Below are 57671 nucleotides of genomic sequence, written 5' to 3' on the forward strand. Positions count from 1 at the left end.
CCCCCCCCCCCCCCCCCCCCCCCCCCCCCCCCCCCCCCCCCCCCCCCCCCCCCCCCCCCCCCCCCCCCCCCCCGGTCCTCCCTCAGTGCTCGCCCTTCTCCTTCTCGTACCGCTCGGTCATGGTGGCGACCGCCTGCATCTGCTGGGCGGCGTAGTCCTCCCGCTTGCCGCCGGCGTACTCCTTCCAGTTCAGCGTCTGCTGCGCGTGGCTGACCTCGCCGCCCTGGAAGTGCGGCATCACGTGCTGGGCGATGAGCTCCCACGACCGCTTGGTCGCCTGCGGGTTGGCCCACTCGTGGCCGAGCAGCAGCATGCAGCCGAAGCCGCCGGACTGGTCCCACAGCCGCTGCACCTGGGCGCGGGCGTCCTCCACCGTGCCGATCGCGCCGATCCCGGCCTCGTTGATGAAGTCGATCATCTCCTTGGCGTCGCCGCCCTCGACCGCCATCTGCGGGAACGCCGCGGTCTTCTGGAAGTAGCGGAACCAGGTCTCGATGCCGTACTGGACGTCGGCGTAGGCCTGCTCCCGCGTCTCGGCGATGTGCATCAGCCCGACCAGCCGCCAATCGCGGCGGGACACCGTCTGGCCGTGGTGCTCGGCGCGTTCCTGGACGACGTTCCAGTGGTGGGCCAGTGCGTCGAAGCCCTCCTTGGTCAGCGTGGCGCCGATCGACAGCAGCCCGATGCCGTGCCGTCCGGCCATGCGCGGCCCGGTGGGGGAGGCGACGGCGGCGACGGCGACCTCGAACCGCGGCTCGGTGTAGGGCCGCAGGTGCAGGCGGGCGTCGACCAGCTCGTGCGTGCGGGTCTTCTGGGTGACGGTCTCACCCCGGAGCAGCCGCATGATGATGTCGAGGTCCACCTCGAGCAGCTCGCGGGTCTCCGTCGGGTTGAGCCCCAGCATCATCGAGTCGGTGGGCAGTGAGCCGGGACCGCACCCGAGCATGGCCCGCCCGCGGGTGAGGTGGTCGAGCAGCACCATGCGCTCGGCCACCCACAGCGGGTTGTGGTAGGCGATCGAGGTGACGCCGGTGCCCAGCTTGATGTGCCTGGTCCGTTCCGCCGCCGCGGCGATGAAGATCTCCGGCGAGGCGATGATCTCCGTTCCGGCCGAGTGGTGCTCGCCGATCCACGCCTCGTCGTAGCCGAGGCGGTCCAGGTGCTCGACGAGTTCCAGGTCCCGCTGCAGCGCGAGTGTCGGGTTCTCCCCGGCGGGGTGGAACGGGGCGAGGAACGTGCCGAAGCGCAGCCTGTCCATGGGTCCTCCAGGAGTCCGGGCGGGTCGGCCGAAAGTAACGTGGATCCCACCCCCGCCGGGAGTCCGCTCGTCGAGCCGATCCCGTTCCGGCGGCGTAGCGTTCCGGCACCACCGTTCGAGGGACGCCATGGGCCTGCACCGCCGCATCGACGCCGTGCGTGGCGCCGCGGGCGCGGCTGCCCGCCTCGGCATCGGCCTGGCCGCGGCCCCGGCCCTGGTCACGGCCGGCCTGCTCGGCGGGCCCGCGCGGGCCACCGTCCGGACGGCGACCGAGGCCACCGCGGCCGCGGCCGGCGCCACCCGCCGGGTGGCCCACGCCGCGGCGGTGACCGGCACCCGCGCCGTGGGGACCGTCCTCACCGGCGCCGACCCGATTCCCGACGGGCACCTGCACACGGTGCTCGACGCCGTCAAGGGCATGGTCGAGCCACCTTCCCACCGGCACACCCGCCGCGTCTGGGCCGACCACGGGCACGTCCAGCTGGAGGTGTGCGCCCCCTCGGTCGAGGAGCAGCCCGAGGTGCGCCGGGCGCTGCGCCGCCAGCTGGAGCGGCTGGAGGGCGTCCAGTGGGCCACGGTCAACGACGTCGTCGGCCGGGTCTTCGTCGCCTTCGACGAGCGGCGGGTCGGCATCGGGGACGTCGTCGGCGCGGTGACCGCCATCGAGCAGTCCCGCGGGGGCGCGCAGGTCTTCCCCGCGTCCGTGGAGCACCCCGCCGACCTCGAGCCGCTGCTGGCCGCGGCCGTCGCGGCGGCCGTCGACACCGCCTCCGTCGGCGTCGCCTACCTGGCCAAGGTGCTGCCGATCCCGGCGGTGTCCCGGCACGTCACCCTCGCCATCGCGCTGCTGGACAGCCAGCGGTGGGTCCGGTCCAACCTGGAGAAGCGGATCGGTGCCATCGGCACCGACCTGCTGTTCAACGGGACCAGCGCCTTCCTGCACGCCCTCACGCAGAGCCCGGCCATCCCGGCACTCAACGCCGCGGCCGCCCTCCAGCAGGTGGTGGAGATGCGCGCCCGCCGCCAGGTGTGGCAGCGCCGCGAGGCCGAGCTGTGCGGTCCCGAGCCGGAGGACGAGTCCGAACCGCTGACGCCGCCGGGGCAGCGCCCGGTGCCGCTGCCGGACGGCCCGATCGAGACCTACCGCGCCCGCCTCGAGCCGATCTCCCTGGCCGCCGCGGTGGGGCTGCTGCCGCTCACCGGCAGCCCCGGGCGGGCGGCGGACATGCTCAAGTCGCAGAACCCCAAGGCTGCAGCCCTGGGCCGGGAGTCCTTCGGGGCCGTGCTGGACCTGCTGATGTGCCGGCGCGGGATCCTGCCCCTCGACGGGACGGCCTACCGCCGCCTGGACCGGGTCGACACCGTCGTCCTGGACGCCGGCACCCTCTCCACCGGCCCGCCCGTCGTCATCGAGGCGACCGCCACCGCCGAGGGCTGGGACGACGCCGCCGTGTGGACCGCCGCGGTCCGGCTGCTGGGCCAGGACCGCCAGGAGCACCACGACGGCGAGCCGCGCCTCCGGCTGGGGCCGCCGCGGACGGCGGACGGCGCGGAGGGCGGCGAGGTGCGCAACCTGCTGCGCGGACGCCGCCGGGTGGGCGTCGTGACCATCGCACCGGAGCTCGACCCGCACGCCGAGGCCCTGATGGCCGCCGCCTCCGAGGCCGGTCACCGGCTGGTGCTGCCGCGGCACGTGGGCACCCGCGAGGTCGCCGGCGCTGCCGACGAGATCGCCCCCGCCGGCGAGCACCTTGTGGAGACGGTGCGGCGGCTGCAGTCCGACGGGCGCGCCGTGCTGCTCGTGTCGGCCACCGACGGGCCGGCGCTGATGGCCGCCGACGTCGCGATCGCCCCCGTCGTCCCCGGCTGTGCGCCCGCGTGGGGCGCCGACCTGGTCACCGGGCCCGGCCTGGTCGACGCGTGCGCCGTCGTCGCCGCCACGGTCCCCGCCCGCGCGGTGAGCCGCCGGTCGGTGACGACCGCCGTGACCGGCAACGTGCTCGGCGGGCTGCTGGCGGCGGTGGGCAGCGCCCGGTACGGGCAGGCCAAGGCGACCGCCCCGGGCAAGACCGCGACCACCGCCACGCTGCTCGACGGCGCGGTCACCGCCGTCCGCGCCGCCCGGCGGCCGCCACCCCTGGCGTCGGTCCACACGCCGTGGCACGCGCTGGCCCCCGACGACGTCCTCGGCCGGCTGGCCGACCTGCCCCAGCAGCCCGACGGTCCCGACGGGCGCGTGCCCGGGGCGGTCCGCGTGGTGCGGTCCCTGCCGGTGGTGCGGGTGCCCGCCCGCTTCCTGCGGACCGTCGCCGCCGAGCTCGCCGACCCGCTCACCCCCGTGCTGGCCACCGGCGCCGGCGCCACCGCCGCCCTCGGGGAGAACACCGACGCGCTGCTGGTCGGCGGCGTCACGGTGATGAACGCCCTGGTCAGCGGATTGCAGCGGCTGCGCGCCGAGACCGCGCTGGAGGCGCTGCTGCTGGAGCAGGACGTCACCGTCCGGCGGGAGGTCGACGGCCGGTGCGAGGACGTCCCCGCCGGCGAGCTCCGGGTGGGCGACGTCGTGTGCGTCGGCGCCGGGGACGTGGTGGCGGCCGACGCCCGGCTGCTGGAGGCGACCGACCTCGAGGTCGACGAGTCGAACCTGACCGGCGAGTCCCTCCCGGTGTGCAAGACCGTGCCGGCCACGCCCGGCGCCGACGTCGCCGACCGGACCTGCATGCTCCACGACGGCACCACCGTGGTCGCCGGCAGCGGTCGCGCCGTCGTCGTCGCCGTCGGGTCGGCCACCCAGGCCGGGCGCGCCGCGCGCGCCGCCGGCGGGGCCGCGCCCCCCGCGGGCGTGCAGGCCCGTCTCGCCGAGCTCACCCGGGCGGTGCTCCCGCTGACCCTCGCCGGCGGGGCGGCCGTGACCGCGCTCGGCGTGCTGTGGCGCCGCCCGCTGCGCGAGGCGGTCGCCGCGGGCGTCGCGGTCGCCGTCGCCGCCGTCCCCGAGGGCCTGCCGCTGGTCGCGACGGTGGCGCAGCAGGCGGCCGCCCGGCGGCTGTCCCGCCGCGGCGCGGTCGTCCGCAGCGCGCGCGTGCTCGAGGCGCTCGGCCGGGTCGACACCGTCTGCTTCGACAAGACCGGGACGCTCACGGAGAACCGGCTGCGCGTCGCCCGGCTGCTGCCGCTCGGCGACGGCACCCCCGACGGTTCACCCGACGGCGACGAGGACGGCGTGCTGCGGCTGGCCGGGGCGAGCGTCGCCAACGGCGACGCCTCGGCGCACGAGACCGACCGGGCCGTCGTCGAGGCCGCGCGGGAGCGGGGGGTGGCCCCGGACGGCGAGGCGGAGGCCTGCGTGCCCTTCGCCGCCGAGCGCGGCTTCTCCGCGGCGGTCCGGGACGGCCGGCTGCTGGTGAAGGGTGCACCGGAGGTGGTCGCGGCGCGGTGCGCCGGGTCGCCGGACGTGCGGTCGGCGGTGCAGGAACTGGCCGCCGACGGGCTGCGGGTGCTCGCCGTGGCCGACCGCGACCTGGACGGCGTCCCCGACGACCTGGACGCGGCGGCACAGGACCTGCGGCTGCGCGGGCTGCTCGGTCTGGCCGACACGCTGCGACAGTCGTCGGTGGCCGCGATCGAGCAGCTGCGGGCCGCCGGCGTCCGGGTGGTGCTGGCCACCGGGGACCACCCGGAGACCGCCGGGGCGATCGCGGCGCAGGCCGGCGTGCCCGGCGCCGACCGGGTGGTCACCGGGGCGCAGTTCGCCCGGGCGTCGGACACCGAGCGGGCGCAGATGGTCGCGGAGGGCACCGTCTTCGCCCGGCTGTCCCCCGAGCAGAAGGTGTCGCTGGTGAGCGCGCTGCGCCGCGCCGGAGCGACGCTGGCGATGACCGGCGACGGGGTGAACGACGCCGCCGCGATCCGGCTGGCCGACGTCGGGATCGGCGTCTCCGGCGCCGAGTCCCCGGCCGCGCGGGCCGCAGCGGACCTGGTGCTCACCGACCTCGACCTGACCCGGCTGGTGGACGCGATCGGCGAGGGCCGGGCCATGTGGCGACGGGTGCGCGACGCGGTGTCGATCCTGGTCGGGGGCAACGCCGGCGAGGTGGCCTTCACCGTCCTCGGCACCGCCTTCGGCGGGCGGGCGCCGCTGGGCACCCGTCAGCTGCTGCTGGTCAACCTGCTCACCGACATGTTCCCGGCGCTCGCCGTCGCCGTGGCCTCCCCGCGGGCCGCCGTCCTCGAGCAGACGGAGGGCCCGCTGGCCGGTCACCCGCTGGAGGCCGTGCTCCGCGACGGGCCGGAGCGCGGGTTCTCCGGGGCGGTCCGCCGCATGGTGCTGGTCCGCGGCGCGGCCACCGCCGCCGGCGCCACCGGGGCGTGGGCGGCCGGCCGGCTCACCGGGCCCGCCGGCCGCGCCGGGACCATGGGCCTGGCCGCGCTCATCGCCACCCAGCTCGGCCAGACCGCGTGGGCCGGCCGGCGCAGCCCGCTGGTGCTGGCCACCGCCGCCGGGTCGCTGGCGGTGCTGGTGGCGGTCGTGTCCACGCCCGGCGTCAGCCGGTTCTTCGGCTGCACCCCGCTCGACCCGCTGTCGTGGGGCGTCGTGCTGGGCTGGGCCGCCGCCGGCACCGCGGGCGCCGAGGTCGTGCCGGCCCTCGTGCAGCGGTACCGCGCCCGGTCGGGCGGCTGACCGCCCGGCTCACCAACTCAGCGGGGGGGTGGGCGGCCCGCCGGCGAGGACCTCCTCGGCCCGCCGGCGGATGGCGGTGTCCCGGGCTGCGTTGGTGAGGACGTAGGAGCGCCCCGAGCGGATGGCGTCCACCACGAGGTCGGCCACCTCGTCGGGCTCCAGCGGTGGCGCGGACCGGGCCTGCAGCTCGGCGCGGGCGGCACGGGTGACCGCGCCGGCGTCCGTGGGAGGGCCTGCGTGCGCCGGCCGGTTGCGGGACGACGTGTCGAAGTTGGTGCGCACCGCGCTCGGGCACAGCACGGAGACCCCGACGTGCGAGCCGGCCTCCCGCAGCCGGAAGTGCAGCGACTCCGTCAGCGCCACGACCGCGTGCTTGGACGCCCCGTAGGCGCCCAGCGAGCCGGCGAACAGCCCGAAGACCGAGCTGGTGTTGACCACCTGGGCGGCGTCCTGCTGCTGCAGCACCGGCAGGAAGGCCCGGATGCCGTGGACGACGCCCCACAGGTTGACGCCGAACACCCACTCCAGGTCGGCGAGCGGGACCTCCCACAGCGGGTCCTGCGAGCCGCCGACGCCGGCGTTGTTGCACAGCAGGTGCCCCGCCGAAGGCGTCCAGCACGGCGTCCCGCAGGGCCTCCACCGAGGCGGGGTCGGAGACGTCGGTGACCACGGGCAGCACCTCGCCCCCCGCGGCGGCCAGCTCCGCCGCGGCGGACCGGAGCACCGGCGCCTCCACGTCGGCCATGACCACGCGCATCTCCTCGGCGGCGAACCGCCGGGAGAGGGCCAGCCCGATCCCGCTGGCCGCGCCGGTCACCACGGCCACGCGACCGGCGGCCACGAGGCCGTCTGCGCCCACGCTGCACCTCGTTCCCGCGGCTGTCCGCGCCGACATCGGCCGACGGGAACCCCGACGAGCCGGTTGCGCTCCGCCCGGTCGCGTTCAAGCGGGAGAAGGCGCGGGAGTTCGGCGCCACCCACACCTTCGCCGACGCCGGAGAGGCGCACGAGGCCGTCGTCGAGATGACCCGCGGCCAGCTGGCCGACCACGCCATCTGCACCGTCGGCGTGCTCACCGCCGACGTCGTCTCCGCCGCGGCGGCGATCGTCGGCAAGGGCGGCCAGGTCACCGTCACCTCGGTGGGCCGGACCGGGGAGAACCAGATCCAGCTCGCCGCCGGCGGGGGTGTGGTCGGCTACCAGCGGCGGATCCAGGGCCACGTCTTCGGGATGAGCAACCCGCTCTACGACATCCCCCGGCTGCTGACCCTCTACCGCGAGGGCCGGCTCAAGCTCGACGAGCTGATCAGCCGGCGGTACACCCTCGACGAGATCAACCAGGGCTACCAGGACCTCGACGAGGGCACGATCATCCGCGGCATCGTCGTCCACGACAGCTGACGCGGGGCACCGTCGCGCCGGCGGCACTACCGTCGCCGGCGTGACGCTCCGCGAGCTCGTCGTCCTCGGCACGGCGAGCCAGGCGCCCACGCGGACCCGTAACCACAACGGCTACCTGCTCCGGTGGGACGGCGAGGGCCTGCTGTTCGACCCCGGCGAGGGCACCCAGCGGCAGATGCTGCTGGCCGGCGTGCCCAGCAGCGCGGTCACCCGGATCTGCCTGACCCACTTCCACGGCGACCACTGCCTGGGCGTGCCCGGCGTGGTGCAGCGGATGTCGCTGGACCGGGTCCCGCACCCGGTGCACGCGCACTTCCCGGCGTCCGGCCGGGAGTTCTTCGGCCGGCTGCGCGCCGCATCGGTGTTCCACGACGTGCTCGACCTGCGGGAGGAGCCGCTGGTCGCCGACGGGCCGGTGGCCGCGGGGCCGTCGTGGACGCTGGAGGTCCGCCGCCTCGACCACCTGGTGGAGACCTTCGGCTACCGGCTGGTCGAGCCGGACGGACGGCGGATGCTGCCCGAGGCGCTGGCGGCCGCCGGCATCGCCGGCCCCGACGTCGGGCGGCTGCAGCGCGCGGGCGCGCTGGACGTCGGCGGCCGCACCGTGCACCTCGCGGAGGTCAGCGCGCCGCGGCCGGGGCAGCGGGTCGCCTTCGTGATGGACACGCGGCTGTGCGACGCGGTGTCCGCCCTCGCCGAGGACGCCGACCTGCTGGTGGTCGAGTCGACCTTCCTGGAGGGGGACGCCGCGCTGGCCGCCGCCCACGGCCACCTCACCGCCCGCCAGGCCGCGACCGTCGCCGCCCGGTGCGGGGTGCGCCGGCTGGTGCTCACCCACTTCTCCCAGCGCTATCCCGACCCGGACCGCTACCGGGACGAGGCGGCGGCGGTCTTCGACGGCGACCTGGTCGTCGCCGAGGACCTGCAGACGGTACCCGTGCCACGCCGGCGCGAGGGCTGACCTGCTGCCCGGCGGAAGGCCTCCTGTGCTCCCCGTCACGTCATCGCGATACTCCCGACCGGGCCGCCCGGCCCGCGCACGGCGGCGTGATCGACGAGGAGGCTGACGCGTGAGGACACAGGCAGCGGTGCTCTGGGAGTACGGCCAGGACTGGCAGGTCGAGGAGATGGAGCTCGACGAGCCCCGCGGCGGGGAGGTGCTGGTCAAGCTGGCCGCCTCGGGCCTGTGCCACTCGGACGAGCACGTGCGGGTGGGCGACCTCCCGATGGAGGCCGTGCCGGTGATCGGCGGCCACGAGGGTGCCGGGATCGTCGAGAAGGTGGGCCCGAACGTCACCAAGGTCGAGGAGGGCGACCACGTCGTCCTCAGCTTCATCCCGGCCTGCGGCGACTGCACCTGGTGCGCCTCCGGCCACCAGAACCTCTGCGACAAGGGCGCGGGCATCAACATCGGCCTGCAGCAGGACGGCACCGCCCGGCACCACGTCCGCGGTCAGGACGCCCGGCTGATGTGCATGCTCGGCACCTTCTCGCCCTACACCGTGGTCAACCAGGACTCGGTGGTGCGGATCGAGGACGACATCCCGCTGGACAAGGCGGCCCTGGTCGGCTGCGGCGTCACCACCGGCTGGGGCACCGCCGTCTACGGCGCGCAGGTCCAGCCCGGCGACACCGTGGTCGTCTTCGGCATCGGCGGCGTCGGGGCCAACGCCCTGCAGGGCGCCCGGATAGCCGGGGCGACGCGGATCGTCGCGGTCGACCCCGCCCCGTACAACCGGGAGAAGGCCACCACCTACGGGGCGACGCACACCTTCGCCACCGCCGCCGAGGCCGCCGAGGCGGTCGCCGACCTCACCTGGGGGCGAATGGCGCAGTCGGCGATCATCACCATCGACGTGGTGACGCCGACGATCATCGCCGACGCGATGTCCGTGGTCGGCAAGCTCGGCCGGGTCGCCCTGACCTCGCTCGGATCGGTCTCCCTGCGCGACGTCCGGCTGCCGGTGTTCGAGCTGACCGCGTGGCAGAAGCAGGTCGTCGGGTGCCTGTTCGGCAACGCCAACCCACGGGCCGACATCCCCAAGCTGCTGTCGCTGTACCGGCAGGGCCAGCTGGTCCTCGACGAGCTGGTCACCCAGACCTACACCCTCGACCAGGTCAACGAGGGCTACCAGGCGATGCGCGACCACCGCGCCATCCGCGGCATGATCACCTACGACTGACCGGGTCGCCGCCGCTCAGCGCACCGGGCCGCCGCCGTAGTCGCCGAACGGCGTGACCGGCGCGGCCGCGACCGGGACCTCGGCGAGCGCGCGGCCGTCCGCGCCCAGGGTGCGCACGGTCCGGGCCCCCTCGAGCAGCCGCACGACCGCGCCGCCGCCGTCCAGCGGCAGCGCGGTCAGCACCCCGCCGCGCCGGTCCAGGACGGCGGCCCGGACGGCGTCGGGGGGAGCGGCCACGACCAGCCAGCGGCCGCGGTCGTCGGGCAGGTCGCAGGTCCGCGCGACCACCAGCCCGGCCACGGCGGTCGTGCCCGACGGCGTCGACACCCCGCACGGGGTGACCCGCGCGCCGCTCCCCGCCCAGGTGGTCACGAGCAGCCCGCCGCCCGGGCTGCGGCCGACGAGGACGGCGACGGTCCCCGGGACCCGGTGCAGCGGCAGCACCCCCGACCACAGCAGCTGCGGCTCCAGCGCCTCGGGCGTCGTCCCCAGCGGCCCGGCCAGCTCGGCGAGGGCGGCCGCGACCACCGCGGGGTCCGGCCGCACCGTCACCGGCCGCAGCGGCGCCGGCTCCGGGGCCCCGGCGGCCGGCGGCAGCGGGGTGGCGCGCTCGGGCGCGGCCCGGTCCACCACCCGTTCTCCGCGGCGCACCCGGACGCTGGTGGCCGCGCCGGCCCCCTCGACCGGGGCCACGGCCACGCCGTCGACGTCGGTCACCGGCAGGTAGGTGCGGCCGACCGTTCCGCGGGGGCCCACCTGCAGCCGCGGGGACACCTCGACGACGTCGTCCCGTCCGGCCACGACGACCAGCGTGGCGGCACCCGGCCCGCCGAGCAGCAGCGACGCCGGCCGGCCGGGCCCCAGGACCTGCGGCACGTGCGCGACCAGCTCTCCGGCCGCGGCGCCGACCGGCCCGGTGAGCCACACGCCGCGCAGGTCCTCGTCCACCGTGCCCGCCACGAGGACCACCCGGCCCGCCGGGGTGTCCGTGGCCAGGACGACCTGCCGCTCCTCCTCGGGCGGCGGCACCAGCGGCCCCCACTCCAGCCGCCGGACGGCGTCGACGAACGCGCGGTCCCCGGCGAGCGTGCCCCGGGTCGGCTCCGCGAGGACGGCGACGGGCGCAGTGGCGGGCTCGGTGGCGACCGGGACCGGCGGCGGGGGCGCGGGCGGCGACCCGCCGAGGGCCAGCGGCACCGCGACGGCGGCCGCCCCCACGACCGCCGTCGCCGCCGCGGCGCGCAGCCGGCGGGACCGGCGGCTGCGGGCGGCGGCGTCGGCGACCGCCTCCGCGGTGCCCAGCCGCCACCGCGCCGGCGGCGGAGGGGGACGGCGTCGAGCGACTCGAGCACCTGCTCCCCGCGGTCCAGCCGGCCGGCCGCGGAGGCCAGGGCGGCGGAGGCGGTCGCCCGCGGGTCGGTGCCCGGCCGGCCCCAGCGGCGGTGCACCCGGGCCAGCGCGGTCTGCACGGCGTCCTCGGCGCGGCCGGCGTCCGCGGTCAACCGCAGCGCCTCGGCCAGCAGCGCCGGCCGCTCGGCGGCGACGAACCGCTCGAAGGCCTCCTCGACGTCGCGCACCGCTCCAGTCTGGGAGCTCAGCCGCCCGCCGCGACCGGTAGCGGCGGAAGGCGGCGAGCAGCCGGGAGCTGCGCGCCTCGGCGGCACCCCGGTACTCGCCGTGCGTGACCACGTGGAGTTCGTCGGCGCGCACCGCCTCGACCACCTGCGCGCCCACCTCGTCGGGCTCGATGAACCGCAGCCGGCCGGTCTCGGCGAGGTCGACGTCGACCAGGCCGGTGGGGCCGGTCCCCGGTCGGGTCCGCGGGCTGTTCTCGATGTCGGTGTTCACCGCGCCGGGGAGCAGGGGGTGACGCCGACCCGCGAGCCGGTCCTGGCGCGCTCCGCGGCCGGCACCTCGCTGATGCCGAGCACAGCGGCCTTGCTCGCCACGGAGGGGGCGACGTTCCGCTGGCCGACGAGTACCGCCATCGACGAGGTGTCGAGGGCGCGAATCCCGATCTGGGGCTCCACTGCGTCCGTCCCCCCGGTGTGGTGCACGTCTCTCTCGGGAGCGACGCCAGGGACGGGGCGGCGACCGGTGGTCCCCCTCTCCGGCCGGACGGGAGACCTCCTCAGAGGACGCCGGGGTTCATGATCCCGAGCGGGTCGACGGCGGCCCGGACGCGCGCGGCGAGGTCGAGGACGTCGGGGCCGACCTGATCGGCGAGCGCGTGCACCTTGGCCCGGCCCACGCCGTGCTCGCCGGTGATGGTGCCGCCGGCCTCGATCGCCGTCCGCAGGATCGCGTCGAACGCGGCCTGCGCCCGGCGGACGCTGCCGGCGTCGCCGGGCCGGTAGAGGATCGCCGGGTGCAGGTTGCCGTCGCCGGCGTGCGCGAAGACGGGGATCTCGACGCCGTGCTCGGCGGCGATGGCCGCGATCCGCTCCAGCGTGGCCGGCAGCCGGTCGACCGGGACGCAGACGTCCTCGGGCATCACCGCGCCGCGGGCGTCGACGGCCGGCCCGGTCGCCCGCCGGGCCTCCAGGAACGCCTCGCCCTCGGCCGGGTCGTCGGTCTCCAGCACCTCGCGGGCGCCCGCGGCCCGGCAGCACTCGGCCATGACCGCGGCCTCCGCCGATCGGGCCGCGCCGGGGGCGTCGGACTGGGCGACGAGCAGGGCGCCGGCGGTGCGGTCGAGCCCCATCGGCCGGAAGTCCTCGACGGCGTTGACCGCGGCCCGGTCGAGCAGCTCCACCATCGACGGGCGCACCCGCGCGGTCATGGCCACGACCGCGGCCCCGGCGTCGGCCGGCGTGTCGAACCACGCGACGACGGTGGCCGCGGGCTGCTGGGCCGGGACCAGCCGCAGCACCACCCGGGTCACCACGCCGAGGGTCCCCTCGCTGCCGACGAACAGCGGCAGCAGCGGCAGGCCCGCGACGTCCTTCACCGTGCGGCCGCCCAGGACCACCAGCCGCCCGTCGGGCAGGACGACGTCCAGCCCGAGCACGTAGTCGCTGGTGACGCCGTACTTGACGCAGCAGATGCCCCCCGCGTCGGTGGCGACGTTGCCCCCGATCGTCGAGATGCGGAACGACCCCGGGTCCGGCGGGTACCACAGCCCGTGGACGGCGGCGGCCTCCTTGACCGCGACGTTGAGCGCGCCGGGCTCCACGACCGCCACCCGGGTGACCGGGTCGACCTCGATCGCCGTCATCCGCTCGGTGCAGACCACCAGGCAGCCCGGCACCGCGGTCGCGCCGCCGGCCAGCCCGGTGCCCGCGCCGCGGGGGACCACCGGCACCCGGTGCTCGGCCGCCCAGCGCACCGCCGTCTGCACCTGGCCGGCGTCCTCCGCGCGGACGACGGCGACCGGCTGCCCGGCGTCGGCCGCCCGGGTCCAGTCCTGCCGGTACTTCTCGGTCCGTGCGGGGTCGGTGACGACGACCCCGTCGGGGAGGGACTCCACCAGCTGCCGCACCGCTCGCTCGTCCATGGACAGCAGCCAACCACCGGCGCGCCGCGGACGGCGGCCACGCGCGCGACCACCGCGTGCGACGGCGCGCGCCGCGGCTCCGGAGCGTCCGGATCGCTGCTTCCGAGCCGTGTCCGGCGGCTCCTAGCCTGCGCGTGGCCAGCGACCGTCCGGCGGTTCCCTGCCCGCGCCGGGCCCGCGCCCTGCGAGGAGGCACGCATGAGGACACGCCGGAGCGCCGTCGTCGGGGCCGCCGCCCTGGCGCTGGTCACCGTGCCGGCTGCCGCGGCCGGCGCCCAGGAGGGCGTCACCACGGTGGCGGGCGGCCTGGACGGCCCGCGCCAGGTCGCCGAGTACAGCGACGGCCGGCTGCTGGTCGCCGAGTCCGACACCGGCGAGGTCTCCTCGGTCGACCCCTCCGACGGCACCGCGGAGGCGGTCGTCACCGGGCTGGTGAACCCGCAGGGCGTGGGGTACCGGGACGGCGAGATCTGGATCGCCGCCGGCGAGACCGGCCCGCCGGAGGAGGGGGCGCCGCCGCCGCCGCCCGAGCCGCCGGCCGTCGGGCAGGGCGGGCCCGGCCTGCTGGTCACCGACACCGGGGGTGAGGTGCTGCGCACCATCGACACCCTCGCCTACGAGCTGGAGAACAACCCCGACGGGCAGACCCAGTTCGTCGACGGCGCGCCGGTCGACGCGCTGTCCAACCCGTTCGCGCTCCTCGTGCAGCGCGACCGCGTGCTGGTGGCCGACGCGGGCGCCAACACCGTCCTGTCGGTCGACCGCGAGTCGGGGGAGATCTCGACCTTCTTCGTCCCGCCGGTCATCGGCCCCGACGAGGTCGCGGCCTGCGGCGAGACGCCGAACAACCCCGGCACGGTGGGCTGCGACCCGGTGCCGACCGGCGTGGCCCGGGGCCCGGACGGGCGCATCTACGTGAGCACCCTGGGTGCCGAGGTGCCCGACGCGGCGCGGGTGTACGTCCTGTCCCGCGACGGTGAGGAGGTCGACGTGCTCGACGGGTTCACCTCGCTCACCGGGGTCGAGGTCGACCGGGAGGGCACGGTCACCGTCTCGGAGCTGCTGGAGGGCCTGCCGGAAGGGGAACCGGGCCCGGACTTCGACCCGGCCACCGTGGGCCAGCTCATCCGCGTGGACGGCGACGAGCGGACCTACGCGCAGGTCACCATGCCGACCGGGCTGCTGCTCGAGGACGGCGAGCTGTACGCGTCGGCGTGGAGCATCGCCGGCTTCGTCGGACTGCCGGCCCGCGGCGAGGTGGTGCGCGTGGCCGACGACGCCTTCGCACCCGCGGAGTAGCTCCCGCCCGCAGCGGGGCACGACTCCCGGCGGTGGGCGTGCCCCGCGGCGCGCGCGGGGCGGCCCGTTCCGCTCCGCGACCTCCGGCCCTGGAGGTGTCCCGCCCGGCGGGAGACGCTGGAGCCGTGGGAGGAGGCCACGATGGCGCTGCCGATCCGATGGGGAGGAGGGGTGCACCGGCGGGGACGGCTGTCCCGTGCCGTGCACCGCGGCTGGGACCTGGTCGGGGCGGACGTCGTCCGGCCCCGGCTGGTGACCCTGGAGGTCCGGGGCCGGACCACCGGCCGCGCGACGTCGACGCCGCTGGTGGTCACACCCCTGGGCGGGCGGCGGTACCTGGTCGCCCTCCGCGGTGAGGGAACCGGCTGGGTCCGCGACGTCCGGGCCGCGGGCGGCCGGGCGGTGCTGCGGCACGGGCACCGCGAGCCGGTGCGCCTGGAGGAGGTGCCGCCCGCGGCGCGCCCGCCGGTGATCCGGCGCTACCTGGAGCTGGCGCCCGGCCGCCGGGTGGACCGGGCGGCGCCGGGGGTCGGGACGCCCCGGGTGGCCGCCGACGTCCCCGTGTTCCGGGTGGTCCCCGAGCCGGTCACGCCGACGGGGCGAGGGCGGCGCGGAGGAAGCCGCTGACCGCGCCGAGGCTGGCGGGGCGGTCGAACGCGGGGTCCTCGTGGTTGGCCCCGCCGAGCAGGGCGAAGGACGTGTCGACCCCCGCGGCGCGCAGTGCCGCGACCAGCCGCCGGCTGTGGGTGGACGGGACGAGCCCGTCGGCGTCCCCGTGCACGACGAGGAACGGCGGAGCACCGGCACGGACGTGGGTGAGCGGGCTCGCCGCGCGGGCCCGCTCCGGGTCGTCGGCGGTCGCCTGCAGCCCGAGCAGGCGGGCCTCGAACGAGGGCACCAGCGGCGGGCCGCTGACGAAGGGCGGCAGCGGGCCCTCGGGGACGTCGGTGTCGCGGGCCAGCAGGTCGGTCACCGGGAACCAGGTCACGACCGCCTGCACCGAGCTGTCGCCCAGCTCGCCGTCCCGCGCGTCGGGGCACAGGCCGGCCAGGGCGGCGAGGTGGCCGCCGGCCGAGGCGCCCCAGGCGCCGACCCGGGTGGCGTCGACCCCGTGGGCCGCCCCCTCGGCGCGCAGCCACCGCACCGCGGTCCGGACGTCGTCCAGCTGCGCCGGGAAGGTCGCCTGACCGCTGAGCCGGTACTGGACCGCGGCGACGGCGACGCCGTCCGCGGCCACCGGCACCAGCCGCTCCGCGGCGCGGTCGGTGCGCGCGCCCCGCAGCCAGCCGCCCCCGTGCAGGTAGACGGCGACCGGCGCCGGCCGGGGCGCCTCGGGGACGTACAGGTCCAGGCACAGCTCGACGCCGTCCGGCCGGGCGTAGGGGAGGTCGCGGAGAACGGTGGTGGGCGGCATGGTGCTCCAGGGTCGGTCGGGGGGCGGCCGCCAGCCTGGACCGTGTCACAGCGGGCGGCAACCCGCCGTTACGCTCGCCGGGTGCCGGCCAAGCCGCTGCGGGACGTCGTCGCGCCCGGCCTGGACGTGCTGTTCTGCGGCATCAACCCCTCGCTGCTGTCGGCGGCGCGCGGGCACCACTTCGCCCGGCCGGGGAACCGCTTCTGGCCGGCGCTGCACCTGGCCGGCCTCACTCCGCGGCGCATGACCCCCGACGAGGACGGCGAGCTGCCGAGGTACGGCCTGGGCGTGACCAACCTGGTGGACCGGCCGACCCGCACCGCGGCGGAGCTGACCGCGGACGAGCTACGGGAGGGGGCCGCGGCGCTGGCCGACCTGGTGGCGCGGTACCGGCCGCGGGTGCTCGCCGTCCTCGGGGTCGGCGCCTACCGGACCGGCTTCGGCCGGCCACGGGCGGTCCTGGGCCGGCAGGACGAGCGGGTCGGCGGCGCGCAGACCTGGGTGGTGCCCAACCCCAGCGGCCTGAACGCCCACTACCAACTGCCCGACCTGGCGCGGCTGTACCGGGAGCTGCGGTCAGCGGCGCGCGGCGAGGGCGCGCAGCTCGTGGACCGACTCCAGGGTCGGCGCGGCGGCGAGGGCGGCGGCGAGGGCGCGCTCCTCGCGGCGCCGGGCGCGGGCCCGGCGGTGCTCGGTGAGGGCGGTCCGGAGACGGGGCACGGCGGTTCCTCCTCGGATCAGGCGCCGGACAGCGCCGGCACGCGGGGCGCGGAGGCGGAGACGGCGTAGACGCCGTCCTCCGCGGTGAGGGTCGAGCCGGGCAGCAGGCGGCGTACCAGCCCGACGGCGCTGTCGTTGTCCTCCTGCACGTCGGCGGTGAGGGTGACGACGCCGCGCCGTCCGGCCAGCTCGACCAGCTCGCGAAGCAGCTGCCGGCCGACGCCGACGCCCTGCCACCCGTCCTCGACGACGACGGCGAGCTCGGCCGTCGCCGGGTCGGCGGGGGAGCGGTCGTAGCGGGCCACCCCGACGCCCTCGCCGCCCACCTCCGCGACCAGCGCCTCCCGCAGGTCGTGATCGACGGCGACCAGGTGGGGGAGCGCCCCCTGCGGTGGCCGGTGCAGCGGCGCGTGGAACCGGCGGTAGACGGTCTCCGGCGACAGCCGGCTCCACAGGCGGCAGAACCGCGGTCCGTCGTCCGGCCGCACGGGCCTGGTCGTCACCCCGATGTCCATGCCGCCTCCTCAGTTCGGATGATGAACTCTGCTCCCGTCGAGGATGGTTCGTCAAGTGAACTCAGCGCGGTAGGCTCGGCCCGTGAGCGACGCCCTGTGGGACCGGTCGCGGTGCTCGGTCGCGGGCACGCTGGCCGTCGTCGGCGAGAAGTGGAGCCTGCTCGTGCTGCGGGAGGCGTTCCTCGGCGTGCGCCGCTTCGCCGACTTCCAGCGGGTGCTCGGTGCGCCGCGGGCGGTGCTCACCGACCGGCTGAACACCCTGGTCGGCCAGGGGGTGCTGCGGCGGGTGCCCTACCAGGCGGAGGGGGAGCGGCAGCGGCACGAGTACCGGCTCACGCAGAAGGGGGTCGACCTCTACCCGGCGCTGGTCGCGCTGATGGAGTGGGGCGACCGCTACCTCGCCGAGGAGGGGACCGCGCCCCTGGAGCTGCGGCACCGCGACTGCGGCGAGCCCGTGCACCTGGCGCTGGTCTGCGAGGCCGGGCACGAGCTGTCCGGCGCCCGCGAGGTCCGCCCCGTCCCCCGCGTCCCTGCCGGCTCCGAGGCCCCCCGTTCCCGCTGACGAGAGCGGCGCCGGCCGGCCGGGGCCCGCTGACAGCCTCGGCCGCGTGCCGGTCCCGGGGGCCTCGAGCCGACTCGCCACGCTGTCGCTGCCGAACACGACCGTCGACTCCGTCGTCGACGACCCGGGGGACGCGACCACGCCGCCGTCCTGCCGCGTGCAGCTGACGGTCACCCACCCGCCCGCCGGTGACCGCGTCGCCGTCTGGGTCCACCTGCCGGCGGAGACGTGGAACGGCCGCTTCCAGGGTGTCGGCGGGGGCGGCTTCCTCGGCGGCTCCCCGGAGTTCGGCCATCAGGTGGTGCTCGAGCGGGGCAACCCCGTCTCGGCGGCCGAGTTCCAGGCCGCGCTGGACGCGATCGTCGAGCAGTGCGACGTCGTCGGCGACGGCGTGCGCGACCGTGTGGTGGGCGACCCGCTCGGCGCGCGGCCCCATCTCGACGCCCTCGTCGGCCTGCCGACGCCGGACGGCCCCCAGACCGCGACCGACGTCGAGGTGGTCCGGCTGATCGGGGAGGGGCCGCGGCGGCGCGACGGCGGGTTCCTCTGGCACGGCCTCGCCCCCGGGGCGCCCTTCGCCGGCCTGCACGACACCGCCGTGGTGGACGGCGAGCTGGTCGGGCAGCCGTTCGTCTTCGACCTGTGGTGGATCGGCCTGTTCCTCGAGCAGGACCCGTCGTGGGACTGGCGCACCCTCACCCGCGAGGCGTTCGAGGCCCACTCCGACCAGTCGGTGGAGGTGTACTCCGCCGTCCTGGCCACCGACGACCCCGACCTGACCGCCCTCGCCGACCGCGGCGGGAAGGCCCTGCTCTGGCACGGGGCCGCCGACTTCGGCATCCCGTTCCAGGGGACCGTCGACTGCTACGAGCGGGTCCTGGCGCGGATGGGCGCCGAGCGCACCGACGCCTTCCTCCGGCTGTTCCTCGCCCCCGGTGTCGGCCACTGTGGCGGCGGGGTCGGGCCGCAGCCGGGCGGCCAGTTCGAGGAGCTGGTCGCCTGGGTCGAGGGGGGCCGCGCGCCCGAGGAGCTGCTCGCCACCAGGACCGCCGAGGACGGCACCGTGCTGCAGACCCGCCCGCTCTTCGCCCACCCGGGCGTCGCGCGGTGGACCGGCGAGGGCGACCCGGACGACGCGGCCGGCTTCACCCGCGCGGAGGGCACGCGCCTGGTCCCCCACCGCCCCTGAGCGAGGCCGCGCGCGCCTCGCGGGCCAGCCGGCGGGCCTCGCGCAGCGGCTGCGGCGTGCGCACCCCGGTGCTCGCGGCCAGGACGACGCCGGCGGCCGTGGCCGCGGTCGTGCGCCAGGCCGCCGACGCGACCACGGGGCGGACCCCGGCCGCGGTCCGCACCCAGCGGGCGACCTCCTCGCCGTCCAGCAGCAGGGGAGCGGTAGCGCCCGGCCGCGGGCCGGGGCCGGGGCCGCGGGCCAGCAGCGGGGCGTCGGTGACGCCCACGGTGGGCGGCCCGAGCACCGCGCCGAGGTGCACCGCGAGCCCGGCGCGGCGCGGGTGGTCGCGGCCGGTCGCGGCGAGCAGCAGCACGTCGGGGGTACGGCCCAGCTGCTGCACCGCCGTCGCGAGCAGCGGGCCCTCCCGGAGGACGAGCAGCGCCGGGACGTAGGGCGCCGCCGCCGTGCCCTCGGCCACCCGCGCGGCCAGGACCCGGGTGCCGCGCACCAGGACCGCCGCGGCCCAGCAGCGCCGGTCCCCGGCGTCGGAGACCGCGACCGCGGCCGCGACGAGGGACCCGGCGCCGGGCGTCCACGCCGGGGGCCGCAGGGCGGCCAGCCGCTCCTGCTCGGCGACGGCCGTGGCCGCGCCGGCCGGCCACCGGCCGGCGGTTATCAGACCGGCTGCGGGCCCTCCGGAGGAGGGGCGGTCGGGTCGGTGGGGCCCGGCTGCGGGACCGGCGCCGGCCCGGGCGGGGAGACCGGGTCCATGGGCGACGGGGACGGCGACGGGGGTTGCGGGCCGGGCGGGGGAGGCGTCGTCATGATCGGCTCCTACCCCCGCGCGCCCGCACCATCCCCGCGTCGAGCGGCGACCGCCCGCCGGGTCCCCTACGTTCCGGGACGTGGGCACGCGGGTGGTCGTGGTGGGTGGGGACGCAGCCGGCGGCAGCGCCGCGTCCCAGGCGAAGAAGCGGCAGCGCGATCTCGACGTCGTGATGTTCGAGCGGGGCCGGGCGACGTCCTACTCCGCGTGCGGCATCCCGTACTGGATCAGCGACGCCGTCGACTCCGAGGCCGACCTGGTCGCCCGCACGCCCGAGCAGCACCGGGCCGCGGGCATCGACGTCCGCATGCGCACCGAGGTCGTCGGGATCGACCTGGACCGCCGCGTCGTCCACTGGCGGGACCTGGACGGCGGCGGCGAGGGGACCGAGGGCTTCGACGAGCTGGTGTACGCCACCGGCAGCGTCCCGATGCGCCCGCCGGTCCCGGGCATCGACGCCGCCGGGGTGTACGGCGTCCAGGTGCTCGACGACGGCGTGGCGCTGCGCACCGAGCTCGAGCACGGCGACGTCCGCCGGGTGGTCGTGGTCGGCGGCGGCTACATCGGCCTGGAGATCGCCGAGGCCTGCCGCATCCGCGGGCTCGAGGTCACCGTCGTCGACCGCTCGGCCACGCCGGTGGGCACGTTCGACCCGGACGTCGGGCAGTTCATCGCCGACGCCGTCCGCCGCGAGGGGATCGAGCTGGTGCTCTCCGACCCGGTCGGGGCGATCGAGGTGGACCGCACCGGGCGGGCGCGGGCGGTGGTCACCGCGAGCGGCAAGGAGCTGCCCGCCGACCTGGTGGTCCTCGGCCTGGGCGTGCGGCCGGCCGTCCGGCTGGCCGAGGAGGCCGGCATCCCGCTCGGGGTCTCCGGCGGCGTCGCCGTCGACGTGCGGATGCACACGCCCGTCGAGGGGGTGTGGGCCGCCGGGGACTGCGTCGAGTCGCGGCACCGGCTCACCGGGCAGCCGATCGTGGTCGCGCTGGGCACCCACGCCAACAAGCAGGGCCGGGTGGCGGGGATCAACATCGGCGGCGGCTACGCGACGTTCCCCGGGGTCATCGGGACGGCGATCACCCGGATCTGCGACCTGGAGGTGGCGCGCACCGGCCTGTCCGAGGCGGAGGCGGCCGCGGCCGGGTACTCCTTCGTCACGGCGTCGGTCGACTCCACGACCAAGGCCGGGTACTTCCCGGGCGCACAGCCGATCCGCGTCAAGATGATCGCGGAGCGGCGCTCCGGGCAGCTGCTGGGCGCGCAGGTGGTGGGCCGGGAGGCGTCGGCCAAGCGCATCGACGCGCTGGCCATCTGCATCTGGAACGAGATGGGTGTCGACCAGATCCTGTCCCTGGACCTCTCCTACGCCCCGCCGTTCTCCCCGGTGTGGGACCCCGTCCTCATCGCCGCGCGGAAGGCGTTCGAGGCCGTCGAGGCCGACGTCCGCCTGCTGTGAGCCGGGCCGCCTCGCGCCCTCCCGAGGAGCGGGCGGCGAACTCCCGGGGTGTCATCGTGGCGACCCGCGTGAAGTCGCGGCGGAAGTGCGCCTGGGTGGCGAGCGCGATCACCGACGACGACGTCGCCGGCACCGAGTTCGACGGGCACGTCGGCCGGACGACGGTCGGGGAGACCCTCGAGCGGTACCGGCGCGGCCCTCAGGCCGCGGGACGGGTGAGCACCCAGCGCGCCTCGAGCCACTCGTTGAGGCGGGTCTCGGCCGCCTGGCAGGCGGTGAACGCGGCGATGCTCGGCGACTCGGTGAACTCGGCGCGCGCGACCCCCAGGTCGCGGTGGGCCTCGGCGATGTACTGGTCGATCTCGGACACGGGGAGGACGACGGGCAGCATGGCGGCTCCCTGGCTGGGGACGGGTCCGGGACCGTCTCGCCCGGGGGCCTGTGCCGCAGTAGTACCCCCGATGCGCGGCTCAACCCCACCGGAGCCGGGTATGCGCCGACTCGGGGCCGCCCGGCCGCGTGCCGGGGCCCGGCCGCCCGGGGAACCCGGGGACAGCGCAGGAGGAGGACGAGATGAGCGAGCCGACGGACGCCGCGCAGCAGGGCCAGGAGCCGGAGGACACCTCCGACAGCCCCGGGCAGCACCCGGAGCGCGCCGGCGGCGGCCGCACCGCGGGCGAGACGGCGGTCGACGACGCGATGGGCCAGGGGGAGTGAGCCCGGGCCCCGGTTGAGTCGCCGGGACCCCGGCGGGCCGGCCTGCCCCTGGGAGGCCGGCCCGCCGGCGGTCAGACGGCCGAGACGTCCTCGGCCTGCGGGCCGCGCTGGCCCTGGGTCGTCTCGAACTCGACCCGCTGGCCCTCGTCGAGGCTGCGGTAGCCGCCCGTGTCGGCGATGGCCGAGAAGTGGACGAACACGTCCGGCCCGCCGTCGTCGGGCTCGATGAACCCGAAGCCCTTCTCCGCGTTGAACCACTTCACCGTGCCCTGCGTCCGGCCGCCGCCCCCGGAGCGCCGCCCGCCGCTCTCGCGCGGACCGCTGTCGCGGTATCCGGAGTCGCGGTATCCGGAGTCGCGGTATCCGGAGTCGCGGTAGCCGGAGTCCCGGCCGCGGGACCCGCCACCGGAGCCGCCCTCGGGACGGACGTCCTCGGCCTGCGGGCCGCGCTGGCCCTGGGTGGTCGTGAACTCGACCCGCTGGCCCTCGTCGAGGCTGCGGTACCCGCCCGTGTCGGCGATGGCCGAGAAGTGGACGAAGACGTCGGCCGAGCCGTCGTCGGGGGCGATGAACCCGAAGCCCTTCTCGGCGTTGAACCACGAGACGGTGCCCGTGCTCCGTGCGCCGCCCCGGGAGGACGGCCGGCCGCGGTCGCCCCCGCGGTCACGGTCACGTGCCGGCGCCTCCCGCGAGGGACGGCCGCCGCCGAGCGGCCGCACCGAGTCCGCCTGCGGGCCGCGCTGGCCCTGGCTGGCCTCGTACTCCACGCGCTGCCCCTCGTCCAGGCTGCGGTAGCCGCCCTGGTCGGGGAGCGCCGAGAAGTGGACGAACACGTCCGGCCCGCCCTCGTCGGCCTCGATGAACCCGAAGCCCTTCTCGGCGTTGAACCACTTCACCGTGCCCTGCGGCATCTCTTGCTCCTGCACCCCTCGCGTCGGTGGGTCCGTCCCACCGACCGCCCGCGCGGGCCTCTTCCCGGCTCGTGCGCGGTACTCGCAGGGTGCCTTACCCCTCCGACGGGACATCGCGCACCCCTCCGGGCACCTCCTTCCCCACGGGGGCCGGCCCGGCCGCCGAAGCCGCGGTCAGACCGTGACCAGCACCTTCATCCCGTCGCCGCGGCGCAGCCGGCCGAACGCGTCCACCAGGTCGTCGACGCCGATCTCGTCCACCCAGCCGGTCGTGTCGTAGCGTCCCTCGGCCATCGCGGCGATGACCGCGTCGAAGTCGCGCGGCAGGTAGGCCAGCGCCCCCGTCATCGACGTCTCGCCGAACACCAGCACGCTCGGGTTGAACTCGAACCCCCGCTCGTGCAGGGCGACGACCACCAGCCGGCCGGCGGGTGCCAGCACCCCGATCGCCGAGGTCACCGCGGCGCCGGCGCCGGCCGCGTCGAAGGCGACGTCCACGCCGTCCCCGCCGGTCAGCTCGGCGACGACCGTGCCGAGGTCGTCGGCCGTGGGGTCGACGACGGTGGGCGCGCCGAGCCGCTCCACCGCCGCGCGCCGGGCCGCACTGGGCTCGGAGACGACGACGGTCTCGACGCCGCGGGCCCGCAGCGCGAAGAACAGGCCGATGCCGATCGGGCCGGCGCCGGCGACGAGCGCCGACCCGCCCGGCCGGACCCCGCTCAGGTCGACGGCGTGCCAGGCGACCGACATGGGCTCGACGAGGGCGCCCATGCGCAGGTCCACCTCGTCGGGCAGCCGGTGCAGCATCGTCGCGGGCACGGTCGTGTACTCGGCCATGCCGCCGCCGTCGCTGGTCAGCCCGTGGAAGCCGAAGCTGCGGCAGGTGTTGACCATCCCCTTGCGGCACGCCGCGCACCGCCCGCAGGAGTAGACGGGCCAGACCGCGACCCGGTCGCCGACCGCGACGCCGTCGACCCCGTCCCCGAGCTCGACGACCGTGCCGGAGAACTCGTGGCCGAGCACCTGCGGGGGCATCGACCCGGTGAGCGGGTGGGGCTGGGTGTAGTCCAGGCCGGAGCTCTCGGGCGCGTAGTACACGTGCAGGTCCGACCCGCAGATGCCGGAGTAGGCGTTGCGCAGCCTGACCTGGCCGGGGCCGGGGGAGGGGTCGGCGACGTCCTCGATCCGGACGTCCTCCCGCGCGTGGAACCGGGCTGCTCTCACGGTCTCCTCCTCCGGGTGTCGGCGGGATGACGAGTGTGGCCCGCGTCACAGCGCCGCGCGCAGTGCGGGAAGCGGGCACGTACCCGTCGGCCCGGGCGCCGTCGGTCGCGCCGTGTGACGGTTGACACACGGCCGGTCCGGCGTTGGGATCGGACCGGAGCGGACAGTTGTCCGCCTGCCGACCCCGACGAGAGGACCTCGATGAGCGCTCCCGCGACGACGACCACGGACCAGGGAGGGGCGGCCGTCGCGGTCGACGTCCTCGTCGTCGGATCGGGGCCGGCCGGGGCCTCGGCCGCGCTGTTCCTGGCGACCTACGGCACCTCCACCCTGCTGGTCACCAAGTACGGCCGGCTCTCGGACACCCCCCGTGCGCACATCACCAACCAGCGCACGATGGAGGCGATGCGCGACATGGGCATCGAGGACCGGCTGATGCGCGAGGCGACGCCCTGGGAGTACATGGGCAACACGACGTTCTGCACGAGCCTCACCGGTGAGGAGCTGGGCCGGATCCCGTCGTGGGGCACCGACACCGTGCGCCACGCCGACTACGAGCTGGCCAGCCCCTGCACGATGCTCGACGCGCCACAGACGATCACCGAGCCGATCCTCGTGCAGGCGGCCCAGGAGCGCGGCGCGCGGATCCGCTTCGACACCGAGTACCTCGGGCACGTGCAGGACGACCACGGCGTCACCACGACCGTCCGCGACCGGCTCTCCGGAGCCGAGTACACGATCCGCTCGAAGTACCTGCTCGGCGCCGACGGCGCGCGGAGCAAGGTCGCCGCCGACCTCGGCCTGCCCTACGAGGGGCCGGGCGCGGTGGCCGGCGCGCTGAGCATCGTCTTCGAGGCCGACCTGTCGAGGTTCGTCGCGCACCGGCCCTCGGTCCTCTACTGGATGCTCCAGCCGGGGGCGGAGAAGGAGGGCGTCGGCCTCGGTGTGCTGCGGATGATCAAGCCCTGGCACGAGTGGATGCTCATGTGGGGCTACGAGGTGGCCGGCGGCCCGCCGGACCTCAGCGACGAGGTGGTCCGGGAGCTCGCGGTCGCGCTGGTCGGCACCGACGACTTCGAGATGCACGTGAAGTCCCGGTCGCCGTGGACGGTCAACCACCACTTCGCCACGACGATCTCGAAGGGCCGGGTGTTCTGCGCCGGGGACGCGATCCACCGCCACCCGCCGACCAACGGCCTGGGCTCCAACACCTCCGTCCAGGACTCCTACAACCTGGCCTGGAAGCTCGCCCACGTCGTGGCCGGCACGGCGTCCCCGTCCCTGCTGGACAGCTACGACGCCGAGCGGGCGCCGATCGCGCGGCAGATCGTCGAGCGGGCCAACCAGAGCATCGCCGACACCGGCAAGATCCTCACCGCGCTGGACCTCGAGCACACCGAGGCCGACCACCTGCAGGAGCAGCTGGCCCTGTGGAGGTCGCCCGGCCCGGAGGGGGAGAAGATCCGCGCCGCGCTGCGCGAGGCGATCGCCTACAAGGCCTACGAGTTCGACGCCCACGGGGTCGAGCGCAACCAGCGGTACGCCTCGTCGGCGGTCGTCCCCGACGGGACGCCGATGCCCGAGTACCGGCGCGACCCCGTGCTCTACGCCCAGGCCACCACGGGGCCCGGCGCGAAGGTCCCGCACACCTGGGTGACCGTGGGCGGACGCCGGACCTCGACCCTGGACCTGGTCGGGCACGGCCGCTTCGCCGTGGTCACCGGGATCGCGGGGAGGCGTGGCTGGCGGCCGCCGCGGAGCTCGGGCCGGAGCTGGGGCTCACGATCATCCCCGTGTCGATCGGCCCGGGGCAGCCGGTCGAGGACCCGTACGGCACCTGGGCCGAGCTGCGTGAGATCCAGGACGGCGGCGTGCTCCTGGTGCGCCCCGACCTGTACGTCGCGGGGCGGCACCTCGACTCGCCGTCCTCGGCGGAGCAGGCGCGGGAGTGGCTCTCCGGCGTGCTGCGGGGCGTGCTCGGCCGCTGAGGCCACGGCCACGTACCGGAGTGCGGCGGTGCAGGTTTCCTCCGCCGCCGCACTCCGGTACGGGCCAGGGGGCGTCAGCCTCCGGCGCCCGGTCGGCTTCCGCCCCCCGGTCCGCTCCTCGCTCGCTGGCGCTCGCTGCGATGCTCCCGAGGGCGTCAGCCTCCGACGACCACGTTCCAGTCGCGCACCGTCCACCCGGTCACCAGGCCGTTGACCACGTACGGGTCGGCCTCGACGAAGCGCTCGACGACCTCGCGCGGGGCGGTCCAGACGAGCAGCGCCCGGTCGTAGGGATCGGGCAGCGCGCCGGCCAGCAGCAGCTCCCCGCGCTCGTGCGCGGCCCGGACCAGCGTCAGGTGCTCCTCGCGCAACGCCGCCCGGCGCTCCAGGTAGTCGTCGGCGAGCGTGTACTCCAGGACCAGGTGCATGGGGTCAGCGTGCCAGCGGTGGAGGCCGACGCGGAGCACGGGCCACGGCGGCCCGGCGTCCCTCGGGGGACGTCCGGCGCACCGATCACCTCGACCGGGCAGCGCGCACCAGGAGCGCGGGGCAGCCGCACGTCTGCGGTCAGCAGGACCGTGTCGAGCGCCTCGGCGAGTGCGACGTACGAGGCGTCGTACGCGGTCAGGTCGTCGCGGAGCTCCCAGCACCGGGGGAGCAGGGGCCGATGAGGAACCCGGCGCACCGGCAGGTCGGTCAGGTCCCGGAGAGCGCGCTCGTAGCGCCGGATCGCCAGTGCCGGCCCGTGGACCGGACGGAGCCCCCGGCCTGGGACCAGGCCGGGGGCTCCGTCGGGGTGGGGAGCGGTCAGTGCAGGGAGCCCGCCGCCACCTCGCGCTCGACGCTGCGGGCGTCGCGCTGGCCCGGCCCGGCGTTCGTGCCGGACGCCGGCTCGTCGTCGTGCTCGTCGATCATCCGCGCCTCGTCGAACGGGCTCTCGCCCGACAGCGCCGCGGACAGCTGCTCGCGGTCGAGCTCCTTCGTCCAGGTCGCGACCAGCACGGTGGCCACCGCGTTGCCGGCGAAGTTGGTCACGGCCCGCGCCTCGGACATGAACCGGTCGATGCCGACGATCAGCCCGACGCCGTCGAGCAGCTCCGGCCGGTGCGCCGACAGGCCGCCGGCGAGCGTGGCCAGGCCCGCGCCGGTGACGCCGGCGGCGCCCTTGGAGGCGACGATCATGAACAGCAGCAGGCCGATCTGCTCGCCGATCGACAGCGGGTCGCCCAGCGCCTCGGCGATGAACAGCGACGCCATCGTCAGGTAGATCGCGGTGCCGTCGAGGTTGAACGAGTACCCGGTCGGCACGACGATCCCGGCCACCGGCTGGCTGACGCCCGCGTGCTCCATCTTCGCGATCAGCCGCGGCAGCGCCGTCTCCGACGACGAGGTGGACACGATCAGCAGGAACTCGCGGCCGAGGTAGCGCAGCAGGCTGAAGATGTTCACCTTCGCCACCAGCCGCAGCAGCAGGCCGAGGACGACGAACACGAACAGGGCGCAGGTGGCGTAGAAGCCCAGCATGATCACGGCGAGGCTCTTCAGCGCGTCGACCCCGGTCTCGCCGACGACGGCGGCGATCGCCCCGAAGGCACCGATCGGCGCGACCCACATGATCATGGCGAGGATCCGGAAGACCAGCTTCTGCAGGTACCCGACCCCGCGCAGCAGCGGCTCGCCCGAGCGTCCCATCGCCTGGATGGCGAAGCCCACGAGCAGCGCGACCAGCAGCGCCTGGAGCACCGAGCCGTCGGTGAGCGCGGACAGCAGCGTCGTCGGGATCAGGCCGAGCAGGAAGTCCGTCGTCCCGCCGCTCTCGTGCGCGGTCTCCGCCAGCTCCGAACCCTGCCCACGCAGCGCCTCGGTCAGCTGCAGGCCGTCACCGGGGTGCAGGATGTTGCCCACGACCAGGCCGATCGCCAGGGCGACGGTCGACATGAGCAGGAAGTAGCCCAGCGCCAGGCCACCGACGCGGCCGACCTTGGCCGCCTGCCGGATCGAGCCGATGCCGATCACGATCGTGCAGAAGATGACCGGGCCGATCAGCATCTTGATCAACCCGACGAACGCCGTGCCCAGCCACTTGAGGCCGACGGCGAACTCGGGGAAGGCGAAGCCGACGACGATGCCGGCGATCACCGCGCCGATCACGGCGAGGTAGAGCCAGTGGGTGCGGTCGCGCCGCGCCGGGGGCGGGGTCTCCTGCTCGGTGCCAGAGGCCATCGACTGCTCCTGCGGGGTGGGCCGGGGGCGGGGGTGCCCTCTCGGGGGGACGTCGGCCCGGACGGGGCGACGCGAGTCACAGTTCCCCGTGGGGTGACCGCGGTCACCCATGTGTTCATTGCGTTCACCGGTGCGGTTCCCCGGGCGCGGGCGGAGCACACTTCCGGCGTGCACGTGCCCGCCTTCCTGGCCCGGTTCGGGCGAGGGGCCAGCCTGGCCCGCCGGCTGCTGCTGCTGCAGGCCCTCGTGGTGGGCGTCGTCGTGCTGGCGGCCACCGCCGTGGCCTGGCTGGAGGCCCGGCAGGCCGTCCAGGAGGCCGCCGAGCAGCGGACGACGGCGATCGTGGAGAGCCTCGCCGACTCACCGCTGGTCCGCGACGCCGCGACCGGCCCGGACCCGACCGCGGTGCTGCAGCCCTACGTCGAGCAGGTGCGGGCCGACACCGGGACCTCCTTCATCACCGTCCTGGCGCCCGACCGCACGCGCTGGACCCATCCCGACCCGGAGCAGATCGGCCGACCGTTCCGGGGCACCATCGCCCCCGCGCTGGCCGGGGAGACCTTCACCGAGACCTACACCGGCACCCTCGGCCCCTCGGTCCGCGCGACCGGGCCGGTGTTCGGCGCCGACGGCGACGTCGTGGCCGTGGTCTCGGCCGGCATCACCGTCGCCGCGATCGGGCAGGACCTCGCCGCCGCCGTCCCCGGCATCCTCGGCACGGGTGCGGCCACGCTGGCCGTCGGTGCGCTCGGCAGCTGGGCGCTGAGCCGCCGGGTGGGGCGGCAGACCCACGACCTGTCCCCGGCGGCGCTGGCGCGGATGGTCGAGTACCACCACGCCGTCCTGCACGCCGTCCGCGAGGGGCTGCTCCTGGTGGACGCCGACCAGCGGGTGCAGCTGGTCAACGACGAGGCCCGCCGGCTGCTCGACCTCGACGACGACCCGACGGGCCGGCACGTGGGCGAGCTCGGCCTCCCGCCGGGGCTGACCGAGGTGCTCGGCCGCGAGCGGACCGCCGTCGACGAGGTGCACGTGACCGGCAGCCGGGTCCTGGTGGTCAACCAGGCCCCGCCCCGGACGGCGGGCCGGTCGGCGGGGACGGTCGTGACGCTGCGGGACCACACCGAGCTGCAGGCGCTCACCGGGGAGCTGGACAGCGTGCGGTCCTTCGCGGAGTCGCTGCGCGCCCAGGCCCACGAGGCCGCCAACCGGCTGCACACCACCGTCTCGCTGGTCGAGCTCGGCCGGCCGCAGGAGGCGGTCGAGTTCGCCACCGCGGAGCTCGCCGCGGCGCAGCGGCTGACCGACCGGGTGGTCGACGCGGTGGGGGAGCCGGTGCTCGCCGCGCTGCTGCTCGGCAAGACGGCGACCGCGCACGAGCGCGGCGTGCTGCTCGAGATCGACCCGTCGACCTCGGTCGGCAGCACCGGGATCCCCGGCGGCGACCTGGTGACGATCGTCGGCAACCTGCTCGACAACGCGATCGACGCCGCGCTCGCCGGCGACCCGCCGCGGGAGGTGCAGGCCGCGCTCGAGGTCGTCGACGGCCGGCTGGAGGTCCGGGTGGAGGACACCGGGCCCGGCGTGGCCGAGGAGGACCTGCCGCACCTGTTCGAGCGCGGCTGGTCGACCAAGGACGCGACCGGGGCACCGCAGGGGCTCGGCCGCGGGCTGGGCCTGGCCCTGGTCGACGCCGCGGTGCGCCGGCACGGCGGGACGCTGTCGGTCCGGCCCGGCCCGGGCGCGGAGTTCCGCGTCTCGCTGCCCCTGCCGGTGACCGCCGGGGCGCCGCGGTGATCGCCGTCCTGGTCGTCGAGGACGAGCCGGTCGCGGCCGAGGCGCACCGGACCTACGTCGACCGGACGCCGGGCTTCACGACCGCCGCCGTCGCCGGCACCGGAGCCCTCGCCCTCGACGCGCTCGCCCGCGCGCGGGTCGACCTCGTGCTGCTGGACATGAACCTCCCCGACACCAGCGGCATCGAGCTGTGCCGGCGCATCCGGGCCGCGGGTCGGGACGTCGACGTCCTGGCGGTCACCTCGGCGCGGGAGCTGGCCACGGTCCGGGCCGCGGCCGCGCACGGCGTCGTCGGCTACCTGCTCAAGCCGTTCACCTACCCGGCCCTGCGCGACCGGCTGACCGCCTACGCCGAGTACCGCGCGCGGCTGCGGTCCGGCGGGGACGCCGCCGGCCAGGACGACGTGGACCGGGTCCTCGACGCGGTCCGGCCCGCCCGGCCGGCGCCGCTGCCCAAGGGGATGGGCCGGGAGACGCTCGACGCGGTCGTCGCCGCCGTCCGCGCCGCGGAGGAGGGGCTGTCGGCCGCCGAGACCGGCGAGCGGATCGGCGCCTCGCGGATCACCGCCCGCCGGTACCTGGAGTACCTGGCCGACACCGGCCTGGTCGAGCGCGCCCCCCGCTACGGCGGCACCGGCCGCCCCGAGATGGAGTACCGCTGGCGGGCTTGACCTCGAGTGCGCTCGAACCCGGAGCATCGGCCGCACCACCGCGGAAATGGGTGGCGGGGCGATGAGTCCCCGGCGCCAATTGCGTCAGAGGGACGAGAGACGCTGCGGCGGAACCGACCGAGGGAGCGCGATGACCGAACGGACCGCACTGGCCATCGAGGCGACCGGCCTCGCCAAGTCCTTCGGGGAGACCCGCGCGGTGGCCGGCGTCGACCTCGCCGTCCCGCCCGGGGCCATCTACGGGGTGCTCGGCCCCAACGGCGCCGGGAAGACGACCACGATCCGGATGCTGGCCACGCTGATCGAGCCCGATGCCGGCAGCGCCCGCGTCCTCGGGCACGACGTCGTCACCGAGGCCGACGCGGTCCGCGGCCTGGTCAGCCTGACCGGCCAGCTCGCCTCGGTCGACGAGGAGCTCACCGGGCGGGAGAACCTGGTGCTGCTCGGCCGGCTGCTCGGCCACCGCCGGGCGGCCGCGCGGGCGCGGGCCGACGAGCTGCTGGAGGCCTTCGGCATCGCCGACGCCGGCGGGAAGCTGGTCAAGCACTACTCCGGGGGCATGCGCCGCCGGCTCGACATCGCCGCGAGCATCGTCGTCACCCCGCAGCTGATGTTCCTGGACGAGCCGACCACCGGGCTGGACCCGCGGTCGCGCAACCAGGTGTGGGAGATCGCCCGGGCGCTGGTCGCCGAGGGGACGACGATCCTGCTCTGCACCCAGTACCTCGAGGAGGCCGACCAGCTCGCCGACGGGATCGCCGTCATCGACCGCGGCCGGGTCATCGCCGAGGGCACGCCCGGCCAGCTCAAGGCGTCGGTCGGCACCGGCTCGCTGCACGTCCGGCTGCTGGACCCCGAGCAGCGCGCCGACGCCGCGCGCGTCCTCGAGCGCACGCTCGGGGCCGTGGTGCCCGAGCCGGACCCGACGGCGCTGTCGGCCGCCTGCGCCGACGCCGGGAGGGCCGCGCTCGCGCTGGCCGAGCTCGCCCGCGCCGACGTGGGCATCGCCGACTTCTCCCTCGACCAGCCCAGCCTGGACGAGGTGTTCCTGGCCCTCACCGGCCACCCCGCGGACGACGCCGACGAGGGCTCCGCGCCGACCCTGGAGGAGCAGGCCTCGTGACCACCACCACCGCGGCCCAGGACGCCGACGCCGCCGCCGTCCGAAGGGCCATCGCCTCGACCGTCCGCCCGCCGCGGCCCGGGCCGCTGGCGACCGCGCTCACCTTCGGCTGGCGCGGGATGCTCAAGGTCAAGCACGTCCCCGAGCAGCTGCTCGACGTGACCGTGACGCCGGTGATGTTCCTGCTGATGTTCACGTACCTGTTCGGGGGCGCGATCGCGGGCTCGACCAGCGCCTACCTGGACTACACGCTGCCCGGCCTGCTCGTGATGTCGGTGCTGTTCACCACCGTCTACTCGGGAGTCACGCTCAACACCGATCTCACCAAGGGCGTGGTCGACCGGTTCCGCTCGCTGCCGATCTGGCGGCCGGCGCCGCTGCTGGGGTCCCTGCTCGGCGACAGCGTCCGCTACGTCGTGGCCGGCACGGTGATCATCGCCGTCGGCGTCGCGCTCGGGTACCGGCCGGACGGCGGGGTCGGCGGGGCGCTCGCGGCCCTGGCGCTGGTCGTCGTCTTCTCGTTCGGGCTGTCGTGGGTGTTCTCGGTGCTCGGCCTGCTGATGCGCTCGCCCAACGCGGTCATGAACGCCGGGTTCATGGGCATCTTCCCGCTGACGTTCCTGTCCAACGTGTTCGTCGACCCGAGCACGCTGCCCGGGCCGCTGCAGGCCTTCGTCGAGGTCAACCCGATCTCGGTGCTGGCGACGGCGTCCCGCTCGCTGATGGCCGGCACGCCGGACGGCACCGCGATCCTCGTCTCGCTGGCGGTGGCCGCCGTCCTCGCCGCGGTCTTCCTGCCGGTCACCACCCGCCTGTACCGGAGCCGCTGAGGAGGACGCCATGACCGCCGAGTCGACCACCTGCTGCATCGTCGGGGGCGGGCCCGCGGGCATGGTGCTGGGGCTGCTCCTGGCGATGCAGGGCGTGGACGTCGTCGTCCTGGAGAAGCACACCGACTTCCTGCGCGACTTCCGGGGCGACACCGTGCACCCCTCGACGCTGCGGCTGCTCGACGAACTGGGGCTGGCCGAGGGGTTCTTGCGGCTGCCGCACCAGGAGATCCCGCGGATCGGGGTCACCACCGACGCGGGCACGTTCGCCGTCGCCGACTTCACCCGGCTGCCCGGGCGCTTCCCGTTCCTCACGTTCGTGCCGCAGTGGGACTTCCTGGACTTCCTCGCCGACGAGGCCCGCGACCTCCCGGCGTTCTCCCTGCGGATGGGCACCGAGGCGATCGGCCTTCTCCACGAGGACGACCGGGTCGCCGGCGTCCGGTACCGGACCGGCGACGGCACCGAGGGCGAGATCCGCGCCGCACTGACCGTGTCCGCCGACGGCCGCAACTCCCGGCTGCGCGGCGGGACGGGGCTGCGGCTGCGGGACTTCGGCGCGCCGATGGACGTGCTCTGGTTCCGGCTGCCCAAGCTGCCGGGGGACACCGGGCCCTCGTTCGGCGGGATGGGTCGGATCTCGCGCGGCCGCATGATGGTGATCTTCGACCGGGGCGACTACTGGCAGACCGCCTTCCTGGTGCCCAAGGACGGCTTCGCCGCGCTCCGCGACGCCGGGATCGAGGCGTTCCGCGCCGACCTCGCCCGGCTCCTGCCCGCCATGCCCGGTGCGGTGGCGACCCTGCACGACTGGGACTCCGTCAGCGTGCTCTCCGTGCGGGTGGACCGGCTCACCCGGTGGCACCGGCCCGGCCTGCTGGTCATCGGCGACGCCGCGCACGCGATGTCGCCGATCGGCGGGGTCGGCATCAACCTCGCCGTGCAGGACGCCGCGGCCGCCGCCCGGCTGCTCGCCGGCGAGTTCGGCGACGGCGGCCCGAGCCCCGCCCGGCTGGCCCTGGTGCGGCTGCGCCGGCTGCTGCCGACGGCCCTGGTCCAGCTCGGGCAGCGGCAGATCCAGCGGCGCATCCTCGCCCGCGTCCTGAGCGGGGACCTCGTCGTCGGCACGCCCCGCGTGCTGCGGCTGCTGCAGCGGTTCCCGGCACTGCAGGGAGTCCCGGCCCGCCTCATCGGCCTGGGCGTCCTCCCCGAGCACGCGCCCCGAGCCCTGCGCCGTCGGCCGGCCGCGGTCGAGCGGGCCGGCACCTCCTGAGTCGGGTCGGCACCTCCTGAGGTGCCGCAGCGGTCAGCGGGCCAGGTGCGCCCGGATCGCGGCGACCACCATCCGGTGGTCCTCGAGCTGCGGCAGCCCGGAGACGGCGACGGCCCCGACCGGCCCGACCGACCGCACGAGGACGGGGAAGGCGCCGCCGTGGGCCGCGTGGCGCCGCGGGTCGAGACCGAACTCCTCCTCGAACGTCGTGCCCCGCTCGACCGACGCCTGCCGGACGTACAGGCTGCTGTGCCCGAAGCGGTGCACCACCCGCAGCTTGCGCGCGATCCAGGAGTCGTTGTCCGGCGTGGCGCCGGTCAGGGCGGCCGAGAACAGCCGGTGCCCGTTGCGCTCGACGGCGATCGCGACCGGCGCCGCCTGCGCGCGGGCGACCGCGACCAGCGCCGACCCCAGGGCCCAGGCGTCGTCGTTGGTGAAGCCGGGGAACTGCAGCTCCTGCTCCTCGGCGGCGAGCTCGGCGAGGGAGGGGAAGGCGTCGGCCATGGTCCCTTCCTACCGGGCGGTGTCCGTGCGGGCTGCGTGCGTCCCTGGTCCGCGACGCGGGTAGACGTCTCCGGCCACCGCTGGGGACAGGGGGTGCCATGTCGATCGCCGAGCGCCTCGACCGGTTCCAGCGGCGGCACCACTGGGCCGGGTTCCCGATCGCCGTCCTCTACAAGTTCCTGGACGACGACGGGCACTTCCAGGCCGCCCTGGTCACCTACTACGGCTTCCTCGCGCTGTTCCCGATGCTGCTGCTCCTCGCGACGCTGCTCGGGCTGGTCCTGAGCGGGAACCCGGAGCTGCAGCAGCGGCTGCTCGACTCGGCCCTCGCCGAGTTCCCGGTCATCGGTCCCCAGCTGGGCACCCCGGAGCGCCTCGGCGGCGGCGTCGTCCCGTTCCTCGTCGGCGGGCTGGTCGCCCTCTACGGGGCCCTGGGCCTCGGCCAGGCCATCCAGCACACGATGAACACCGCCTGGGCGGTGCCGCGGCACAGCCGGCCGGACCCGATCACCGCGCGCGGCCGCAGCCTGCTGCTGCTGTGCACCCTCGGCCTGCTCGTCCTGGCCAGCACGCTGCTGTCGGCCGTGGGCACCGGCGCGGCCGCCTCCGGCGCGTTCAGCGCCGGGCTGGAGGTGGTGGTGGCGGTCGCGTCGGTGCTGGCCAACGCGGCGGTGTTCGTCCTCGGGTTCCGGCTGACCACCGCGCGGCGGCTCACCGTCCGCCAGGTCCTGCCGGGCGCGCTGGCCGCCGCGGTGGCCTGGCAGCTGCTGCAGTCCTTCGGCGGGGTCTACGTGGCCCGGGTGGTGGCCAACGCCAGCGCGGTCGACGCGGTCTTCGCCCTGGTCCTGGGCCTGATGGCGTTCATCTACCTGGCGGCGGTGGTCCTGGTCGTCTGCGTGGAGGTCAACGTCGTCCGCGTGGACCACCTGTACCCGCGGGCCCTGCTCACCCCGTTCACCGACGACGTCGAGCTCACCCGGGGCGACGAGCGGGTCTACGCCGAGTCGGCCCGCGCCCAGCGCGCCGTCCGCCACCAGCGCGTCGACGTGTCGTTCGAGGACCGGCAACGCCAGGACCCCCCGGATCCCGGCGAGGACGCCCCCGCCTGACCGGGGCGCCGCGCGGGTAGGGACGGCGCGGCACGGGAGCGGACCCGTCCGGACGGCGACGGATCGGGGACGCGGTGGCGGACCTGGGGTTGCTCGGGCGGGTGCGGCGTGCGCTGACCGGGTCGGGCAGCGTGCGCCGGCCGGAGCTGCGGACCGGCGACGAGCGATCGGCCTCCCGGCTGGAGCTGTTCTTCGACCTCGCGTTCGTGCTGGTGGTGGCGGAGCTGGCGACCGCGCTGCGCGAGGACGTCACCTGGACCGGGGCCGCGGCCTTCGCAGGGCTGTTCACCACGATCTGGTGGGCCTGGGTGAGCGCCACGCTCTACGCCAACCGGTTCGACCACGACGACGTCGTCTACCGGCTCTACAAGCTCGGCAGCATGGCCGCCGTCATCGGGCTGGCCGCGTCGGCGACCGGGGCGACCGGCGAGCGCTTCGGGGTCTTCGTCGCCTGCCAGCTGCTCCTGCGGGTGCTGCTCCTGCTGCAGTACCTCCGCGCGTACCGGCACGTCGAGGAGGCCCGCCCGATCGCCCGGCTCTACGCCGCGGGCGCCGCCGCCGGCGCGGTCCTGTGGGCCGCCTCGCTGCTCGTCCCGCGGCCCGCCGCCTTCGCCCTGTGGGCGGGCGCCGTCCTGGCGGAGGCGCTCGTGCCGCTGCTGGCCACCCGGTCGTCGGCCGACGTCCCCCTGCACGTGGAGCACCTGCCCGAGCGGTTCGCGCTGTTCGTGATCCTCGTGCTCGGCGAGTCGGTGGCCGGGGTCGCCCACGGGCTCTCCGACGCGGGGTGGTCGAGCGCGGCGCTGCCGGTCGCGCTGCTGTCCTTCGTGCTCACCGCCGGGCTGTGGTGGAGCTGGTTCGACATCGCCGGCGCGCGCGCCAAGCGGCTGCTGGACGAGGTCGGCGGCGAGCACAGCGACCACGCCCACGACGTCTACGTCTTCGGGCAGCTGCCGCTCGCCCTGGCCCTCGCCACCGTCGGCGCCGGGATCGAGCTGGCCGTCGTGGAGGGCGGCCGGGGCGACGTCCCGACCGGCACCCGGCTGCTGCTGGCCGGCGGGGTCGCGGTGTACCTGGTCGCGATGACCGTCACCGATGTCGGCATGACCCGCCGGGCGCGGCGCGGCTGGTGGTGGCCGCTGGCCGCCGCGGCCGTCGCGGTCCTGGACACCACCCTGGACCTCCCGGCGTTCGCCGTCGTCGGCGCGCTGGCCGCGCTGGTGGTCGCCGTCGTGGTCGTGGGCACGGTGGAGCGGGCCCGCGGCAGGCTGCCGGTCGCACCCGCCTGAGGGCTTGTGGCCCGGGCCGCCGCGGCGGCACGATCCGGCGCACCGGCACGCACGGGCAGGCACCGGCCGAGGAGGACGAGGGATGGACCGAGACCAGGACCCCGGCGGCGACTACGGCTACGACATGGCCCACGAGGCGGCCACCGGGAGCCCGCAGCCCGAGGAGCCGGCGCCGCCGCACCGGGAACCCTCACCGGCGCCGCACGCGCCCGAGCAGGGCACCGACCTCGCCTACGACGAGAGCCACGACTTCTGACCGGCTCCGACTCCTGACCGGCCGTGTCTCCTGACCGGCTCCGTGGCGCGGGCGGCGGGCTATGTTGCCTCCCGTGCCCGCCACGGAGCAGGACCCGTCGGAACAGGACCCGTCGCGGTCGGTCCGGCCGATCGAGAGCTCGATCCGCACCGACCTGACCGGGGCGACGACCTACGCCGGCTACCTGGACCTGGACCACCTGCTGTCCGCCCAGCACCCGCGCAGCCGCCCCGAGCACCACGACGAGCTGCTGTTCATCGTCCAGCACCAGACCAGCGAGCTGTGGCTGAAGCTGGTCCTGCACGAACTGCGCGCGGCCTGCCGGTACCTGACCGAGGACGCGCTGGCGCCGGCGCTCAAGTGCCTGGCCCGCGTCAAGCACGTCCAGCGGACGCTCATCGAGCAGTGGTCGGTCCTGGCCACGCTGACCCCGCGCGAGTACGCCCAGTTCCGCGGCGCCCTGGGCAGCGCGTCGGGCTTCCAGTCCGCCCAGTACCGTGCCGTCGAGTTCGCCCTGGGCAACAAGGACGCCGCGATGCTGGCGGTCTTCTCCGGTGACCCCGTGGCGCGGTCCCTGCTCACCGAGCTGCTGGAGAGCCCCTCGCTCTACGACGAGTTCCTGCGCCACCTGGCCCGGCTCGGCCTCGCCGTCCCGGCGGCGGTGCTGGAGCGCGACGTCCGGCAGCCCTGGACGTACCGGCCGGAGCTGCTCCCGCTGTTCCGGCGGGTCTACGAGTCCGAGGACACCCCGTGGGGCGTCTACGAGGCCTGCGAGAGCCTGGTGGACATCGAGGACAACGTGCAGCTCTGGCGATTCCGCCACCTCCGCACCGTGCAGCGCACGATCGGGGCGAAGACGGGCACCGGCGGCTCGTCCGGCGTCGGCTTCCTGCGCCGGGCGCTGGACCTCACCTTCTTCCCGGAGCTCTACGCCGTCCGGACCGAGATCGGCACCTGAGCGGGTCTCAGCGGATGCCGGCCCCCGTCACCGCCAGGACCGCCTCGATCGCCCGCGCCGTGGCCGCGGGGGCCGGGGCCGGGGCCGGCGCCGCGAACGGCGTCTCCTGCTCGCAGACGGTGTCCTCGGCGGGCAGGGTGCCGGCGACGAGGTAGGAGTCGACGGCCGAGTCGATGCACGACGACTCGCCGCCGTAGACCCCGTGCCCGTCGCCGTCCATGGTCAGCAGGACGGCGTTGCCCAGCTGCTCGGTGAGCGCGACGGCGCCGGAGTACGGCGTGGCCGGGTCGTTGGTGCTCTGCACGACCAGGACCGTCGGCGCGTCGGACGACGCCTCGAAGGGACCGGCGAAGGCGTCCTCGTCCTGCGGCGTCCACAGCGCGTGGGCCACCTCGGAGTAGGCGAACGAGCCCCAGAAGTGCGGGTGGTCGGCCCACTCCTCCGCGCCGCGCTCGAAGTAGGAGTCGATGTCGGTCGGCCACAGCTGCTCGCCGCCCGCGATGGTGAAGAAGGCGTCGGCGCTGGGGTCGTCCTCCGGGTACACGACGAGGTCGACGATCGCTCGCACCAACGAGCCGTCGCCGGCGTCCGCCTGGGCCAGCGCGGCGGCGAGCAGGCCCCAGAACTGCTTGGCGTACAGCAGCACGAGGGAGATGTCCCGGATGTCGTCCCCGTCGACCGGCTGCGGGTTCTCGGCGAAGTTCGGCGCGGGGATGGGGGTCTCCTCGGCCCGCGCGATCAGGTCGTCGTAAGCCGTCGAGGGGTCCGCGCCCCCGAAGTCGCTGCAGGCGGCCTGGTCGTCGGCGCAGGCGGCGAGGAACCGGTCGAGGGAGTTCTCGAAGCTCGCCAGCTGGGCGGAGGCGTTGGCGACGGGGTCGTTGATCCACTGGTCGGGGTCGAGCGCGCTGTCGAGGACCATCGCCCGGTAGCGGTCCGGGAACAGGGAGGCGTAGGTCGCGCCCAGGAACGTGCCGTAGGAGAAGCCGAGGTAGTTCAGCTGCTCCTCACCGAGCCCCTCCCGGATCGCGTCCAGGTCGCGGGCGACGTTCGCCGTCGACAGGTGCTCGAGGATGGCGCCGTTGTTGGCCAGGCAGGCGTCGACGTAGGCCTGGGCGCGAGCCACCACGGCGTCGGGATCGACGTCCAGCGGGGTCGGGTACGGCGGGGAGGAGGGGAGGTCCTCCGGCGGCACCTGGCAGTCGACGGCCGGGGTGCTCTGCCCGACGCCGCGGGGGTCGACCGCCACGATGTCGAAGCGCTGGTTGAGCGCCGAGAACAGCCCGGCGCCGTTGGCCTGCAGGTACTGGACGGCGGGCCCGCCGGGGCCGCCGAAGTTGTAGAACAGCGAGCCGATCCGCTGCGCCGGGTCGGCGGCCGGCACCCGGGCGACGGCGAGCTCGATCTGCTCGCCGTCGGGCTCGTCGTAGTCCATCGGGACGGTCGCGGTGGCGCACTCGACGCCGGCCGCGGTGGCCTCCGGTGTCGCCCCGCAGGCCGCCCACGAGAGGGTGACGGCGGCCAGGGCGGCGGCAGCGTCGGCGCCGTCGTCGGCCTGCGCGGCGGCGGGGGCGGAGCCGACCACCAGCGCGGCCAGGGCGCAGGCGGCGAGGGGGGAGCGACGACTCGTCATGCGGGGACACCGACCCTCGGGAACGGGGCGCTCCGCGAGAGCACCCGCCGGCACGGTCGCGTGGATTGAACCGCGCGCGCCGCCGCCGGGGCTTGTGGAAGTGGTGAGTTCCGGAAACGCGACGAGCGCGCCGTCACCCTCTGACCCGGCACGGTCACGAGCTCCCGGCGTGGCGGGGCGGGACGACGCGCCCGAGATGCTCGTCACCCGCTGCGACTGCGATTGCGCCCGACCCCCCGCCGCAGCATGCTGCGGTCGTACCGAACCGGAGCAGACGGCGTCGTCGGCGCTGACGACTCCGGCCCTCGAACGAGACGGCCCGCCCCTGCTCCGAGGAGGCCCCGGTGACGGCGACCGAAGCACGTACAGCCAGGACAGGCGAGAAGCTGCAGGGCCGCGTGGCCTTCGTGACCGGCGGCACCCGGGGGATCGGCGCGGCCATCTGCCGCAGCCTGGCCTCCCAGGGGGCCGACGTCGCGGCCGGCTACAGCGGCAACACCGAGCGGGCGGAGTCGTTCGCCCAGGACTTCGCCGGGGCCTACCCGGACAGCCACATGAGCGTCCACCGCGGCGACATCGGCAACCCCGACGACTGCCGCCGCACCATCGACGAGGTGATCGAGCGGCACGGCCGGCTCGACATCCTGGTGAACAACGCCGGCATCACCGCCGACCGGACGGTCATGAAGATGTCCGACGACGACTGGCGACGGGTCATCGACGTCAACCTGTCGGGGGCGTTCTACCTGTCGCAGGCGGCGCTCAAGCACATGCTCGAGCGCGGCAGCGGGCGGATCGTGATGATCTCGTCGGTCATCGGCGAGACCGGTGGCATCGGGCAGGTCAACTACGCGTCGGCGAAGTCCGGCCTGTTCGGCCTCACCAAGACCCTCGCCCGCGAGGCCGCGATGCAGCTGCAGCGCTCCGGTCGCGCCGACGGCGTCGGCGTCACCGTCAACGCCGTCACCCCCGGCTACATCGCCACCGAGATGCTCGAGACGGTCCCCGAGAAGGTGCTCGAGGGCCTGAAGGCCAAGATCCCGCTGGGCCGGCTGGGGAAGCCGGAGGAGATCGCCCGCGTCGTGCACTTCCTGGCCGCCGACGGGTCCGGCTACATCACCGGGCAGATCTGGGGCGTCAACGGCGGGCTGGACATGTAGCTCGACCGCATCCCCCGCAGGGCACAACCGACGCACAGGAGAGGGCTCGGGTGTTCAACCGCATCGCCGTGGTCAACCGGGGAGAGCCGGCCGTCCGGCTCATCCGCGCCGTCCGGGAGCTGGACGCCGAGCACGGGTCGCGGACCTGCGTCATCGCCCTGCACACCGAGGCCGAGCGGCGGGCGACGTTCGTGCGCGCGGCCGACGAGGCGGTGCAGCTGCGCGAGGCCGGCGCGGTGTCCCCGTACCTCGACCACGACGAGCTCGCCCGGGCCCTGCGGGTCAGCCGGGCCGACGCCGCCTGGGTCGGGTGGGGGTTCGTCGCCGAGGACCCGGCCTTCGCCGAGCTCTGCGCCGACCTCGGGGTCACCTTCATCGGCCCCTCGCCGGAGGCCATGCGGCTGCTCGGCGCCAAGATCGAGGCCAAGGTCCTCGCGGAGAAGGCCGGCGTCCCCGTGGCGCCGTGGAGCCGCGGGCCGGTCGAGGGCCTCGAGGACGGACGGCGGCACGCGGAGGCGATCGGCTACCCGCTGATCGTCAAGGCGCGCAGCGGCGGCGGGGGCCGCGGGATCCGCGTGGTCCGCTCCGAGTCCGACCTCGCCGAGGCGCTCGAGCGGACCCGGACCGAGGCCGAGCGCACCTTCGGCGACCCCGTCGTGTTCATGGAGCGCCTCGTGGAGGGCGGCCGGCACGTCGAGGTGCAGGTGATCGCCGACCGGCACGGCACCGTCTGGGCGCCGGGCGTGCGCGACTGCTCGGTGCAGCGGCGCAACCAGAAGATCATCGAGGAGTCCAGCTCCCCGGCGCTGGGCCCCGGCCAGGACACCGCCCTGCGCGAGGCGGCGATCGCCCTGGTCAAGGCGGCCGGCTACGTCGGGGCCGGCACGGTGGAGTTCCTGTACCAGCCGCAGGAGCAGCTGACCACGTTCCTGGAGGTCAACACCCGGCTCCAGGTCGAGCACCCGGTGACCGAGGCGACCACGGGCCTGGACCTGGTCAAGCTGCAGCTGCACGTGGCCGCCGGTGGCCGCCTCGACGGCCGCCCGCCCGAGGCCGTCGGGCACGCCATCGAGGCGCGGCTCAACGCCGAGGACGCCGAGCAGGGGTTCGCCCCCGCGCCCGGCCGGGTGGAGCTCATGCGCCTGGCCGCCGGCCCCGGGGTGCGCGTCGACACCGGGATGAGCGTCGGCGACGTCATCCCGCCGCAGTACGACTCCATGATCGCCAAGGTGATCGCGTGGGGCCGGGACCGCCCCGAGGCGCTCGCCCGGCTGCGCTGCGCCGTGCGGGAGACCACCGTCGTCCTCCGCGGCGGCACGACCACCAAGTCCTTCCTGCTCGACCTGCTCGACCGGCCGGAGGTCGTGGCCGGCACCGCCGACACCGGCTGGCTGGACCGCACCGGCATCGGCGGCGGCCCCCGCCCGGTGGGCAACGCCTGGGTGGCGCTGGTCCAGGTGGCCGTCGACCTGGCCGAGGCCGAGGAGGCGCGCGAGCGGTTCGCCTTCCTCGCCTCCGCCCGCGGCGGCCGGCCGCGCGCCCCCCACGAGGTCGGGCGCACCTTCGAGCTCGGCTACCAGGGGCAGGTCTACCGGCTCACCGTCGCCACGGTCGACCGCGGCCGCTACCGGGTGGGTCTGGACGGCGCGGTCGTCGACGTCGAGGTCGACCGGCTCGGCCCGCTGGAGAGCCGGCTCACCGCGGCCGGCCAGCGGTTCTCGGTGGTGGCCGTGGAGGGCCCCGGCTCGCACCTGGTCGAGGTCGACGGTCAGACCCACCGGGTCAGCCGGGACGTCGGCGGGGTCGTGCGGGCCCCGGCCCCGGCGGTCGTCGTCGCCATCCGCGCCGGGGTGGGGGAGGAGGTCGAGGCCGGCCAGGCGGTCGTCGTCCTGGAGAGCATGAAGATGGAGACGGCGGTGCGCGCGCCCTTCGCCGGGCGGGTGCGCGAGGTCCGCGCCGCGGTCAACGCCCAGGTGGACGCCGGCGCCCCGCTGCTGAGCCTCGAGCGGCTCGGCGGCGAGGTCGAGGAGGCCACCGGCGAGCGCGTGGTGCTGCCCACCCGGGACGACGCCCCCGAGAGCGAGCCGCGGGAGCGGGCGCTGGCCCTGCTGCGGGCGCTGCGCGCGCTCATCACCGGCTACGACGTCACCGCCGCCCACGCCCGGCAGCTGGTGGCCGGGTACACCGAGGCGCGCGACGCGGTCCCGATGGACGACGACGAGCTGCTGCACGGTGAGCTCGCCGTCCTCACCACCTACGCCGACCTGGCCGAGCTCTCCCGCAACCGGCCGGCCAGCGAGGAGGAGGAGGCCGACACCCAGGTCCACAGCCCGCGCGAGTACTTCCACGCCTACCTGCACTCGCTGGACGTGGAGCGGGAGGCGCTGCCGGAGAGCTTCCGGGACCGCCTGCGCCGGGCGCTGCTGCACTACGACGTCGACGACCTCGAACCCACCCCGGCGCTGCAGGACGCGGTCCACCGCATCTTCCTGGCCCAGCAGCGGGGCGCCGAGCAGCTGCCCGCCGTGCAGGCGCTGCTCGACCGCTGGCTGCAGGCCGGCCGCATCCCGGACGGCGACTCGCGCGCGGAGGTGGGGGAGGTGCTCGACCGGCTGGTCGTGGCCACCCAGCTGCGCAACCCGTCGGTGGGCGACCTGGCCCGCGCCGTCCGGTACCGGTACTTCGAGGAGCCGGTCGTGCAGGCCGCCCGCCAGGAGGTGCTGGACTCGGCGTCCCGGCTGCTCGACGAGCTCGACGAGGCCGCGGCCCGGGGCGACACCGGCGAGACCATCCACCGGATGGAGGCGCTGGTCGCCAGCCCCGAGCCGCTGATCCGGCTGCTGGCCCAGCGGTTCGGCCGGCCGACCGTGGTGCCCGACCCGATGCTGGAGGTCCTCACCCGGCGCTACTACCGCAGCCGCAGCCTCGAGGGCGTGCGGTCGACCCTGCTCGACGGGCGGACCTCGGTCTGGGCCGACTACGACCTCCAGGGCGTCCGGCTGCACCTGGTCGCGCTCATGGCCGAGATGGCCGACCTGCCGGCCGCGCTGACCTCGCTGGCCGGCGCGCTGGCCGACGTCCCGGACCCCAGCCAGCTGGTCGTCGACCTCTACGTCTCCTGGCCGGACCGCCCGGCCGACGACGACGCCGTCGCCGAGCAGGTCCGTGCGCTGGTCACCGAGGTCCCGGAGCTGCGCACCGGGCGCCGGGTCACGGTGACCGTCTGCACCCCCGGGGGCGCCGTCGAGGCGGTGACCTTCCGGCCCACGCCGGACCGCGGCGCGCTGGCCGAGGAGCGGATCATCCGCGGCCTGCACCCGCTCACCGCGCAGCGCTTCCAGATCTGGCGGCTCAAGGAGTTCGACGGCGAGCGCGTGCCGTCGGCGGAGGACACCTACCTGCTGCACGTCTTCGGCAAGGAGAACCCGAACGACGAGCGCTTCGTCGCGATGGCCGAGGTCCGCGACCTGACCCCGCTGCGCGACGAGAGCGGCGAGATCGTCGGCTTCCCGACGGTGGAGCGGCAGCTGACCTCCTGCCTGGACAGCCTGCGGCGGGCCCAGGCCCGCCGGCGCTCGCGGCGGCCGCTCGAGCACAACCGGGTGCACCTGTACGCCTGGCCGTCGATCGAGGTGCCGCTGGCCGAGGTGGCCGCGTTCGCCCGCAACGCCGCCCCGGTCACCGTCGGCGCCGGCCTGGACCAGATCGTGCTGCTGGCCCGCCTGCAGGAGGAGGAGGGCCGCCCGCCGCGCGACGTGGCGCTGCGGTTCTCCTACCGGCCGGGCACCGGCGTGCGCATGGAGGTCACCGACCGGCCGACCGAGCCGATGCGCCCGCTCGACGCGTACACCGAGAAGGTGCTCAGCTCCCGCGCCCGCGGCGCGGTCTACCCGTACGAGCTCAGCGGCCTGCTGGCCGGCCGGGGCGGCACCTGGGTCGAGCACGACCTCGGGGAGGACGGCCGGCTCACCCCGGTGGAGCGGCCGCCCGGCCAGAACAAGGCCGGGCTCGTCGTCGGCCTCATCAGCACCCCCACCGCGCGGTACCCGGAGGGCATGACGCGGGTGCTGCTCATGGGCGACCCGACCAAGCAGCTGGGCACCGTCTCCGAGCCCGAGTGCGCGCGGGTGGTCGCCGCGCTCGACCTCGCCGAGGAGCGCGGCCTGCCGGTCGAGTGGTTCGCGCTCTCCTCGGGTGCCCGCATCTCCATGGACAGCGGCACCGAGAACATGGACTGGGTCTCCCGGGCGCTGCGCCGGATCATCGAGTTCACCCAGGCCGGCGGGGAGATCAACGTCATCGTCGCGGGCATCAACGTCGGCGCCCAGCCGTACTGGAACGCCGAGGCCACGATGCTCATGCACACCAAGGGCATCCTGGTGATGACGCCGGACAGCGCGATGGTGCTCACCGGCAAGCACTCGCTGGACTACTCCGGCGGCGTCTCGGCCGAGGACAACTTCGGCATCGGCGGCTACGACCGCGTCATGGGCCCCAACGGGCAGGCGCAGTACTGGGCGCCGAACCTCACCGCCGCGGTGGAGCTGCTCTACCAGCACTACGAGTACGCCTACCGGGCGCCGGGCGAGCGCTGGGCCCGGCCGGTCGAGACCTCCGACGCGCGGGACCGGGACGTGCGCTCCTACCCGCACCAGCACCCGGCGAGCGAGTTCAGCACCGTCGGTGACATCTTCTCCGCGGCCGCCAACCCCGATCGCAAGAAGGCGTTCGACATCCGCACGCTCATGCGGGCCGTGTCCGACCAGGACCACCCGACGCTGGAACGGTGGGCCGGCATGGCCGACGCCGACACCTCCGTCGTGTTCGACGCCCACCTCGGTGGGCACCCGGTGACCCTGCTGGGCATCGAGTCCCGCCCCATCCCGCGGCGCGGCGCCTACCCGGCCGACGGGCCCGACCAGTGGACGGCGGGGACGCTGTTCCCCCGCTCGTCGAAGAAGACCGCCCGCGCGATCAACGCCACCAGCGGCAACCGGCCGCTGGTGGTGCTGGCCAACCTCTCCGGCTTCGACGGCTCCCCGGAGTCGCTGCGCAAGATGCAGTTGGAGTACGGCGCGGAGATCGGCCGGGCGATGGTCAACTTCGACGGCCCGATCGTCTTCTGCGTGGTCTCCCGGTACCACGGCGGCGCCTTCGTGGTCTTCTCCGGCGTCCTCAACGAGAACATGGAGGTGCTGGCCGTCGAGGGCTCCTACGCGTCGGTCCTCGGCGGGGCCCCCGCCGCCGCGGTGGTCTTCACCCGCGACGTCGACCGTCGTACCGCCAAGGACCCGCGTGTGCAGGAGCTGGAGGCCGCGGTCTCCGCCGCGGAGGGCGTCGAACAGGCCCGACTGCGCGCGGAGCTGGCCTCGCTGCGCACCGCCGTCCGCTCCGAGAAGCTCGGCGAGGTCGCCGCCGAGTTCGAGGCCATCCACGACATCGAGCGCGCCCGCCGCATGGGCTCGGTGCACGCGATCATCCCTGCCGCAGAGCTGCGGCCCCGCCTCATCGCCGCCGTGGAGCGGGGGATGGAGCGGGTGGGCCGCGGCTGAGCGGTCCCCGTCGGACAGAGAGGACCCCCATGAACGCCTTCGTCCTGAACCGGCACGGCCGGATGGTCTTCCCCTCCAACGTCATGCCCGAGCTCGACCTGTCGACCGTGGACTCGCTGGAGCAGCTCGACAGCGTCATCCGCCGCGACTTCGAGACCAAGGCGCCGAGCGGGACCGAGATCATGGAGCGCGTGCGGACCGGCGCCTACGGCAGCCGGTTCGAGCTGATGCGCGACGTCGCCCTCAACCTGTTCTGGGCCAACCGCTTCTCGATCACCATGTACGACAAGCGGCCGACCCGCTGGGCCGACGTCCCCCGCAACCGCTCGGACGTCTTCCTGCCGGTGCTGCAGCCGTGGGAGGAGGGCGAGGCGAAGGTCCGCGCGGTCGAGGAGGTCTACCCGTCGCTGCCGGCGAAGTGGGACGACGCCTGCGAGGACCGGATCTTCGGGATCCTCTTCGACGTCTTCGCCAACCGGAAGCACCACGCGACGACGCTGCCGGCGATCAAGCCGACCGTCGCCGAGTTCCTCGAGCAGCCGGGCAACCTCACCTTCCGGCTGCCCTCCTACGACCCGGACTACCCGGTCTACGGCTACGACGACATCCTCGACGTCAACGAGGACGTGCCCGAGCTCGAGGCGCTGCACCGGTGGGCCATGGTGCTGCACAACCAGTACCCGTGGGAGCGCGCGCAGATGGAGCTGGCCGAGGCCGGCCAGCTCAAGGACGACGACTACGTGGTGGCCTTCCACCCGCGGGACAAGGAGGTGCGGGCGTTCCTGCGCCGGCTGCGCACCCCCGCGCCGGCCCGGTCGGTCGCGCCGCCCCGGGAGTCGCGGCCACCGGTGCGCCCCTTCCCCGCGCTCGACGTCCGCACCCGCTTCACGGTCATGCCCCGGCTGGAGGCGCTGGCGGCCGTGCACGGCGACCAGGTCTGCAGCAACGACGACCTGATCCGCAACACCGCCTACAACTGGTCGCCGATGAGCGCCGAGGAGATCTCGACCAAGACCGGGATCGAGGAGCGCCGGTACAGCTCGCTGCCGCTGGAGGACCTCGCGCTGGAGGCGGCCGAGGCGGCGCTGGCCAAGGCGGGGCGCGAGCCGGAGGAGATCGGCGGCGTGCTGGTCTGCACCTGCACCAGCTCGCGGCTGATCCCGTCGCTGGCGACCTACCTGTGCGGTCAGCTCGGCATGCACCAGGTGTACGCGGCCTACGACCTCATCGCGGCCTGCGCGGGGATGCCCTACGGCCTGGCCGAGGCGGCCCGCATCCTGCAGGAGGTCGAGCGGCCGGTGCTCGTGGTCTGCGTGGAGAAGTTCTCCGACAAGATCGGCAACGTCCGCACCTCGCGGATGATCTTCGGCGACGGCGCGGCGGCGATGGTCGTGGGCCCGGCGCCCGAGGGCGCGGCGCCGGACTTCGACTACATGAAGACCTACGCCAGCGGGCCGGCCAGCGAGGTCAACTCGATCCTGTGGCCCAACCCCGAGTTCGACAACAACATCACGGTGTTCGGGCCGCAGGTGAAGGCGCTGGCCGGCCGGTACCTGTCGCAGATGATCGAGGAGCTCGGGCAGCTGCCGCACCCGGACGGCGCCGAGGGCACCCTGCTCGACAGCATCGACCTGATCGTGCCGCACCAGGCCAACAAGACGATGGTGATCCAGCTGGCCGAGCGGGCCGGGCTCACCGCCGACCAGCTCTACTTCAACATCGAGAGGGTGGGCAACACGTCGTCGGCCAGCATCCCGCTGGCCATCCACGACGCGGTCCGGGACGGCGTGATCACCGAGCCGCTGCGGGTCTTCGCCCCCGGGTTCGGTGCGGGTGCGGTCGCCGGGTACGCGGTCATGCGGGTCGACCCCGCCGTCGTCGCCGTCCAGGGCCCCCCCGTCCCGCACGAGGGCGGGACCGAGACCCCGGTCCCGGCGCCGGGTGGGGGCTCGCAGGGGTCCGACGAGGTCCAGCAGGCCTTCGGCTGAACGGCTGATCCCCTGAGGGGCAGGGACGGCGATCCCTGCCCCTCAGGGAGCGGGCTCAGCCCGGGCCGGGACGGCGGTCGCGGACGTAGGAGCCGGGTGCGGGCTCCAGCGGCGGGTGCGCCGCGGTGCCGAGCTCCTGCGGCGCGGGCACCTCGTCGCCGGAGCGCTCCAGCGCCCACCCGGCCCACGCCTCCCACCAGCTGCCGGTGTGCTGCTGCGCCGAGGCCCGCCAGGCGTGCGGGTCGGGGCCGGGCTCGCCGCCGGTCCAGTAGTGCGCCTTCGGGTTGCCGGGCGGGTTGACCAGGCTCTGGATGTGACCGCTGTAGCTGAGCACGAACGTGCTCGGCCCGGAGAGCAGCTGCGTGGTGCGGTAGCAGCCGACCCACGGGGTGAGGTGGTCGGTGAGCGCGCCCTGGACGAACGTCGGGATGGTGATCCGGCTCAGGTGCACGGGGGTGTCGAGCACCCGCAGCGCGCCGGGGCGGACCAGCGCGTTGTCGCCGAAGACCTCCAGGAACTGCTCGTGCAGCTTCGCCGGCAGGTTGGTGCCGTCGGCGTTCCAGGAGAGGATGTCGAAGGCCGGCGGGTCCTCGCCCATCAGCCACTCGGAGACCAGGTAGTTGAAGATCAGGTCGTCCGGGCGCATCCAGCTGAAGACGGTGCCCATGTCGCGGGCGCTGATGACGCCGCGGCGGCGGGAGTTGCGCCGGGCGCGCTCGATCAGCTTCGGGCCGGAGAACGCGCCGAGCGGGGCCTTGCGGGAGAAGTCCAGCAGCGTGACCGCGTAGCCGGCGGCGGAGACGCGCTCGTCGCCGACCGCGGCCAGGTGGTTGAGGGCGGTCGTCATGACCTGCCCGCCGGCGCACAGCCCCAGCGTGGTGACGTCGGGGGAGCCGGTGACCTCCCGGGCGACGTCCACGGCACGGACGACGGCGCCGGCGTAGGTGTCCAGGCCCCAGTCGGCCTGCTCCCGCGTCGGGTTGCGCCAGCTGATCATGAAGACCTGCAGGCCGCGGCTCACCGCGTACTCGACCAGGCTGCGGCCGGGCCGCAGGTCGAGGAAGTAGTAGCGGCCGATCGGCGGCGGCACGACGACCAGCGGGCGCGTCCGCACCCGGTCGGTCGAGGGCGTGTACTGGATGACCTCGATGACCTCGTCGCGGTGGACGACGGCGCCCGGCGTGATGCCGAGGTCCTTGCCGACCACGTAGGCGTCCCGGTCCACCTGGCGCGGCATGCCGCCGTTGTGCCGCAGGTCGGTGAGGGCGTTGCGCACTCCGCGCAGCACGCTGCGGCCGCCGGTGTCGAAGGCCCGCTTGAGCGCGGCGGGGTTGCCCACGAGCGTGTTGGTCGGCGCCATGGCGCTGGTGATCGCGGTGAGGGCGAACCGGGCCTGCTCCACCTGGCGCCAGTCGGCGCCCCCGTCCTCGTAGGCCTCGACCAGCCGGGTGAGCGCCCCGGTGGTCGCCAGGTAGCTCTGCGCCAGCCGCCGGTAGGCCGGGTTCCCGCTCCACGCCGGGTCGGCGAAGCGCTTGTCCCGCGGCGCCGGCGCGATCGTGTCGGTCCCCGCGAGGATGCGGATCGCGTCCTTGCCGAGGGCGGCGGCCTCGCGGGCGACCGGCCGCGGCTGCGTCAGCACCGACAGCACGCTGCGGGCCATCCCGCGCGGCGACGGCAGGCCGACGTCCTCGGCGCTCTCCACCGAGGCGGTGGCCTCGGACTCGGTGCGCGGCACGGGCGGTCCCGCCTCGTGCCGTCGGGCGCCGGGGGAACCGGTCCGCTCCGGGTGGGTCGTGGCCACGAGCACCTCCGTGTGATCTGGGTCACTCCATGCGCCGACCGTAGCGCGCGGAGCCAGCATGTCGGGTGCTCAGCGGGCGAGGAAGTGTGCGTCCGGACACAGCGGCGCCCGGACCCGCCCGCCGGGCCGGGGAGCGGCGCTGGTCAGCGGGCCAGGAAGTGCACGCCCAGCCACAACCAGACCAGCAGGACGGTCACCCTCCCGGGTGGGGTCCGCATGGCCGCGCCCACCGCGGCGGCGGCCGACGCCCCGACCCCGCGGCGTCCGGCGACCTCCAGGGCGAGCGCCGTGACCAGCAGGACGGCGAGGCCGAGGGCGGCGGCCGCGGTGCCGCTCACGTCCGCCGTCCGGGACGGGCGGCCAGCCAGAGGCCGGCGGCCAGCCAGCCCACGGTCGCGGCGGCGCGGGCTCCCGGGTGCGCGAGCACCGGGTCGGCGAGGTCGCTCACCGTCGGCAGGTCGGCGTCGGCCAGCGCGGCTCCCTCCCAGGCGAGCGCCGCGGCCAGCCACGCCAGCCAGGGCAGGCCCCGCGGGCCGACGGGGGCGGCGTCCTCCCCGGCCCGGCGGGCCAGGGCGACCGCGCAGACGGCCAGGCCGGCCGCGCCGACGGCGAGCAGCGCGCCCGGCGACAGCTCCCCGGAGACCGCCACCCCGGCGGCGCACGCGGCGACCCCGCCGGCGCACAGCAGCCGGCCGAGCCGGGGGGTGAGGGCCACGCGTCCATGCTGACCCGGCCGGACGTGCCGGCGCCCGGGCTCCCGGATGTCGTCTCCGAGTGCCCGGGCGCCGGGTCGGGTGCCGGGTCAGCCGACGGGCATCCAGGCCATGTCGATGGAGACGACGTCGCTGACGGCGGCCATCCGCAGGAACTGGGGCAGGTCGGCGGCCGTCGCGTTGGCCGCCTCGGCCTGCTCGACGCTGTCGTAGATCCAGACGTCGGTCCACAGGCCGTCCTCGCCCCTGGCGATGACGGGCGCGGCGACGAAGCCGGGGATGGCGGCGGCGACGGCGGCCACCGCGCCGGGGCGGCTGGCCAGGAACTCCTCCTCCCGGCCGTCGTGGACGCGGACGTGGACGAACTCGACGAGGTGCTGGGTCACGATGATCTCCTCCGGGTGGGTCAGGACTGGACGAGGGCGGTCGGAGGCAGTGCCTCGACCGAGGTCAGGAGTTCGTGGACGGTCCGGCCGGCGCGCAGGCCGCTCTCGATGGCGCCGTCGATGAACCCGGCCCAGCCGTCGGCGTAGTCCGAGCCGGCGAGCACGACGCGGCCCTCGGGGCGCTGCAGTTCCACGAGGGCCCCGGTGAGCTGGCCGGCCCGCTGCATGGGCCAGGTCTCGCCGGAGAGGTCGTCGGCGACCCAGTCGTGGCTGGCGACGTCGAGGACCTCGACGTCGGGCAGCCAGGCGCGCAGCGCCTCCTGGACGGCGGCGCGGTCGGTGCCGTCGAGCCGCTCGCTGACCGAGCCGAAGGCGACGACGAGGGTCTCGCCGTCCCCGACGTGCTCGACCTGGCACAGCGTCAGCGGCGCGGAGCCGGGGGCGAGGGCGACGAACGGCTCGTACTCGCCGCGCAGCCGCGCCCACACCTTGACCCCCTGCGAGGCCTGGCCCTGGTGGGCGGCCCGGCGCTTGCCCTCCGACAGCGGCGGGTCGAACGTCACCGAGTCGAGCACGTTCAGCGGGAGCGTCACGACCACCGCGGCCGCGGTCAGGGTGGCGCCGTCCGCGAGCGTGACGGCGGCCCCGGCGTCGTCTTGCCTGACCGCGGTGACGCGGGTGCCGGTGCGGATCTCCACGCCGGCGTCGCCTGCGATCGCCTCGACGAGGCGGCGCGTGCCGCCGACGACCTTGTAGGTGGCGCAGGCCTCGAACATCAGCTGCCAGCTGCCGCCGGCGAGGGCGCACCAGCGCAGCCCCTGCGTGTAGGCGCCGTCCTCGGTGCGGCCGGAGAGGTTGGTCGCCCACATGCCCTCGACGGCGTCGAACTCCTCGGGGCCGAGGCCGAGCTGCTCCAGCTTCTGCCGCACGGTGAGGCCGTCGACCTCGGCGAGCCGGTCGCCGGTGAGCAGCGGCCGGTAGGGCTGCGGGAAGCGGTCGAGCGCCTCGGCGGTGCTGGCGGTCATGCCGCGGTCGATGAGGCCGAGCAGGTCCTCGGCCGTGCCGCTGTGCAGGGTGCCGCCGCTGATCCAGTGGCCGCGGACGGGGGCGGGGGAGGGGGTGACGCCGATGCCGTAGCGGGTCAGCTCGGCCCAGGTGTGCGGCTGGACCCAGTGCACCCAGGTGCCGCCCATCTCCAGGTCGCGCCCGAGCCGGGTGTCGGTCCAGGTGCGGCCGCCGATGCGGTCGCGTGCCTCGAGGACCAGGACGCGGTGGCCCTGGCGGCGCAGCTCGCGGGCGGCGGTGACGCCGGCGAAGCCGGCGCCGACGACGATCACGTCGGTGTCGTGGGGGGTGGGCATGGTCGCTCCTCGGGGTGTCGTGGGGACGTGGTCAGGCGGTGGGGGAGAGCCCGGCGGAGGGCGGGGGGACGGTCGCCGTCCCCGGCGCGGCCGGGCGCCGGCGCACCGACTCCAGGGCCACGCCGAGGAGCAGCACCAGCGGGACGGAGAGCACCAGCGGCACGGCGGTGCCGGCGGAGCCGCCGATCAGCAGGGTGAAGTTGGTCAGCACCAGCGCGGCCAGCGCGGCGATCGCGACGGCGGCCAGCACCGGCGCGACCAGCGTCTGCCACGGCCGAGTGTCCAGCCGGGTGCGGCGGAAGAAGACGACCACGGCGACGGACGTGAGGAAGTAGAGGACCACCAGGCCGAGGACGGCCACGCCGCTGAACCAGGCGAACAGGGTGAGCACCGGGTCCAGGCCGAGGACCGCGAAGGGCATGACCAGCAGCAGGGCGAGTCCGGTCTGCAGGGCGCTGGCGACGAACGGCGCCCCCTGCCGCGTCGTCCGGGAGACCACCGACGGCAGCGCCCCGCCCTCGCCGAGCGAGTGCACGTAGCGGTTGGAGGCGTTGTGGAAGGCGAGGATGCCGGCGAGCAGGGACGTCGCCAGCAGGACGCTGCCGGCCTCGGCCGCCCACGGACCCAGGGCGTCGGAGATGGCCGCGAACAGCAGCACCGTGCCGTCACCGGACTCCAGCGCGCTCCCGGCGGCAGCGACGACCTGGTCGGCGCCGTAGGAGCTGACCACCATCCAGGAGACGAAGGCGAAGAACAGCGCGATGACCCCGACGGCCAGGTAGGTCGCCCGCGGCACGGTGCGGGCGGGGTCCTTGGCCTCCGCCGCGTAGATCGCCGTGGACTCGAAGCCGAACATCGACGCGATGCCGAACGTCAGCGCGATGCCGGGCGCGCCGGCCAGCAGCGCGGACGGCGCGAAGCTGGCGCCGGCGTCCAGGCCCTGCGGCCCGCCGCCGGTGAGGAGGGTGACCAGCGCGAACGCCAGCAGGATCGACATCTCCGCGGCGACGAGCAGCCCGAGGAACCGGGTGCCGAGGTCGATGTCCAGCGACCCGAGCACCTGCACCAGCGCCATCGTGACCAGCGCGCAGGCCCACCACGGCGGGGCGACGCCCAGGTACGTGCCGGCCAGGGTGGACACGATCACGCCGTAGAGGCCGTACATGCAGGCCTGCACGGTGTTGTACGACCACAGCGCGAGCAGCGCCGACCCGGTGCCCAGCCGGCGCCCGAGCCCCGCGCCGATGTAGGCGTAGAAGGCGCCCTCGGCGGTGACGTGCCGGCTCATCGCGATGAAGCCCACCGCGAACAGCGCGATCACCAGGCCGACGACGAGGTACGCCGCCGGTGCGCCGGCACCGTTGCCGAGCGCGACGGCCAGCGGCAGCGCGCCGCCGATGCCGGTCAGCGGCGCCTGGGCCGACAGGACGAAGAACAGGATGCCGACGACGCCGATGGCGCCGCGCCTGAGCTGGCGGTTGCCGCTCCGCTCCTCGGTGGGAGGGGCGGCGGACGTGGTGGGGGACATGGTCGCTCCGGGGGACGGCGGCGGGGGTCCGTGCGAGGCGGTGCGGGAGGAGTCGGAACTGCGGTGCCGAGTTGCGGCCCAGAAAACTGGTCAAGTGGACAGTTGTGACCGTCGGCACAGAGGGTGCCGCATCCCGGCAAACTGGTCAAGTGGTCAGTTCTGCGGGACCATGGGACGCAGGAGTGCGGCCGGCGCGGGGTCCTGCCCGCCGGTCCGGGCCTGCGTACGGTCGAGACATCGAGGAACGGGGCGGCATGACAGCACCAGGGACGGCGACCCCGGACGCGCGACCGGCACCGGGCTACGGGGAGGGGCGGCGGGCGCTGCTGGCCGCGGCCGTGCACGTGGTGGCCACCCGCGGGCTGCGGCACCTGACCTACCGGGCGGTGGCCCAGGAGGCGCGCGTCGCCCACGGGCTCGTGGCCCACCACTTCGGCACCCGCGACGCGCTGCTGGCGGCCGCCCTGGAGTTCTCCCTCGCCAACAGCGTGGGCTCGATCAGCACCGAGCCGGGCAGCGGCGACCTCGACGCCCTGTTCGCCGGCGTCGTGGAGATGGTCCGGGCCAACCCCGACGACCAGGCGTTCCAGTACGAGCTCATCCTCGAGGCGCGCCGGCGGCCGGAGCTGCGCCCGCAGGTCGAGCAGGTCTACGCGACGTACCGGCAGGCCCTGCGCGCCGAGCTGGAGGCCGCGGGCATCGCCGCCGACGACGCCCTCGTGCACCTGGTCTTCGCCGCCGTCGACGGCCTGGTGTTCCAGCAGGTCTGTCTCGACGACCCCGCCGCGGCCCAGGCCGGGGTGCAACGGCTGCGCACCCTCCTCCAGCCGCTCACCCGGTCGGGGCGCTGACCGCCACGAGCGGTCGGGTGGGGGAGCCGCGCCCGCGCTCCTAGACTCCGGCGGGATGGGGAACGCGAGGTGGCGCGCCGCCCTCGCCCTCCTGGCCGTCCTGGCCGGCACGGCCGCCGTGCTGGTCAACGGCACGCTGTTCCCGCTGTACTCGCTGAACCGGGACGACTCGGTCTACGTGGCGATGGCCCGCCTGCTGGAGTCCGGCGCGGTGACCCTCCCGGCCGACGCCGACGCCTTCCGCCCCTGGGCGTCGGCGGTGGTGGGGGACCGGGTGGTCCTCAAGTACAGCCCGCCGTGGCCCGCCGTCATCGCGGTCGGCGACCTCCTCACCGGCACCCCGCGCGCCGCGCTCGCGCTGACCGCGGCGGCCACCGTGGTGCTCACGGCGGCGCTCGCCGCCTCGGTGCTCCGGGACCGCTGCGCGGGGCTGGTCGCGGGGGCGCTCCTGCTGCTGTCGCCGGTCTTCCTCGTGCAGGCCGGCACCTACCTGCCCTATCTGTTCCAGCTGGCGCTCGGCCTCGGGTTCGCCACCCTGTTGCTCAGCGCACTGCGCCGGCGGTCGTCGGGCCGGCTGGTCGCGGCGGGCGCGGTGTGGGGCGCGGCGGCGTTCGCCCGGCCCTTCGACGCGCTGCTGTTCGCGGTGCCGTTCGTCCTGTACGCCCTGGCAGACACCCGGCGGGCGCGCCGGGCCGGGGAGGGCGGGTGGCGCGAGGTCGGCTGCGCCCTCCGGCTGGCCGCCGGCGCCGCGCCGCTGCTGGCGCTGTCGCTGGCCTACAACGCCGTCGTCGTGGGCGGGCCGCTCCGGCTGCCGTTCAGCGTCACCGGGCCACAGGACGGCTTCGGCTTCGGCCGCCGGGGGGTCTTCCCGCAGTCGACCGTCGACTTCACGCCGGCCGACGGCGTGTCCGGCCTGCTCGACAACCTGCGGTGGACGCCGAGCTGGGTGTTCGGCGGCATCGTGCTGGTCGCCGCCGCCGTCCTCGGGCTGGCCCGCACCCGGGGGCCGGAGCGCCGGCCGGTGGCCGCGCTCGCCGTCGTCGTCCCGCTGGGCTACCTGCCGTTCTGGGGGCCCTGGGCGATGAGCTCGCTGTGGCGGGGCGTCGAGCTGTTCGGGCCGTACTACCTGCTGCCGGTCGTGGTCCCGCTGGTGGTGTTCGGCGCCGCGGGCCTGACCTGGCTGGGGCGCCGCGCCGGCGCGGCCCCGCGGGCGCTGACCGCGGGCGTCGTGGCGGCGATGGTGCTGCTCACCGCGCTCGCCGTGCCGGACAAGACGGCTTCCCACGCCGCGGTGGGCGACGACCTCCGGGCGGTGCAGCGGTTCGTGGCGGCACAGGGTCTGGACGACGCCGTCCTGCTCCTGCCCCGGCGCGGGGACCTGGGGTTCCTCAGCACGACCCCGTTCCTGGAGAACGACCCCGCGCTCGACCAGCCGGTGCTCTACGCCGAGGAGCGCGGCCCGGGGGACTTCGCGCTGCTGGACCGCTTCCCCGACCGGGCCCTGTACCGGCTGTCGGAGGACCTGCCGCCCGGCGGGGTCACCGGCGGCGACCTGGCGATCGACCGGCTGACCGTGGACGCCGGACCGGAGGTGACCCTGCGGGCCCGGCTGACCAACCCCACCGACCGCCCGGTCGTCGTCGCCACACTGGCCGTCGGGGACACGGTGCTGCGCCGCACCCTCGACCGCGCCTCCACGCGCGGCCGCACCTACGAGGTGGCTTGGACCGTCGCCGCACCCGCGGCGGCGGCGCCGGGCCCCGACGGCGTCCGGCTGCCCGCCGGCGCTCCCACGGGCGAGCTCGCGGTGGGCCTGGACCTGCGCACCGCCGGGGACGGCGACCGGCCGGGCCGCCGCTGGGAGCGCCGGGTGGCCTACCGCTGCCTGGACCGGGGCGCGACCGTCGAGGTGCTCCGTCCGGGGCGCGGGTGGGCCCGCGACGACGCGCCGGGCAGCCCCTGGGTCGAGGCGGGCGCGGACAACCCCGTCGAGGAGCTGCCTACGGGATGATCCGGCCTGCCGGCCGGACCGACGACGGGAGACCGCGTGGACACAGTCCTCGTCGTCGACGACCTGGTGGCCGTCTTCGTCGTGGCGCTGCTCGCACCGGTCGTCGTCGGCCTGCTGCCCCGGATGCCGGTGCCGCAGGTCGTGCTCCTGCTGGCCGGCGGCATCCTCATCGGCCCGTCGGTCCTGGGCCTGAGCTCACCGTCGGGTGTGCAGGTGATCTCCGACGTCGGTCTCGGGTTCGTCTTCCTGCTGGCCGGCTACGAGGTCGACCTGCGGCTGTTCCGGGAGGACGCCGGACGGCGGGCGGTGCTCGCCTGGTCGGTCTCCCTCGTCCTCGCGCTCGGCGTGGTCGGAGTGCTGGCCGCCGCGGGCCTGGTGCGCGCCTTCGTGCCCGTGGCGCTGGCCCTCACCACGACCGCGCTGGGCACGCTGCTGCCGGTGCTGCGCGAGCACGGCCTGCTCGCCGGCCGGCTGGGGCGGTACCTGCTGGCCGCGGGCGGGGTGGGCGAGCTGTTCCCGGTGTTGGCGATCGCGCTGTTCCTCGGCAGCCAGAACCGGTTCACCGCGCTGGCGTCGCTCGGGGCCGTCGGGGTGCTCGCGGCGCTGCTCGCGGGAGCCCGGCGCGCGGTACGGGAGGGCGGGCGGCTGGCCCGGGTGGTGCAGCTGGGCCAGCACGAGACCGCGCAGATCACCCTGCGGGCGACGATCCTGCTGCTCATCGCCCTCATCGCGGTCACCGACGAGTTCCACCTCGACGCGGTGCTGGGCGCCTTCCTCGCCGGCGTCGTCCTACGGCACTGGGTCGGCGGGAAGGCGCCGGTGCTGGAGTCCAAGCTCGACG

48 protein-coding genes and 1 pseudogene (1 of these 49 running past the window's edge) are annotated in these 57671 nt (G+C 75.6%); 27 read left to right on the plus strand and 22 right to left on the minus strand.

Annotated elements, in window-relative coordinates; genetic code table 11:
- Window positions 1-82: 82 nt before the first annotated feature.
- Window positions 83-1258: an LLM class flavin-dependent oxidoreductase gene (locus ACI782_RS11255; protein WP_456909109.1), complete on the minus strand. Its 1176-nt coding sequence runs from the start codon at window positions 1256-1258 to the stop codon at window positions 83-85.
- 127 nt (window positions 1259-1385) lie between these two features.
- Here ACI782_RS11255 and ACI782_RS11260 point away from each other — a divergent pair, with 127 nt between their 5' ends.
- Window positions 1386-5936 carry an HAD-IC family P-type ATPase gene (locus tag ACI782_RS11260; protein WP_456909111.1) on the plus strand — a complete coding sequence of 1517 codons (4551 nt, stop codon included), beginning with the start codon at window positions 1386-1388 and terminating at the stop codon, window positions 5934-5936.
- A 9-nt stretch (window positions 5937-5945) separates the two neighbouring features.
- Here the strand turns inward: ACI782_RS11260 and ACI782_RS11265 are convergent, their stop codons facing one another.
- Both ACI782_RS11265 and ACI782_RS11270 read right to left on the minus strand, forming a co-directional pair.
- Window positions 5946-6530, minus strand: a complete 585-nt coding sequence (locus tag ACI782_RS11265) for an SDR family NAD(P)-dependent oxidoreductase (protein WP_456909374.1) — start codon at window positions 6528-6530, stop codon at window positions 5946-5948.
- Window positions 6531-6546: 16 nt separating this feature from the next.
- Window positions 6547-6831, minus strand: a pseudogene (locus tag ACI782_RS11270) (SDR family NAD(P)-dependent oxidoreductase); the annotation flags it as partial.
- Here ACI782_RS11270 and ACI782_RS11275 point away from each other — a divergent pair.
- From ACI782_RS11275 to ACI782_RS11285, 3 genes are all read left to right on the plus strand, one after another.
- Window positions 6816-7337, plus strand: a complete 522-nt coding sequence (locus tag ACI782_RS11275) for a zinc-binding dehydrogenase (protein ID WP_456909376.1) — start codon at window positions 6816-6818, stop codon at window positions 7335-7337. The pseudogene ACI782_RS11270 and the gene ACI782_RS11275 overlap by 16 nt on opposite strands.
- Window positions 7338-7377: 40 nt before the next feature.
- Window positions 7378-8298, plus strand: coding sequence for a ribonuclease Z (locus ACI782_RS11280; RefSeq protein WP_456909113.1), 921 nt, complete (start codon window positions 7378-7380; stop codon window positions 8296-8298).
- Between the two features lie 109 nt (window positions 8299-8407).
- Window positions 8408-9520, plus strand: coding sequence for an NDMA-dependent alcohol dehydrogenase (locus ACI782_RS11285; RefSeq protein WP_456909116.1), 1113 nt, complete (start codon window positions 8408-8410; stop codon window positions 9518-9520).
- Between the two features lie 15 nt (window positions 9521-9535).
- Here ACI782_RS11285 and ACI782_RS11290 read toward each other — a convergent pair whose 3' ends face one another.
- From ACI782_RS11290 to ACI782_RS11300, 3 genes are all read right to left on the minus strand, one after another.
- Window positions 9536-10738, minus strand: a complete 1203-nt coding sequence (locus tag ACI782_RS11290) for a hypothetical protein (protein WP_456909118.1) — start codon at window positions 10736-10738, stop codon at window positions 9536-9538.
- 626 nt (window positions 10739-11364) lie between these two features.
- Window positions 11365-11550 carry a hypothetical protein gene (locus ACI782_RS11295; RefSeq protein WP_456909120.1) on the minus strand — a complete coding sequence of 62 codons (186 nt, stop codon included), beginning with the start codon at window positions 11548-11550 and terminating at the stop codon, window positions 11365-11367.
- Between the two features lie 101 nt (window positions 11551-11651).
- Window positions 11652-13016, minus strand: a complete 1365-nt coding sequence (locus tag ACI782_RS11300; RefSeq protein WP_456909122.1) for an FAD-binding oxidoreductase — start codon at window positions 13014-13016, stop codon at window positions 11652-11654.
- Between the two features lie 198 nt (window positions 13017-13214).
- Between ACI782_RS11300 and ACI782_RS11305 the strand changes: the two genes are divergently transcribed.
- Both ACI782_RS11305 and ACI782_RS11310 read left to right on the plus strand, forming a co-directional pair.
- A complete protein-coding gene (locus ACI782_RS11305) occupies window positions 13215-14315 on the plus strand; it encodes a ScyD/ScyE family protein (RefSeq protein ID WP_456909124.1) in 1101 nt (366 codons plus the stop codon).
- A gap of 141 nt (window positions 14316-14456) precedes the next feature.
- Entirely contained in the window at window positions 14457-14942 is a 486-nt protein-coding gene (locus ACI782_RS11310; RefSeq protein ID WP_456909126.1) for a hypothetical protein, read from the plus strand.
- On the opposite strand, the gene ACI782_RS11315 is transcribed toward ACI782_RS11310, so the two are convergent.
- The gene (locus ACI782_RS11315) at window positions 14902-15729 is read right to left on the minus strand and encodes an alpha/beta hydrolase fold domain-containing protein (RefSeq protein WP_456909128.1); all 828 of its coding nucleotides are present in this window, start codon (window positions 15727-15729) and stop codon (window positions 14902-14904) included. The genes ACI782_RS11310 and ACI782_RS11315 overlap by 41 nt on opposite strands.
- Window positions 15730-15810: 81 nt before the next feature.
- On the opposite strand from ACI782_RS11315, the gene mug reads away from it, so the two are divergent.
- Window positions 15811-16518, plus strand: coding sequence for a G/U mismatch-specific DNA glycosylase (gene mug, locus ACI782_RS11320; RefSeq protein WP_456909130.1), 708 nt, complete (start codon window positions 15811-15813; stop codon window positions 16516-16518).
- Here mug and ACI782_RS11325 read toward each other — a convergent pair.
- Window positions 16467-16964 carry an N-acetyltransferase family protein gene (locus ACI782_RS11325; protein WP_456909132.1) on the minus strand — a complete coding sequence of 166 codons (498 nt, stop codon included), beginning with the start codon at window positions 16962-16964 and terminating at the stop codon, window positions 16467-16469. The two genes, mug and ACI782_RS11325, sit on opposite strands and share 52 nt — an antisense overlap.
- 82 nt (window positions 16965-17046) lie before the next feature.
- Between ACI782_RS11325 and ACI782_RS11330 the strand changes: the two genes are divergently transcribed.
- Entirely contained in the window at window positions 17047-17526 is a 480-nt protein-coding gene (locus tag ACI782_RS11330; RefSeq protein ID WP_456909134.1) for a winged helix-turn-helix transcriptional regulator, read from the plus strand.
- A gap of 46 nt (window positions 17527-17572) precedes the next feature.
- Window positions 17573-18715, plus strand: a complete 1143-nt coding sequence (locus ACI782_RS11335; protein ID WP_456909136.1) for a tannase/feruloyl esterase family alpha/beta hydrolase — start codon at window positions 17573-17575, stop codon at window positions 18713-18715.
- Here ACI782_RS11335 and ACI782_RS11340 read toward each other — a convergent pair.
- Window positions 18672-19610 carry an endonuclease V gene (locus tag ACI782_RS11340; protein ID WP_456909138.1) on the minus strand — a complete coding sequence of 313 codons (939 nt, stop codon included), beginning with the start codon at window positions 19608-19610 and terminating at the stop codon, window positions 18672-18674. The two genes, ACI782_RS11335 and ACI782_RS11340, sit on opposite strands and share 44 nt — an antisense overlap.
- On the opposite strand from ACI782_RS11340, the gene ACI782_RS11345 reads away from it, so the two are divergent.
- Window positions 19603-20979, plus strand: a complete 1377-nt coding sequence (locus ACI782_RS11345; RefSeq protein ID WP_456909140.1) for an FAD-dependent oxidoreductase — start codon at window positions 19603-19605, stop codon at window positions 20977-20979. The two genes, ACI782_RS11340 and ACI782_RS11345, sit on opposite strands and share 8 nt — an antisense overlap.
- A gap of 199 nt (window positions 20980-21178) precedes the next feature.
- Here the strand turns inward: ACI782_RS11345 and ACI782_RS11350 are convergent, their stop codons facing one another.
- Window positions 21179-21370 carry a hypothetical protein gene (locus tag ACI782_RS11350; RefSeq protein ID WP_456909142.1) on the minus strand — a complete coding sequence of 64 codons (192 nt, stop codon included), beginning with the start codon at window positions 21368-21370 and terminating at the stop codon, window positions 21179-21181.
- Between the two features lie 182 nt (window positions 21371-21552).
- Between ACI782_RS11350 and ACI782_RS11355 the strand changes: the two genes are divergently transcribed.
- Window positions 21553-21696 (plus strand): hypothetical protein, encoded by a 144-nt coding sequence (locus ACI782_RS11355; RefSeq protein WP_456909144.1) that lies wholly within the window; start codon window positions 21553-21555, stop codon window positions 21694-21696.
- 71 nt (window positions 21697-21767) lie between these two features.
- Here the strand turns inward: ACI782_RS11355 and ACI782_RS11360 are convergent, their stop codons facing one another.
- Window positions 21768-22607 (minus strand): cold-shock protein, encoded by an 840-nt coding sequence (locus ACI782_RS11360; protein ID WP_456909146.1) that lies wholly within the window; start codon window positions 22605-22607, stop codon window positions 21768-21770.
- Window positions 22608-22781: 174 nt separating this feature from the next.
- On the minus strand, window positions 22782-23831 hold the full coding sequence (locus ACI782_RS11365; protein ID WP_456909148.1) for a 2,3-butanediol dehydrogenase: 1050 nt from the start codon (window positions 23829-23831) through the stop codon (window positions 22782-22784).
- Window positions 23832-24032: 201 nt separating this feature from the next.
- Here ACI782_RS11365 and ACI782_RS11370 point away from each other — a divergent pair, with 201 nt between their 5' ends.
- Complete coding sequence (locus tag ACI782_RS11370; RefSeq protein ID WP_456909150.1) at window positions 24033-26033, plus strand: FAD-dependent oxidoreductase; 2001 nt, start codon at window positions 24033-24035, stop codon at window positions 26031-26033.
- Here the strand turns inward: ACI782_RS11370 and ACI782_RS11375 are convergent.
- Window positions 25975-26247, minus strand: coding sequence for a YciI-like protein (locus ACI782_RS11375; protein ID WP_456909152.1), 273 nt, complete (start codon window positions 26245-26247; stop codon window positions 25975-25977). The genes ACI782_RS11370 and ACI782_RS11375 overlap by 59 nt on opposite strands.
- 379 nt (window positions 26248-26626) lie before the next feature.
- Window positions 26627-28042, minus strand: a complete 1416-nt coding sequence (locus ACI782_RS11380; protein WP_456909154.1) for a cation:dicarboxylate symporter family transporter — start codon at window positions 28040-28042, stop codon at window positions 26627-26629.
- 168 nt (window positions 28043-28210) lie between these two features.
- Here ACI782_RS11380 and ACI782_RS11385 point away from each other — a divergent pair, with 168 nt between their 5' ends.
- The 5 genes from ACI782_RS11385 (at window position 28211) to ACI782_RS11405 (ending at window position 33736) form a co-directional block, all read left to right on the plus strand.
- Entirely contained in the window at window positions 28211-29839 is a 1629-nt protein-coding gene (locus tag ACI782_RS11385) for a sensor histidine kinase (protein ID WP_456909156.1), read from the plus strand.
- Entirely contained in the window at window positions 29836-30510 is a 675-nt protein-coding gene (locus tag ACI782_RS11390) for a response regulator (protein ID WP_456909158.1), read from the plus strand. Before ACI782_RS11385 ends, ACI782_RS11390 begins: the two co-directional genes overlap by 4 nt.
- Before the next feature lie 130 nt (window positions 30511-30640).
- Window positions 30641-31633 carry an ATP-binding cassette domain-containing protein gene (locus ACI782_RS11395; protein ID WP_456909160.1) on the plus strand — a complete coding sequence of 331 codons (993 nt, stop codon included), beginning with the start codon at window positions 30641-30643 and terminating at the stop codon, window positions 31631-31633.
- On the plus strand, window positions 31630-32463 hold the full coding sequence (locus ACI782_RS11400; RefSeq protein WP_456909162.1) for an ABC transporter permease: 834 nt from the start codon (window positions 31630-31632) through the stop codon (window positions 32461-32463). Before ACI782_RS11395 ends, ACI782_RS11400 begins: the two co-directional genes overlap by 4 nt.
- Before the next feature lie 10 nt (window positions 32464-32473).
- A complete protein-coding gene (locus tag ACI782_RS11405; RefSeq protein WP_456909164.1) occupies window positions 32474-33736 on the plus strand; it encodes an FAD-dependent oxidoreductase in 1263 nt (420 codons plus the stop codon).
- Window positions 33737-33769: 33 nt separating this feature from the next.
- On the opposite strand, the gene ACI782_RS11410 is transcribed toward ACI782_RS11405, so the two are convergent.
- Window positions 33770-34240 (minus strand): heme-degrading domain-containing protein, encoded by a 471-nt coding sequence (locus ACI782_RS11410; protein WP_456909166.1) that lies wholly within the window; start codon window positions 34238-34240, stop codon window positions 33770-33772.
- A 98-nt stretch (window positions 34241-34338) separates the two neighbouring features.
- Here ACI782_RS11410 and ACI782_RS11415 point away from each other — a divergent pair, with 98 nt between their 5' ends.
- The 4 genes from ACI782_RS11415 to ACI782_RS11430 all read left to right on the plus strand — a co-directional run bounded on the left by ACI782_RS11415 (window position 34339) and on the right by ACI782_RS11430 (window position 37849).
- Window positions 34339-35349: a YihY/virulence factor BrkB family protein gene (locus tag ACI782_RS11415; protein ID WP_456909168.1), complete on the plus strand. Its 1011-nt coding sequence runs from the start codon at window positions 34339-34341 to the stop codon at window positions 35347-35349.
- A gap of 74 nt (window positions 35350-35423) precedes the next feature.
- Entirely contained in the window at window positions 35424-36635 is a 1212-nt protein-coding gene (locus tag ACI782_RS11420; RefSeq protein WP_456909170.1) for a low temperature requirement protein A, read from the plus strand.
- Window positions 36636-36717: 82 nt separating this feature from the next.
- Window positions 36718-36891 carry a hypothetical protein gene (locus ACI782_RS11425; RefSeq protein WP_456909172.1) on the plus strand — a complete coding sequence of 58 codons (174 nt, stop codon included), beginning with the start codon at window positions 36718-36720 and terminating at the stop codon, window positions 36889-36891.
- A gap of 73 nt (window positions 36892-36964) precedes the next feature.
- Complete coding sequence (locus ACI782_RS11430) at window positions 36965-37849, plus strand: tryptophan 2,3-dioxygenase (RefSeq protein ID WP_456909174.1); 885 nt, start codon at window positions 36965-36967, stop codon at window positions 37847-37849.
- 7 nt (window positions 37850-37856) lie between these two features.
- Here the strand turns inward: ACI782_RS11430 and ACI782_RS11435 are convergent, their stop codons facing one another.
- A complete protein-coding gene (locus ACI782_RS11435) occupies window positions 37857-39479 on the minus strand; it encodes an alpha/beta hydrolase (RefSeq protein WP_456909176.1) in 1623 nt (540 codons plus the stop codon).
- Between the two features lie 344 nt (window positions 39480-39823).
- Here ACI782_RS11435 and ACI782_RS11440 point away from each other — a divergent pair, with 344 nt between their 5' ends.
- The 3 genes from ACI782_RS11440 to ACI782_RS11450 are packed head-to-tail and all read left to right on the plus strand — an operon-like array spanning window position 39824 to window position 48179.
- A complete protein-coding gene (locus ACI782_RS11440; RefSeq protein WP_456909178.1) occupies window positions 39824-40639 on the plus strand; it encodes a 3-oxoacyl-ACP reductase family protein in 816 nt (271 codons plus the stop codon).
- A gap of 50 nt (window positions 40640-40689) precedes the next feature.
- Complete coding sequence (locus tag ACI782_RS11445) at window positions 40690-46191, plus strand: ATP-binding protein (protein ID WP_456909180.1); 5502 nt, start codon at window positions 40690-40692, stop codon at window positions 46189-46191.
- 29 nt (window positions 46192-46220) lie between these two features.
- Window positions 46221-48179: a 3-oxoacyl-ACP synthase III family protein gene (locus tag ACI782_RS11450; protein ID WP_456909182.1), complete on the plus strand. Its 1959-nt coding sequence runs from the start codon at window positions 46221-46223 to the stop codon at window positions 48177-48179.
- A 55-nt stretch (window positions 48180-48234) separates the two neighbouring features.
- Here the strand turns inward: ACI782_RS11450 and ACI782_RS11455 are convergent, their stop codons facing one another.
- From ACI782_RS11455 to ACI782_RS11480, 6 genes are all read right to left on the minus strand, one after another.
- Window positions 48235-49914 (minus strand): PHA/PHB synthase family protein, encoded by a 1680-nt coding sequence (locus ACI782_RS11455; RefSeq protein ID WP_456909184.1) that lies wholly within the window; start codon window positions 49912-49914, stop codon window positions 48235-48237.
- A 209-nt stretch (window positions 49915-50123) separates the two neighbouring features.
- Window positions 50124-50318 (minus strand): DUF6186 family protein, encoded by a 195-nt coding sequence (locus tag ACI782_RS11460; RefSeq protein ID WP_456909186.1) that lies wholly within the window; start codon window positions 50316-50318, stop codon window positions 50124-50126.
- Window positions 50315-50695: a hypothetical protein gene (locus tag ACI782_RS11465; protein ID WP_456909188.1), complete on the minus strand. Its 381-nt coding sequence runs from the start codon at window positions 50693-50695 to the stop codon at window positions 50315-50317. Before ACI782_RS11465 ends, ACI782_RS11460 begins: the two co-directional genes overlap by 4 nt.
- A gap of 87 nt (window positions 50696-50782) precedes the next feature.
- On the minus strand, window positions 50783-51079 hold the full coding sequence (locus ACI782_RS11470; RefSeq protein WP_456909190.1) for a hypothetical protein: 297 nt from the start codon (window positions 51077-51079) through the stop codon (window positions 50783-50785).
- Window positions 51080-51099: 20 nt separating this feature from the next.
- Window positions 51100-52440, minus strand: a complete 1341-nt coding sequence (locus tag ACI782_RS11475) for a flavin monoamine oxidase family protein (RefSeq protein WP_456909192.1) — start codon at window positions 52438-52440, stop codon at window positions 51100-51102.
- Between the two features lie 31 nt (window positions 52441-52471).
- Entirely contained in the window at window positions 52472-53968 is a 1497-nt protein-coding gene (locus ACI782_RS11480; RefSeq protein WP_456909194.1) for an APC family permease, read from the minus strand.
- 254 nt (window positions 53969-54222) lie between these two features.
- On the opposite strand from ACI782_RS11480, the gene ACI782_RS11485 reads away from it, so the two are divergent.
- The 3 genes in view from ACI782_RS11485 to ACI782_RS11495 are tightly spaced (at most 55 nt apart) and all read left to right on the plus strand, a layout consistent with a single transcriptional unit that may run on beyond the window.
- Window positions 54223-54819 (plus strand): TetR/AcrR family transcriptional regulator, encoded by a 597-nt coding sequence (locus ACI782_RS11485; protein ID WP_456909196.1) that lies wholly within the window; start codon window positions 54223-54225, stop codon window positions 54817-54819.
- A gap of 55 nt (window positions 54820-54874) precedes the next feature.
- Window positions 54875-56830 (plus strand): DUF7846 domain-containing protein, encoded by a 1956-nt coding sequence (locus ACI782_RS11490; RefSeq protein ID WP_456909198.1) that lies wholly within the window; start codon window positions 54875-54877, stop codon window positions 56828-56830.
- A 36-nt stretch (window positions 56831-56866) separates the two neighbouring features.
- Window positions 56867-57671, plus strand: the 5' portion of a protein-coding gene (locus tag ACI782_RS11495) for a cation:proton antiporter (protein ID WP_456909200.1). It continues 431 nt past the right edge of the window; only the first 805 of its 1236 coding nucleotides appear in the window; its start codon is at window positions 56867-56869; its stop codon lies beyond the right edge, outside the window.

The sequence above is a fragment of the Geodermatophilus sp. SYSU D00703 genome (assembly GCF_054050155.1).

Bases quoted from the DNA above. Each gene is read 5' to 3' on its own strand.
- ACI782_RS11255 (WP_456909109.1), bottom strand. From the start codon at position 1,258: ATGGACAGGCTGCGCTTCGGCACGTTCCTCGCCCCGTTCCACCCCGCC.
- ACI782_RS11260 (WP_456909111.1), top strand. From the start codon at position 1,386: ATGGGCCTGCACCGCCGCATCGACGCCGTGCGTGGCGCCGCGGGCGCG.
- ACI782_RS11300 (WP_456909122.1), bottom strand. From the start codon at position 13,016: ATGGACGAGCGAGCGGTGCGGCAGCTGGTGGAGTCCCTCCCCGACGGG.
- ACI782_RS11305 (WP_456909124.1), top strand. From the start codon at position 13,215: ATGAGGACACGCCGGAGCGCCGTCGTCGGGGCCGCCGCCCTGGCGCTG.
- ACI782_RS11310 (WP_456909126.1), top strand. From the start codon at position 14,457: ATGGCGCTGCCGATCCGATGGGGAGGAGGGGTGCACCGGCGGGGACGG.
- ACI782_RS11315 (WP_456909128.1), bottom strand. From the start codon at position 15,729: ATGCCGCCCACCACCGTTCTCCGCGACCTCCCCTACGCCCGGCCGGAC.
- ACI782_RS11325 (WP_456909132.1), bottom strand. From the start codon at position 16,964: ATGGACATCGGGGTGACGACCAGGCCCGTGCGGCCGGACGACGGACCG.
- ACI782_RS11350 (WP_456909142.1), bottom strand. From the start codon at position 21,370: ATGCTGCCCGTCGTCCTCCCCGTGTCCGAGATCGACCAGTACATCGCC.
- ACI782_RS11355 (WP_456909144.1), top strand. From the start codon at position 21,553: ATGAGCGAGCCGACGGACGCCGCGCAGCAGGGCCAGGAGCCGGAGGAC.
- ACI782_RS11360 (WP_456909146.1), bottom strand. From the start codon at position 22,607: ATGCCGCAGGGCACGGTGAAGTGGTTCAACGCCGAGAAGGGCTTCGGG.
- ACI782_RS11370 (WP_456909150.1), top strand. From the start codon at position 24,033: ATGAGCGCTCCCGCGACGACGACCACGGACCAGGGAGGGGCGGCCGTC.
- ACI782_RS11375 (WP_456909152.1), bottom strand. From the start codon at position 26,247: ATGCACCTGGTCCTGGAGTACACGCTCGCCGACGACTACCTGGAGCGC.
- ACI782_RS11380 (WP_456909154.1), bottom strand. From the start codon at position 28,042: ATGGCCTCTGGCACCGAGCAGGAGACCCCGCCCCCGGCGCGGCGCGAC.
- ACI782_RS11395 (WP_456909160.1), top strand. From the start codon at position 30,641: ATGACCGAACGGACCGCACTGGCCATCGAGGCGACCGGCCTCGCCAAG.
- ACI782_RS11405 (WP_456909164.1), top strand. From the start codon at position 32,474: ATGACCGCCGAGTCGACCACCTGCTGCATCGTCGGGGGCGGGCCCGCG.
- ACI782_RS11410 (WP_456909166.1), bottom strand. From the start codon at position 34,240: ATGGCCGACGCCTTCCCCTCCCTCGCCGAGCTCGCCGCCGAGGAGCAG.
- ACI782_RS11415 (WP_456909168.1), top strand. From the start codon at position 34,339: ATGTCGATCGCCGAGCGCCTCGACCGGTTCCAGCGGCGGCACCACTGG.
- ACI782_RS11425 (WP_456909172.1), top strand. From the start codon at position 36,718: ATGGACCGAGACCAGGACCCCGGCGGCGACTACGGCTACGACATGGCC.
- ACI782_RS11435 (WP_456909176.1), bottom strand. From the start codon at position 39,479: ATGACGAGTCGTCGCTCCCCCCTCGCCGCCTGCGCCCTGGCCGCGCTG.
- ACI782_RS11450 (WP_456909182.1), top strand. From the start codon at position 46,221: ATGAACGCCTTCGTCCTGAACCGGCACGGCCGGATGGTCTTCCCCTCC.
- ACI782_RS11475 (WP_456909192.1), bottom strand. From the start codon at position 52,440: ATGCCCACCCCCCACGACACCGACGTGATCGTCGTCGGCGCCGGCTTC.
- ACI782_RS11480 (WP_456909194.1), bottom strand. From the start codon at position 53,968: ATGTCCCCCACCACGTCCGCCGCCCCTCCCACCGAGGAGCGGAGCGGC.
- ACI782_RS11485 (WP_456909196.1), top strand. From the start codon at position 54,223: ATGACAGCACCAGGGACGGCGACCCCGGACGCGCGACCGGCACCGGGC.
- ACI782_RS11490 (WP_456909198.1), top strand. From the start codon at position 54,875: ATGGGGAACGCGAGGTGGCGCGCCGCCCTCGCCCTCCTGGCCGTCCTG.